Origin of the sequence: Paraburkholderia haematera (assembly GCF_905220975.1) — a bacterium.
Classification (GTDB): Bacteria; Pseudomonadota; Gammaproteobacteria; order Burkholderiales; family Burkholderiaceae; genus Paraburkholderia; species Paraburkholderia haematera.
Genome location: NZ_CAJNBK010000020.1, coordinates 1 through 55,952 on the forward strand (window position 1 = coordinate 1; position 55,952 = coordinate 55,952).

Here is a 55,952-nt window from a genome sequence, read left to right on the forward strand (position 1 = left end):
CGCGGCGCGGTGGCGGCCTGGTGGGCGCTGACCGGTCTGCTGGTGACGACCTTCGCGTTCCTCGGCGTCAACATGTTCCTGTCGGGGCTGCATAGCTACGGCAAGCTGTAAGATCCGCCGTTCTGCGCCGACTAAGAACCGCCACGTGCTTCGCACCGGCGGTTTTTTTACGTCTGGCGGAATATTCGCTGCATCCAGTGTGTTTGTTAGGGCAGTACCTAAGGATGGCTGGGCGAGTGGCTAAACGGGCCGATCATCAATATGGCCCCGTAAGATAGACAACCCGATGGGCCCGCAAGGAGCAGCACGATGTGGATCAAGCGCAGCGACAGAATTCAACTCATCGGCGATGACATCGCACGCAACGAAATCACGCCGCAGCGGGTCTTTGAGAACCGGCGCCGCGTGTTGCAGGCGGCCGGCGCGGCAGTGCTCGGCAGTTTGATCGGCGTGAATGGCGAAGCGTTGGCGGCGTATTCGTCGCCGGATCCTAAGGCGCAAAAGCTCGCGGCGAAGACCAACCCGAAGTTCGTCGCGCTCGACAAGATCACACCGTACAAAGACATCACCACGTACAACAATTACTACGAGTTCGGCACCGACAAAGCGGATCCTGCGCACAACGCCGGCACCTTGCGCGCGCATCCGTGGAAAGTGAGTGTCGAGGGCGAAATCAAGAATCCGAAGGTGTACGACATCGACGAATTGCTGAAGCTCGCGCCGCTCGAGGAGCGCGTGTACCGGTTGCGTTGTGTCGAAGGCTGGTCGATGGTGATTCCGTGGATCGGCGTGCCGCTCTCGGAGCTGATCAAGCGCGTGCAGCCGACCGGCAATGCGAAATACGTGCAATTCATCACACTCGCCGATCCTTCGCAAATGCCCGGGCTTTCGACGCCGGTACTCGATTGGCCGTACACCGAAGGTTTGCGGATGGACGAAGCGATGAATCCGCTGACGCTGCTGACAATGGGCCTCTACGGACAGGTGCTGCCGAATCAGAATGGCGCGCCGATCCGTGTGGTGGTGCCGTGGAAATATGGCTTCAAGAGCGCGAAGTCGCTGGTGAAGATCCGTTTCCTCGACAAGCAGCCGCCGACCAGCTGGAACACGTATGCGTCGAACGAATACGGCTTCTATTCGAACGTGAATCCGAACGTCGACCATCCGCGCTGGAGCCAGGCCACCGAGCGGCGCATCGGCGAAGACGGTTTCTTCACGCCCAAGCGCAAGACGTTGATGTTCAACGGCTACGGCGATCAGGTCGCGTCGCTGTATCAAGGCATGGACCTGAAGAAGAACTTCTGAGCGACGGTGCGATCATGGCTTCTGATACTCAATCTGTAGCTCAAACCGAACGCAAAGCACCGCGAGCCGTGCCGGCGTCGGCGACACCTACGGCAAAGCGCCCTGCAGGCGGCGCGCGCTGGATCGTGCCGGCGAAGATCGCGGTGTTTATCGCGGCGTGGTATCCGCTCGCGCGTATCGTGCTGTTCGGCATGACCGATCGGCTGGGCGCGAATCCTATCGAGTTCATTACGCGCTCGACCGGTTTGTGGACGCTCGTGTTTCTTTGCATCACGCTAGCCGTGACGCCGTTGCGGCGGCTGACCGGCATCACGGCGTTGGCACGATTCCGCCGGATGCTGGGCCTTTACGCATTCTTCTACGCAACGCTTCATTTCACCACTTACCTGTGGTTCGACAAGTGGTTCGATGTTGCCGCGATTCTCAAGGACATCGGCAAGCGGCCATTTATCACCGTGGGCTTTGCCGCGTTCATGCTGCTGATCGCGTTAGCCGTTACGTCACCGCGCGCGATGGTGCGCAAACTTGGACGCCGCTGGCAATCGTTGCATCGTGCGATCTATGCGATCGGCGGGCTTGCGATCCTGCATTTCTGGTGGATGAAGGCGGGCAAGCACGACCTGATTTTGCCGAAGATCTACGGCGCGATCATGGTCGCGTTGTTGGGGTGGCGCTTGATCGTATGGCTGCGCGAGCGGGGGTTAAAGACGCGCTGAGCACCAGGATCCGCGCGCAAATGAAAAAAGGCGATGCCGCAGTGGCATCGCCTTTTTTATGTCGCTTAGGTGCTGACGTTTACGCCGGCAAAATCGTTTCGCCCGCAAACAGCTGCTTGACCTCTTCGCGTTCGCGAACCAGATGCACTTGTGTACCATCAACCATCACCTCGGCCGCACGCGGACGGGTGTTGTAGTTCGAACTCATCACGAAGCCGTACGCGCCAGCCGAGCGAATCGCCAGGAGATCGCCCGGTTCGACCGCCAGCAGACGCTCACGACCCAGCCAGTCGCCGCTTTCGCACACCGGGCCGACCACGTCGTACACGTGAGCGGGCACCTCGCGCTTAACGACAGCCTCGATCGCGTGATACGCCTCGTACATCGCAGGGCGTGCGAGATCGGTCATCGCCGCGTCCACGATGGCGAAGTTCTTTTCCGCCCCCGGCTTGAGAAACTCGACGCGCGTCAGCAGCACGCCTGCATTGCCGACCAGCGAACGGCCCGGCTCGAAGTAAACCTCACGATGCCCGTGACCACGCGCTTCGATGCGATCCAGTACGGTGCGCACGAAGTCGCCGATTTCCGGTGGGGTTTCATCGTCGTAGGTGATACCGAGGCCGCCACCTACGTCGATGTGGCGAATCTTCACGCCGTCCTGTTCGATCTGTTCGACCAGTTCGAGCACCTTGTCGACCGCGTCCAGATACGGGGCGACTTCAGTGATCTGCGAGCCGATATGGCAGTCGATGCCGACCACGTCGAGATGTGTCATCGCTGCGGCAGCTTGATACGTTGCTCGCGCATCTTCGAATGCGACACCAAACTTGTTCGACTTCAGGCCGGTGGAAATATATGGATGCGTTTTCGCGTCGACGTCCGGATTCACGCGCAACGAGACGGGCGCTTTTTTGCCCATTTCCGCCGCAACTGCGTTGAGGCGATCGAGCTCGGGAATCGATTCGACGTTGAAGCATTTGACACCGGCCGCGAGGGCCTGACGCATCTCGTCCGCATGCTTGCCGACGCCGGAAAATACGGTGTTTTCCGCTTTCCCGCCCGCGGCCAGCACGCGCGCCAGTTCGCCGCCCGACACGATGTCGAAGCCGGCGCCGAGACGCGCGAACACGTTCAGCACCGCAAGATTGCTATTGGCCTTGACGGCGACGTGAACGGTTGCGCGACGGCCGGCGCAAGCGCCGGCGTAGGCGTTCCATGCTTCGGTGAGCGCGGCGCGCGAATAGACGTACAGCGGCGTGCCGAACTGCTCGGCGAGTGAGACGGTGGACACGCCCTCGGCGTGCAACACGCCGTCGACGTAGTCAAATGCGGATCGAGTCATGCGAAAGTCTTATTGAACTGGAGTGACGGCGGAGGCAGGTTGCACAGGCGCAGCAGCGGATGCGGCAGACGCGGGCGGCGCGGCGAGTTCGCTTTCCGGCGACAACGAGAGCGGCGCGCCAGTGGTATCCGGTACTTCACCCATGGGGGAGGCAGTTTGCGCACCTGATTTCACTTCACCCGATGACGCTGACGGCAGCGGTTGCGTGCGGTCGATCGGCTTGGCCGGCAGCGGCGGCACGGTGGGCAAATAGAGCGAACCGCGTTGCCCGCAGCCGGCAAGTGCACAACCTGCGAGAATGGCTAAACCCGCTACAATCGCGCGGCCGGGCGCCCCCGCGCGCATCCGAGATACGACTCGCATGACTGTCCCTGAATAAATAATCGATGGAGTTTAGCATGTCCGATAGTGATTACCTGACCCGCGCGGAAGCCGCGCTAGCCGCCATCGAACGCGCGCTGGACGACGTGGAAGCCGACATCGAACTCGAGCGCAGCGGCAATGTCCTGACCCTCGAATTCGAGAACCGCACGAAGATCATCGTCAACCTGCAGCCGCCGATGCGCGAGATCTGGATCGCTGCAAAGGCGGGTGGTTTCCACTTCCGTTTCATCGACGGTGAATGGCGCGATACGCGCAGCGGCACGGAGTTTTTCGCCGCGTTGTCGGAGTACGCCACGCAGCAGGCTGGCGAGCCGGTTCACTTCGAAGCGTAGACATCGTGGGCTGAAGGGGCTGCCGGAACGGCGGCCGAAGCCGGCGCTGAAAGCGAGCGTCGGAACGGCCGCTGAATTGACCGCCCAAACGAAACCGCCGCGCATCGAGCGCGGCGGTTTTCTTTGTTCAGGCGAACTGCGGTCTTTCTTCAGTGCCCGCGGAACAGATTCATGATGTCCTGCTTTTCCTGTTCGCCGACCTGTTCAGGCGCCGCCGCGCCAGCGCCGCTCGCCCCGGCCTCCAGCGCCGCCTGACTCACGCCGACTGTCGCGACAAAACCGTGGCCCGGCGTGAAGTCGTCGAAATACAGCTCTGAGCCGAGCTCGGTCAGGCCGTCGGGCATCGGCATCTTGTAGTCCGGCACACCTTTGAGCGCGCGCGCCATGTATTCGATCCACACCGGCAACGCGAGGCCGCCCCCCGTTTCCTTATCGCCGAGACTGCGCGGGTTGTCGTAGCCCATCCACGCGATGGCCGTGAGCGTGTGCTGATAGCCGGCGAACCACGCATCGCGCGAATCGTTTGTCGTGCCGGTCTTGCCGCCGAGATCGGTACGCTTGAGCACGTTACTCTTCGCGCCCGTGCCACGTTGCGCAACGCTTTGCAGCAGGCTGTTCATCACATACGCATTGCGCGGTTCGATCGCGTGCGGCGCACTCTGCTCGGCGACCAGCGGTTGCGCGTGCGCCACGACGATGCCGCGCTGATCGGTGACTTCCGCGATCAGATACGGGTTGATGCGATAGCCGCCGTTAGCAAATACCGAGAACGCGCCAGCCATCTGCAAGGGCGTGACGAGACCCGCGCCGAGCGCCATCGGCAGATAAGCCGGGTGACGATCCGCATCGAAGCCGAAACGCGTGATGTATTGCTGCGCGTACTTGGTGCCGATCTGGTTAAGGATGCGAATCGACACCAGGTTCTTCGACTTCTGCAGGGCGGTGCGCATGGTCATCGGGCCGTCGAAACCGCCACCGTAGTTCTTCGGTTCCCACGCCTGGCCGCCGGTTTCCGCGGCGCTGAAAAAGAGCGGCGCGTCATTGATCACGGTGGCCGGTCCGAGCCCCTTTTCAAGCGAAGCCGAGTAGATGAACGGCTTGAAGCTCGAACCCGGTTGACGCCACGCCTGGGTCACGTGGTTGAACTTGTTCTTGTTGAAGTCGAATCCGCCGACCAGCGCGCGAATCGCGCCGTCTTGCGGCACCACCGAAACGAACGCACCTTCCACTTGCGGCAACTGCGTAATCGACCAGTTGCCGTCGTCATCCTTCACGAGGCGAATAATCGCACCGGGCCGCACGCGTTGATTCGGCTGTGCGCGCGTGCCGAGCGCGAACTGCGCGAAGCGCAGGCCGTCGCCCTGAATGGTCGCAACATTGCCGTCGATGAAGGTAGCCTGTACTTGCTTCGGGCTCGCCGCCGTCACCACCGCGGCGATGATTTCGCCGTTATCGGGATGCTCGAGCAGCGCGTCGTCGATGGCCTGTTCGCGCTCATCAGCATCGGACGGCAAATCGATGAACGCTTCCGGGCCGCGATAGCCGTGGCGCCGCTCGTAGTCCATGAGACCTCTGCGCAGCGCCCGGTAAGCGACGTCCTGATCGGCCGAGTCGATAGTGGTCACGACGTTCAGGCCGCGCGTGTACGCCTCCTCGCGATACTGCGCGTACATCATCTGCCGCACCATTTCCGCGACGTACTCCGCGTGCACGCTGAACTCCTTGCCCGCGCCCTTGACGACCAGTGGCTGCTTGCTTGCCTCGTCGTATTGTTCCTGAGTGACGTAATGCAACTCGTACATGCGCTGCAGGATGTACTCCTGACGGATCTTCGCGCGCTTCGGATTGACCACCGGGTTATACGCGGACGGCGCCTTCGGCAGGCCCGCCAGCATGGCGGATTCCGCGAGGGTCAGGTCCTTCAGGTCTTTTCCGAAGTACACCCGCGCCGCACTCGCGAAGCCATACGCACGCTGACCGAGATAGATCTGATTCATGTACACCTCGAGAATCTGATCTTTCGACAGCTTCGACTCGATCTTGTACGCGAGCAGCATCTCGTAGATCTTACGCGTGTAGGTCTTCTCACTCGAAAGGAAGAAGTTGCGCGCCACCTGCATGGTGATCGTGCTCGCACCTTGCGTGGCGTGACCATTGGTTAGCGCGACGAAGCCAGCCCGCGCGATGCCTGTGAGATCGACGCCGCCGTGATCGTAGAAGCGCGCGTCTTCGATGGCCAGCACGGCTTTCTTCAGGCTGTCGGGCACGTCCTGGATATGGACGATGTCGCGCCGCTCTTCACCGAATTCGCCGATCAGCACGTGGTCGGCTGTATAGATGCGCAGGGGCACCTTCGGCCGGTAGTCGGTCAGCGCGTCGAGCGACGGCAGGTTCGGCGTTGCCACCACCAGCGCATAACCGAGCACCAGCAGCACGCACAGGACGCCTGCGACGATCAGACCCACAAAGCCCATGACGAGCTTGAGCCACAAGGGGCGTTTGCGCTTCTGCGGCGCGGGCGGCGGGGACGTAGGAGACGTGGATTGCATATGGGCACCAAAAAACAGTCCCGCGATTATAGCCGCCTCGCATTTCAGCTTTCGGCGTGCTTACTGACAGTTCTTGACAAGTCCGTGCGCCGCGCGGGAATGACTTCACTGTAGACGCTTTGATGACGTGCAGGGCGTGCTTCGCGCAACGTTAGCCATTTGGCTGAGTGTCGCGCGGCGGCGCGGCTACGCACAATTCCTCCTCGTTACTCGCGTTCGAATGGTTCGTCGCGTGAGTTTGAGGGAGGGCGTGATGACGTTCAAAGATTCGTGGCTTCAAGATGTGCGATTCGGGACGCAGCGTTTTGCTGCGGGGATCGACTTGGGTTCGCAGGCGGTGCGTCTGGTCGTGTTGAGTCAGCATTCGCGCACACGTGCCGCGCTGCATATCGAATACGCGAGTACCGTGCCGCTTGGCGCCGGCGCGATGGTCGGTACGGAGATCGCCGACCGGCATGCGGTGGCGCGTGCGTTGCGTGACGCATTCGCGGGTCTGCCACGCGCGTGTGCGACCCATGTATTGCGATGCGCGATGGCGCTGCCCGCTTCGGCAACGTTGACAACCAGCGTGCCGCTCACGCGGCTCGCCGCGCTCGCCGGTTGCGCGGACGACGGCGGGCATGAGCTCGCCGAACTCGAACCGGCTGTGATGAGCGAAGTCGAGCGTATCGCGGGCCTCGAGCGGCATGCGTTGGCCGTCGACTGGTTCGTTGACGAAACGCGCTCGCCGATCCGTTCCGTGACGATCGCCGCAACCGCCCGCCAGCATCTCGAAGCGCGTATCGAATGCGCGGCGACCGCCGGTATCTCGCTCACCGCAATCGATGGCGAACCGCATGCGGCTTTGCGCGCAATGCGCTACGCGGCGAGCCTCGAACTCGATCTGCACGAGCCTTATGTCGCGCTCTGGATCGGCACGGACGGCGTGTACGGCTGGCGCATCGTCGACGACTGCCAGGTTGGCGAAATGCATTACCCCGCGCCCGAGCATGCCGATCTCGCCGACGCGTTGCGCGATCTCGCACACGGCCCCGAACTCGACTGCGCGTTCCTGAGCGGCGAGGTCGATTTGCTTGACGGCGTGGGTTTCTCGATTGCGGATATAGCCGACGTATTGGGCTGCACCGTGCTGCCGTTCGAATGCGCGGCGCTTGGCGGTCTCGCATGTCAACTGCACGATCCGTTGTTGCACGAGCCTGCCGCCGCGGTGGCGTTCGGACTTGCGTTGCGCGGGGTGCTCGAATGATGCGCGGCCTGCGCACCCGTGTGCATTCGGCGGCTTCGGGCACGCACCCTTCCACGCGTGGCGGGCGCTTTGCACGGTCGTGGCTCGGCGGTTTCAATCTGTTGCCGTACAGGCAACGCAATGCGCGGCTCGCGCGCCGGCAGCGTTTGCTCGAATGGGCTGCCGCGGCGCTCGCCGGTTTTGCGGCTGTACTCGCGGTCGTTGGGTGGCAGGTATTCGAAAGGGCGAGGCTCGATGCGCGGCGCGTGGCGATCGAACAATCGCTCACGCAATTGAGCATGCCACTCGCGGAACACGCGAGATTACTGCGGTCGCAAGACGAACAACGCAAAAGCGTGGCGCTTGCGATGAACTTGTCAGAGCCGCTTACGCATTTGCGCGATCTGCTGAACGCCTTGAGTTTTGACCCCGGTGACGGCGTGGTGCTGCAGCAGTTGCGCCACCGTGAGTACGAGACGGAGTTGCTCGCGACCTCGCGCGGACATATCGCGTCGGCCGAGTGGCTCAAACGCTTGAGCGCGATCCATGGCGTCAAGGGCGCGGAGGTAAGCGACCTGCATCGCTCGGCGCCACGCAGCGGTGCGGTTGCGGCGGCCAGCGCGACCGGCCCGATCGAATTCGGCGCGCATCTGCGCTGGGGCAACCCGCCAAAGAAAACGGTCAGTACGTCCGGCCCGGCGGCGCAGCGTCCCGTGAAGTCTGAACAATCAGGAGGTGCGAAATGAGTACGACTTTTGTCGAGTTCGGCGGCGGCGCGGCGAGCGCGCGGCAGTCTATTTCCCAGTGGATGATGCGTGTGCGTATGCCACTCGTTGCCTGGAGCCGTCGGCGCCGTTGGGTGGTCGCGTTGCTGATCGCAGCGTTGGTGTTCGGACTTGGTGCGCATGGCTGGGTTGTCGCCGATTTCGGCGGCGTCGAGGCGAGCCGTGCGGCATTGGAGGCGGCCACACGGCATCTCGCGGACGCGCGCCGCGCGCTGGCGCAATTGCCCGCGCTGCGCCGGGAAGCTGCAGCGGGTCCGGGCCTGCCGTTGCCTGCGTCGTGGACCTCCGCGGACGATGTGCGCATCGTGTCCGAACTCGCGGCTCAGAATGGCGTCTCGTTGCTCTCGTTAGAACCGGGCGCCGCGAGTGGCTCGGATGCCGAAAGGATGCGTCCTGTACAACTCACCGCGCACACCGATTTCGTCCACCTGATGGCATTTTTGCGCGGTCTGTCGGATCTGCCGGTGCTGATCGTTCCCATCGATGTGACAGTCAATCGCGATGCCGCTTCGTTAGCGGTGAGGGCAACGCTGCATGTATTCAATGCGCTGAGGCCGGCGTCTTCCACCGCTGCTGATGGTGCAACAGTGGACGTCTTTGCCGACGAGAGCCTCGATTCGGAGGACGAAGAAGACATCGTATTCTTTGACCCGTTCTCGCTTGCGCAGATGCTCGCCTCCCGCGAGCTGCAGCCCGACGCTTCTCAACTTCGCCTCGTTGGCGTGCTACACGATCGCACACGCGGACTCGCCTTGCTCGATACACCGGATGGCGCCACCACGGTCGTGTCCGGGCAGAAGCTCGGTGCCGAGCGCGTCACGCGGCTCGACGCGCTCAGCATCACGTTGGCCGTGGGCGGCGCGACGCGCACGCTGGCACTGACGGAGGCGTCCTGATGAGGCTGATGGAGCCGTTCGATCCCGACGCGTCGCGGGTTGGCGTTCGCGTGTGTTTTGGCCTCGGTGTGTATCGCCGCCTGCTCGGAGGCTTGTCTGGAGGCCCGCTTCGCAGCCTTGTCGCCGGCATGGCGATAAGCGCCGGCATCGCACACGCTTCGGCCCCAGCGCTGCCGCCGCTGCCCGCGTACATGCCGCTTGATGACGCTGTCGCGCCGCCCGTTGCTCGATACGATGTACCGCCGCTGCCGCGCGGCGTCGCTGCCGAAGTGTCCAACCCGTTTCGCGACGAGTCCTCCGACGGGCCCGGCGTATCGCGAGCGGTGGCAAGCGCCGAAAGCGGAAGCGCCGACGACCCGGGCGGCGACGCAGACGGTTCAGTGCCGCTACGGCGGCACTCCGCGGCGGTGGCGCGTGACGACATCATCGGGACCTCGGCCCTTGAGGGGCCGCCAGTGCCGCTGCCCCCGCTTGCGCGCCTGAGCGGCGCACCGAAAACGCCTGCAGACGCCACACTCGCCGCCGACGACAAACCGATCTCGCTCAATTTCCAGCGCGCCGAACTCGGCGCGGTGCTCAACGCGTTCGCCCAGTTCACCGGACTGAACATCGTCGCGAGCGAGAGAGTGCGCGGCGCCGTTTCCCTGCGGCTCGACAAGGTGCCGTGGCGCACCGCGTTCGATACCTTGCTCGATGTCAACGGGCTGGCCATGGAGCGCCACGGCAACGTGATCTGGGTCGCGCCGTTTGCGGATCTGGCCGCGCGTGAACGGCAGCGTTTCGAAGCGCACGCCAGAGCCGCCGATCTTGAGCCGCTCGCAAGCCGCACGTTCGAGCTTCACTACGCGCGTGCTGAAGACGTGCGGCGCCTGCTGACCGGCGCCGGCAACCAGCGCGTGCTGTCCAAACGCGGCGCCGCGACTGCCGATCCACGCACCAATCTGCTGTTTGTCACCGATCTCGAAGGGCGGCTTGCGCAAATCACGGCGTTGCTTGCTTCCGTCGACCGGCCGACCCGTCAGGTGTTGATCGAAGCGCGTATCGTTGAAGGCGAGCATGGTTTTTCGCGCAATCTCGGCGTGCGCCTTTCCATGGCGGCCGCCAACGCCAGCGTCGATGGCACCGCCCGAGGCCTGTCGGGAGGCAAAGACGGCACCGTGTACGATCTGTCGGCACGGCCAATTTCCGGTTTCGACGCCGCCACCGCCGGGCTGACCTTGTTCGCAGCGGGGGCGACGCGGCTGCTCAACATCGAACTGAGTGCGCTGGAGGCGGAAGGGCGCGGTGAAATCGTCTCGAGCCCTCGGGTCGTGACGGCGGACCGGATGAAAGCGGTCGTCGAGCAGGGCACCGAGCTGCCCTATCAGGCGAAAGTGGGGCAGGGTGTGTCCGGCGTGCAGTTTCGCCGCGCTACGCTGAAGCTGGAGGTCGAGCCGCAAATCATGCCGGACGGCAGAGTGGTGCTGGACCTCGACATCGCCAAAGATAGCGTCGGCGAGCAGACCGACGCCGGGCCGGCGATCAACACCAAACACGTGCAAACGCGCGTCGAAGTCGAAGATGGTGGTACGGTGTCGATCGGCGGAATTTACGCGACCGACAACCGGGACGATGTGACGCGGGTGCCGGTCCTGGGCAAAATACCGTTTTTAGGGGCGCTTTTTCGCCATCGGGCCCATCGGGACCAGCGCAGTGAACTGGCAATTTTCATCTCGCCGCGCGTCGTTCAGACAAATTAGGGGCATGCTGCTGCCGCTGCCCAGCGGCGGCCTGCAGGCTCGACAAGGCAGCCGCTTTGCCAGTAAGCTGCGGCACGAACCATACCGGATTAGCCAGAGGACACCGTTGCAAGCGCGGGACGCACACGCCAATGTATTTTTTGTAGGGCTCATGGGGGCGGGCAAAACCACCGTGGGCCGGGCCATTGCGCGCCGTCTCGATCGCCCGTTCTTCGATTCCGATCATGAAATCGAGGCGCGTACGGGCGCGCGCATCCCTGTGATCTTCGAGCTGGAAGGCGAAGCGGGCTTTCGCGATCGCGAGGCGCACGTGATTTCCGACCTGACCGGGCGCGAAAATATCGTGCTGGCGACAGGCGGGGGTGCGGTGCTGCGGCCGGAAAACCGTGAAGCGTTGCAAAATCGGGGTGTGGTGATCTATTTGCGCGCCAATCCGCACGATCTGTGGCTGCGCACCCGGCGCGACAAGAATCGCCCGCTTTTGCAGACCGAAGACCCCAAAGCGCGCCTCGAGGCGCTCTACGAAGTACGCGATCCGCTATACCGGGAATGCGCGCACTTTGTGATCGAAACCGGCCGGCCCTCGGTCAACGCACTGGTCAACATGGTTCTGATGCAGCTCGAGCTGGCCGGCGTCGCCAAACATCCTGCGTCATAATGGACCGTATGATTACCGTCAATGTCGAACTGGGCGAGCGCGCCTACCCCATCCATATCGGTGCCGACCTGATCGGCCAGACTGCGTTGTTCGCGCCGCATATCGCCGGCAGCTCGGTCACCATCGTCACGAATACCACGGTCGACCCGCTCTATGGCGACGCGCTGCGCGCGGCGCTCGCGCCGCTCGGCAAGCAGGTGTCCACGGTCGTTTTGCCGGACGGCGAAGCGTACAAGAACCTCGAAACGCTGAACCTGATTTTCGACGCGCTGCTGGGCTCGCGCGCAGACCGCAAGACTACGCTGATCGCGCTCGGCGGCGGCGTGATCGGCGACATGACGGGGTTTGCGGCGGCCTGCTATATGCGCGGCGTGCCGTTCATCCAGGTGCCGACCACCTTGCTGTCGCAAGTCGATTCGTCGGTGGGCGGCAAGACCGGCATCAACCATCCGCTTGGCAAGAACATGATCGGCGCGTTCTACCAGCCGCAGGCCGTGATCGCCGACATCGGCGCGCTCCGTACGCTGCCGGCGCGAGAACTGGCAGCGGGCGTCGCCGAAGTGATCAAGACTGGCGCGATTGCCGACGTCGGTTTCTTCAGCTGGATCGAAGCGAACATCGAGTCGCTCAATCGCTGCGAGCCCGCAGCGCTGGCCGAGGCGGTCAAGCGCTCGTGCGAAATCAAGGCGTCGGTCGTGGCGCAGGACGAGCGCGAAGGCGGGCTGCGCGCGATCCTCAATTTCGGCCACACCTTCGGCCATGCAATCGAAGCCGGACTCGGCTACGGCGAGTGGCTACACGGCGAGGCGGTTGGCTGCGGGATGGTGATGGCGGCGGACCTGTCAGTGCGTATGGGTTATCTCGACGAAGCGGCGCGCAAGCGTCTGGTCGACGTGATCGTTGCCGCGCATTTGCCCACCCGGGCGCCCGCGCTCGGCGATTCGCGTTACGTCGAACTCATGAGGGTCGACAAGAAGGCGGAAGCCGGCGCGATCAAATTCATTCTGCTGAAGCGTTTCGGTGAGACGCTCATCACCCAGGCGCCCGATGCCGAGGTGCATGCCACGCTGGCAGCCGCCGTCTAGACCGACTCGGCGAGGGCTTGGCAGCAAGGCAATGTGCACCAGCGTCACGAGGCGCCGCCCATGTTTCGGAGAATCCGGTGACTGACAGGCGCAGCGACGATGTACAGCATGACCCGGCAGGCAGGCCCGTGAGCCGCGTGCCGTCGCAGGAAGCACTCGAAGCGCATCTTGCGCCGTATGCGGCCCATTCTGCCCAGTCGCGCGGCCGCCGCTATCCCGAAGCTGCGCCGAGCGCGCGTACCGAATTCCAGCGCGATCGCGATCGCATTGTCCACTCGACGGCATTCCGCCGGCTTGAGTACAAAACTCAGGTGTTCGTGAATCACGAGGGCGATCTGTTTCGCACTCGCCTCACGCACAGCCTCGAGGTCGCCCAGATCGCCCGTTCAGTCGCCCGCAATCTGCGCGTCAACGAGGACCTCGTCGAAGCCATTTCGCTGGCGCACGATCTCGGCCACACGCCGTTCGGCCACGCGGGCCAGGACGCACTGAACGAGTGCATGCGCGAGCATGGCGGCTTCGAGCACAACCTGCAAAGCCTTGCGGTGGTCGACGATCTGGAAGAGCACTACGGCGCGTTCAATGGCCTGAACCTCTGCTTCGAAACGCGGGAAGGCATTCTCAAGCACTGCTCGCGTGAGAATGCGCGGCGGCTCGGCGCGCTCGGCGAGCGTTTTCTGGAGGGGAGGCAACCTTCCATTGAAGCGCAGATCGCCAATGTCGCCGATGAGATCGCGTACAACAATCACGACGTCGACGATGGCTTGCGCTCAGGCCTCATCACGGTGGAGCAACTTGCCGAGGTGGAGCTATGGCAGACACACTTCGAGGCGGCGCGCGGCGACTTTCCGGACATCGAGGGGCGCCGGCTGATTCACGAGACGGTGCGCCGCATCATCAATACGCTGATCGTCGACCTGATCGATACGACGTCGCTCAATCTGGCAAGACACACACCCGTCTCACTGGACGCCGTGCGCGCGGCACCGCCGCTGGTCGCGCATAGCGAAGCGATCGCAGCGCAGGCCGCGGCGCTCAAGCGCTTTCTGTTCAAGAACCTGTACCGCCACTATCGGGTGATGCGCATGGCCAACAAGGCGCGCCGCGTAGTAGCCGGTCTGTTCGACGCCTTCACGGAAGATCCGCGGCTGTTGCCACCCAGCTATCAATCCACGGACGCGTCGCAGCAACCGCGCCTGATCGCCCACTACATCGCGGGTATGACGGATCGATATGCAGTGAAGGAGTATCAGCGGCTGTTCGTGATAGACGACAATTGATCGGGTTGGCGTCGATGCTCATCGGCGCATGGCTTCGCGGGGGCGTCCAGGCGGGCGCGCGCAACCTCGTGTCGCTTGCGCAATTTGCTGCGTAGCGGCACGGCGTCGGCATGCGTGCCGTCGGCCAGCGTGTCTTCGAGTTCCGACAGCAGCGCGCGATTCATTGGCGATGTCTTTAGCCGCGTGGCGGCTATGGCCGGCGATTCGCCGGGAAGGTCACGCAACTTCGATGCCAAAAGCTACGCGCTGTTCCAGCGAGATCATCGCCGACGTGCCGACCGTTTCGTGTGGCAGGAATTGCACCGGAAAGGTCGATTGGTGGTCAAAATTACATGGCATCCGGCATTTACCATAATGGGTGACAGAGGCATAAAATAAAAACGCCGTCACGTGTGTGACGGCGTTTGGCCGAGGTGCGGAATGTTCGCGGCGGTTCGATCCATGCAGGCACAGCCTGCCTTCCTAGAAGACGTAACCTATCTTCGCGAAAGTAACGATCGGGTTGAGTTTGATTTTTGCCTCGGACGTCACGGTCAGGTTGCCGACCGGAGTCGCCGCGTTCGAGGTCAGTTTCGCGGTTACGCTGAGCGGTATGTATGAGATGGAGAGCCCTGCGAACCAGTGCTTGGTGAACGCATAGTTGAAACCGAGATTAAACACGGGTGCCCAGGAACGATCCGTCGATACTGAGGTCGGACCATGCAGTACGCCTTGTTCAAACGCAGTGTTGGTGATCTTCGCGTCCGTGAACCAGACGTACGTGACGCCGAGGCCGGCATAGGGTCGGAACTTTGCGGCGGGGTCGTTGAAGTAGTATTTGAACAGGAGCGCGGGACTCCATTGCTTCGCGGAGCCGAGCGTGCCGAATTGCTCGAAGGAGCCTGTGCCTAGCAGGTTGAATTTCGGCGGAATGCCAAGTTCAGCTTCCGCAGCGATGTGATCGGTGACAAAGTAGCCTAGGCTTAAGCCGAGGGTGTCGGAACTGTCGATGCCGGCACCTGTGCCAGCTAGTGAGACGTTGACGGGTCTCCCGCCGGCGCTTGTTTCCTTCAACGGATCGCTACTGTCTTGGGGGGCGAAATGGAACCACCCCGTCGTAGCGTAAAAGCTGCCGGCCGATTGCGCGTGAGCTGCCGTCATGCAGGCGAGCGCCGCGATCCCCGTTATGGCCTGTTTTAATTTCATATGTGCTCCTCCAAAAAAGGCCCGCTCATTATGACGACAACGTTTGAAACAAACCATACGCGGCAGTTAGAGCTTTCTCCCTAAGCGCCGGGCGGTTTCTGGCTAAGCCGCGCCGCGCCGAACCCAGCGCCCATGCGGCTTTTCGGACCTTCGGGTATATACCAACGCGACTATTGGATACTTCAGCATGGCACGGCTTGCACGTCTCTATGTCCCTGAACAGCCGCAGCACGTCATCCTCCGCGGACTCGATCAGCAGCCCGCATTCGTCGACGACCAGGACTACGAGCTTTTCATCGACTGTCTGAAAGCGGCTTCACGCGACCATCACTTGTCTATCCATGCGTATGCGTTGATGCCTGGCGCTGTGCAACTGCTCGTCACGCCGACTGAAGAGTCGAGCCTGCCGAAGGCGATGCAGGCGGTAGGGCGCCGTTACGTTGCGCACTTCAACCGGCGATACGCGCGCCGCGGCACCTTGTGGGAAGGGCGTTACCGCGCCACGGTGATCGAAGGCGAGCGCTACTTCCTGCTCGCGAGCCGGGTTGTCGAGATGTGCCCGGTACGCACCGGGCTCGTGAGCGTGCCCGAGGACTACCGCTGGTCGAGCTACCGGCACCACATCGGCTTGACGCTCGACAGCCTGATTACCGACCACCCGTTGTACTGGTCGCTCGGCAACACGCCGTTCGAACGGCAGCGTACCTACCGCGAATTGTGCGAGCAGCCGCTCGACGAACGCGAAGCCAGTCAGCTTCAGCAGGCCACCTTGAAGGGCTGGGTTTTGGGTAGCGACACCTATCGCGAGTGGGCGGCGCGGGCCGCCAACCGGCGCGTTTCGCCGCTGCCGCGCGGGCGGCCGCGCAAAGTCCGCGAGACCCCGCAGACGCAATAAAGCGTTCCGCATCAAAGGGATACGCTCGAAACGGCATCTTCGCGTGCCGTTTTCTTTTGCACCATTTTGATATGGCACCAATAAAAAATGACCGCAATGCACCAATTTGATAATTGGGTCTCGATCATCACGTTTTATTTGCTATTCCATTGATTCGTCGCGTATATTCCGAATTCCGGCGTTTTTTGATACGCACAGCATTCAAGCGTACTGAGTCGCCGACGTGGTTGCGGTGCGAACTGCGGCAATAGAAAAACGGTTTAACGGCCTGTCCGGCCCCTCACAGACGGTGTCCCCATGAACGACCACCAGCAACCGGCTCATCCGGTTCCCGCCGCGCAAGGTCTGTACGACCCGCAAAACGAACATGACGCCTGCGGCGTCGGCTTCGTCGCTCACATCAAGGGCAAGAAAAGCCACGAGATCATCGAGCAAGGCCTGAAGATTCTCGAGAACCTCGACCACCGGGGCGCCGTCGGCGCCGATCCGCTGATGGGCGACGGTGCGGGCATCCTGATCCAGATCCCGGACGGTTTCTATCGTGAGGAAATGGCCCGGCAGGGCGTCGTGCTGCCGCCGAACGGCGAGTACGGCGTCGGCATGGTCTTCCTGCCGAAGGAACACGCATCGCGTCTGGCCTGCGAACAGGAGCTGGAACGTACGGTGAAGGCCGAAGGCCAGGTCGTGCTGGGCTGGCGCGATGTGCCGGTCGACCACACCATGCCGATTTCGCCCACCGTCAAGGCAAGCGAGCCGCTGATCCGCCAGATCTTCATTGGCCGCGGCAAGGACATCATGGTGACCGACGCGCTCGAGCGGAAGCTGTACGTGATCCGCAAGACCGCGAGCCACCGCATCCAGGCGCTCAAGCTCAAGCACGGCAAGGAATACTTCGTGCCGTCGTGCTCGGCGCGCACGGTCGTCTACAAGGGCCTGCTGCTGGCCGGCCAGGTCGGCGTGTATTACCGCGACCTGCAGGACGAGCGCACCGTCTCGGCGCTGGCGCTGGTGCACCAACGCTTCTCGACCAACACGTTCCCGGCGTGGGAGTTGGCTCACCCGTACCGCATGATCGCCCACAACGGCGAAATCAACACGGTGAAGGGCAACGTCAACTGGCTGAACGCCCGTACCGGCGCGATCGCGTCGCACGTGCTCGGCGACGACCTGCCGAAGCTCTGGCCGCTGATCTACCCGGGCCAATCGGACACTGCCTCGTTCGACAACTGTCTCGAACTGCTGGTGATGGCCGGCTACCCGCTCGTTCACGCCATGATGATGATGATCCCGGAAGCCTGGGAACAGCACACGTTGATGGACGACAACCGCCGCGCCTTCTACGAATACCACGCCGCGATGATGGAGCCGTGGGACGGCCCCGCCGCGATCGCCTTCACCGACGGCCGTCAGATCGGCGCGACGCTCGACCGTAACGGCCTGCGTCCGGCGCGCTACATCGTCACCGATGACGACCTCGTCATCATGGCGTCCGAAGCGGGCACGCTGCTGATTCCCGAGTCGAAGATCGTCAAGAAGTGGCGTCTGCAGCCGGGCAAGATGTTCCTGATCGACATGGAGCACGGCCGCATCATCGACGACAAGGAACTGAAGGACAACCTCGCGAACGCCAAGCCGTACAAGAGCTGGATCGACGCCGTGCGTATCAAGCTCGACGAAATCGAGGCGAAGGCCGAAGACGTCGCAACGGAACGCCGCGAAGCCGCTGCCTTGCTGGATCGCCAGCAGGCGTTCGGCTACACGCAGGAAGACCTGAAGTTCCTGATGGCGCCGATGGCGCAAGCCGGTGAAGAAGCGGTTGGTTCGATGGGCAACGACTCGCCGCTGGCGGTCATGTCCAACAAGAACAAAACGCTCTATCACTACTTCAAGCAGTTGTTCGCGCAAGTCACGAACCCGCCGATCGACCCGATCCGTGAAAACATGGTGATGTCGCTGGTGTCGTTCGTCGGTCCGAAGCCGAACCTGCTCGACACGAACAACATCAACCCGCCGATGCGTCTCGAAGTGTCGCAGCCGGTGCTCGACTTCAAGGACATCGCGAAGATCCGCGCGATCGATCAGTACACGGGCGGCAAGTTCAGCTCGTACGAACTGAACATCTGCTATCCGGTGGCCTGGGGCAAGGAAGGCATTGAGGCGCGTCTGGCTTCGCTGTGCGCGGAAGCCGTCGATGCGGTCAAGTCCGGCTACAACATGCTGATCGTGTCGGACCGCAAGACCGACCGCGACAACGTTGCGATCCCGGCGCTGCTGGCGACGGCCGCGATTCACACGCACCTCGTCCAGCACGGCCTGCGCACGAGCGCGGGCCTGGTCGTGGAAACCGGCTCGGCGCGCGAAACGCACCACTTCGCCTTGCTCGCGGGCTACGGCGCGGAAGCCGTGCACCCGTACCTCGCGATGGAAACGCTTGGCCAGCTCGCAGCGGGCCTGAAGGGTGACCTGTCGGCGGAAAAGGCGGTCTACAACTTTACCAAGGCAGTCGGCAAGGGCCTGATGAAGGTCATGTCGAAGATGGGCATTTCGACCTACATGTCGTATACCGGTGCGCAGATTTTCGAAGCAGTCGGTCTGGCTGAAGGCCTTGTGTCGAAGTACTTCAACGGCACCTCGTCGAAGGTTGGCGGCATTGGCCTGTTCGATGTCGCGGAAGAAGCGATCCGTCTGCATCGTGATGCGTTCGGCGACAACCCGGTGCTCGCGAACATGCTCGACGCGGGCGGCGAATACGCGTACCGCGTGCGCGGCGAAGAACACATGTGGACGCCGGATGCGATCGCCAAGTTGCAACACTCGGCGCGCAGCAACTCGTACCAGACGTACAAGGAATACGCGCATCTGATCAACGACCAGACCAGGCGTCATATGACGTTCCGCGGCCTGTTCGAATTCAAGCTCGATCCGACCAAGGCGATCCCGCTCGACGAAGTGGAATCGGCGAAGGAAATCGTCAAGCGTTTCGCTACCGGCGCCATGTCGCTGGGCTCGATTTCGACTGAAGCCCACGCCACGCTGGCTGTCGCGATGAACCGCATCGGCGGCAAGTCGAACACCGGCGAAGGCGGCGAGGACGTGAACCGTTATCGCAACGAACTGCGCGGCATTCCGATCAAGAACGGCGACACCATGAAGTCGGTGATCGGCGACGAAGTGATCGTCGACATTCCGCTGAAGGATGGCGATTCGCTGCGCTCGAAGATCAAGCAGGTGGCGTCGGGCCGTTTCGGCGTGACGGCGGAATACCTGGCCTCGGCCGATCAGATCCAGATCAAGATGGCGCAGGGCGCGAAGCCGGGCGAAGGCGGTCAATTGCCAGGCCACAAGGTGTCGGAATACATCGGCAAGCTGCGTTACTCAGTGCCGGGCGTGGGCCTGATCTCGCCGCCGCCGCACCACGACATCTACTCGATCGAAGATCTGGCGCAGCTGATTCACGACCTGAAGAACGCCAACTCGGCGGCGAGCATTTCAGTGAAGCTGGTGTCGGAGTCGGGCGTCGGTACGGTGGCCGCGGGTGTCGCCAAGGCGAAGGCCGATCACGTCGTGATCGCCGGCCATGACGGCGGCACGGGCGCATCGCCGCTGTCGTCGGTGAAGCATGCCGGCACGCCGTGGGAACTGGGTCTGGCCGAAACGCAGCAGACGCTCGTGTTGAACCAGTTGCGCGGCCGTATCCGCGTGCAGGCTGACGGTCAGATGAAGACCGGCCGCGACGTCGTGATCGGCGCGCTGCTCGGCGCGGACGAATTCGGCTTCGCGACGGCGCCGCTCGTCGTCGAAGGCTGCATCATGATGCGCAAGTGCCACCTGAACACCTGCCCGGTCGGCGTCGCGACGCAAGATCCGGTGTTGCGTGCGAAGTTCCAGGGCCAGCCGGAACATGTCGTCAACTTTTTCTTCTTCGTTGCGGAAGAAGCGCGCGAACTGATGGCGCAACTGGGCATCCGCAAGTTCGACGACCTGATCGGCCACGCCGAACTGCTCGACATGAAGAAGGGCATCGAGCACTGGAAGGCGAAGGGTCTCGATTTCTCGCGCGTGTTCTATCAGCCGCAAGTTTCGGCGGAAGTCGCGCGCAAGCACGTCGATGTGCAGGACCATGGCCTCGACCGCGCGCTTGACCACACGCTGATCGAGAAGGCGAAAGCCGCGATCGAGAAGGGCGAGCACGTCTCGTTCATCCAACCGGTGCGCAACGTGAACCGTACGGTCGGCGCGATGCTGTCTGGCACGATCGCGAAGAAGTACGGCCACGACGGCCTGGCCGACGACACGATTCACATCCAGTTGAAGGGCACCGCGGGTCAGAGCTTCGGCGCGTTCCTCGCGAGAGGCGTCACGCTGGATCTGGTCGGCGACGGCAACGACTACGTCGGCAAGGGCCTCTCGGGCGGTCGCATCATCATCCGTCCGACCAACGATTTCCGCGGCAAGTCGGAAGAAAACATCATCTGCGGCAACACGGTGATGTACGGCGCGATTGAAGGCGAAGCGTTCTTCCGCGGCGTGGCAGGCGAGCGCTTCTGCGTGCGTAACTCCGGTGCGACGGCGGTTGTCGAAGGCACGGGCGACCACGGTTGCGAATACATGACGGGCGGCACGGTGATCGTGCTCGGCGAAACGGGCCGTAACTTCGCGGCCGGCATGTCGGGCGGTATTGCCTACGTGTTCGATCCGGACAGCACGTTCGCGGGCAAGTGCAACAAGTCGATGGTCGCGCTCGATCCGGTCTTGCAGCAGGCCGAACAGGAACGCACGGTCGACAAGGGTCTCTGGCACAGCGCCACGACCGACGAAGCCCTGCTCAAGGGTCTCATCGAACGTCACTTCCAGTTCACGGGTTCGCCGCGTGCAAAGGCGCTGCTCGAAAATTGGGATGCGTCGCGCCGTCAGTTCGTGAAGGTGTTCCCTACCGAATACAAGCGCGCGCTGGGCGAAATGGCCGCGAAGAAGGCGAACAAGGAAGTGCTCGCCGCCTGACTTGCCGTATAGGCAGGTTCGCTGGTCATCAGCACAGAAGACGTCACATTTAGCCGTACCCGCCGCGCCGACCATTCAGTCGGACCGCGCGGCGGGTGTAGATCACCTCACCTGATACAGATAGAGAAGAGAACCACATGGGCAAGGCAACCGGTTTTCTCGAGTTCGAGCGCCGCCACGAGGCGTACGAAGCTCCGCTCACGCGTGTGAAGCACTACAAGGAATTCGTTGCGGCATTGACCGACGACGAAGCCAAGATTCAAGGCGCGCGTTGCATGGACTGCGGCATTCCGTTCTGCAACAACGGCTGCCCGGTGAACAACATCATCCCGGACTTCAACGACCTGGTGTTCCATCAGGACTGGAAGAACGCGATCGAAGTGCTGCACTCGACGAACAACTTCCCCGAGTTCACGGGCCGCATCTGCCCGGCACCGTGCGAAGCGGCCTGCACGCTCGGCATCAACGACGATCCGGTCGGTATCAAGTCGATCGAACACGCGATCATCGACAAAGCGTGGGCCGAAGGCTGGGTCGCACCGCAGCCGCCGAAGCACAAGACCGGCAAGAAGGTCGCCGTGGTCGGGTCCGGCCCCGCCGGTTTGGCCGTCGCGCAGCAACTCGCGCGCGCGGGGCACGATGTGACGGTGTTCGAAAAGAACGACCGCATCGGCGGCCTGCTGCGTTACGGCATTCCTGACTTCAAGCTGGAAAAGTGGCTGATCGACCGCCGCATGCGCCAGATGGAAGCCGAGGGTGTGACGTTCCGCGCCAACGTATTCATCGGCAAGGCTGATTCACTGCCGGCGCACATCGGTAACACGGCGAAGGAAACCATCACGCCGGCCGAACTGAAGGACCAGTTCGACGCAGTGGTGATCGCAGGCGGGGCGGAAACGCCGCGCGATCTGCCGGTGCCGGGCCGCGAGCTGGAAGGCATCCACTACGCGATGGAGTTCCTGCCGCAGCAGAACAAGATCAACGCTGGCGACAAGGTCGCAAACCAGCTGCTCGCCAAGGCCAAGCATGTGGTCGTGATCGGTGGCGGCGATACGGGTTCGGACTGCGTGGGTACGTCGAACCGTCATGGCGCGAAGAGCGTCACGCAATTCGAACTGCTGCCGCAACCGCCGGAAGAAGAGAACAAGCCGCTCGTGTGGCCGTACTGGCCGATCAAGCTGCGCACGTCGTCGTCGCATGACGAGGGCTGCTCACGTGATTGGGCTGTCGCCACCAAGCGTCTGGAAGGCAAGAACGGTAAGGTTGAGAAGCTGATCGCCGCGCGCGTCGAATGGAAGGACGGCAGGATGCAGGAAGTGCCGAACTCGGAATTCGAAATGAAGGCCGATCTGGTGCTGCTGGCCATGGGCTTCACGCAACCGGTGTCGCCGGTGCTCGAAGCGTTCGGCGTCGACAAGGACAACCGCGGCAACGTGCGGGCGTCGACCGAAGGCGACAAGGCCTATTACACGTCGGTGGACAAGGTGTTCACGGCGGGCGATATGCGTCGTGGCCAGTCGCTGGTGGTGTGGGCGATTCGTGAAGGCCGTCAGTGCGCACGTTCGGTCGATGCATTCCTGATGGGGCATTCGGAACTGCCGCGCTAACGTCTCAGGCTGGTTTCCGTCCGATGGGGCAGGAACCGGCTAATGCTTGCAGGACGAGGTGGAGACGACAAAGCGGTATATAAGCAGTTCGCCAAAGCAGTAAAAAACAAAGCCGGGCACCTGAGAGGGTGACCCGGCTTTTCCCTTTTTTGCGACTTGCAGTGCAGAGCTCCCTATCTATGCGATGGGTCGCGGGATCATTTCCGATACCGGGTCAACGTCAGCCCGTCGAGATCGATCTCCGGTTGGCGCTGTGTGATCAGGTCCGCCACCACGCGGCCCGAGCCCATTGACATTGCCCACCCCGTAGAACCGTGCCCGAGGTTCAGCCACAGATTGCCCACGCTGGACGGGCCGAGCAACGGCGCGCCATCGGGCGTCATCGGCCGGCGGCCCACCCAGAAGTGTGCGGAAGTCGGATTGGCCGCGTGCGGAAACCAATCGCCGAGGACTTTCATCAGCGTCTGCAAGGCCTGTTCGCGCAAGGTCGTCTGGCGATTGCCGAGTTCCGCGGTGCCCGCCACGCGCAGGTTGTTGCCGAAGCGCGTGATTGCCGTTTTCAGCGACTCATCCATCAGTGCCGCGAGCGGCGCTTTTTCTTCGTCGGTGATGGGCAGCGTCGCCGAGTAGCCTTTCACCGGATAGAGCGGCACCTTCACGCCGAGCGGCGCCAGCAGCGCCACGCTATCGACGCCCAGCGCCACCACCACGGCATCGCCCTGCAAGGTTTCGCTGCCACGTTCGCTCGCGATGCGCACGCCGCGCACCGCACCGCCTTGCACATCGAGCGACTCAACGCGCGTGTCGAAGCGAAATCGCACACCGTTGCGCTCGCAGATCGCGCGAAGTTCACGGGTGAAGCGCGCGCAATCGCCGGCTTCGTCGTCGGGAAGGTAGAGGCCCGAGAGTGGCGTCTCGCGCGCCCAGCGCAAACCCGGCTCGATCTCGACGCACTGCGCGGCGGTGACCTCGCGGTGCGCGATACCGGCGTCGCGCAGAATCGTCAGCGCGGGTTGCGCGAGTTCGACGTCGTACTCGCTGCGGAACAATTGCAGGTAGCCCTGGCTGCGTCCGTAGTCGAACGGATGGCAGCGGCGGAATTCCTGCAGACATTCGCGGCTGTAATAGGCGATGCGTTGCATGCGCTGCTTGTTGACGCGAAACCGCTCCAGGTCGCATTCACGCAACCAGCGCGCGATCCAGCGCCATTGAGCGGGATCGAAGGTGGGGCGGAAAATCAGCGGTGAAGTCGGCTTGAACAGATACTTGAGAATCTTCGCCGGCATGCCGGGCGCGGCCCACGGCGTCACATAGCCCGGCGCGATCACGCCGGCGTTGCCGAAACTGGTGGAGAGCGCGACGTCCGGCTCCCGCTCGATCAAAGTGACGTCGCAGCCTTGCTGGCGCAGATAAAACGCGGTGGCGACACCGATCACACCGCCGCCCAGAACAATCGTTTTCATGGGGTTGGTCGGCGAATTCAGGCGATAGGACGGGCCGCGCCGAGTACTTTGCCCTTGGTTTCCGGAAGACACACCGCGGCGACGATCACCAGCAGATAGCCCGAACCGGCGACGATGCCCATTGCCTTAACCAGCGTCATGGTTTGCGACAGCGTACCGACCAGGATAGGAAAGAACGAGCCGAGACCGCGGCCCAGGTTGTAGCAGAAGCCTTGTCCCGAACCGCGGATCGAATTCGGATAGAGCTCCGACAAATACGCGCCGACGCCCGCGAAAATCCCTTGCACGACGATCCCGAGCGGGAAGCCGAGCGCGAGCATCATGCCGTCGGTGATCGGCAGCATCGTGTAGACCATGCCGAGCACGAACGAGCCGATCGCGAACAGCACGAACGACGCGCGCCGGCCGATCTTGTCGCACAGAACCGCTCCGACCATATAGCCGGTGAACGAGCCGACGATCAGCACGATCAGATAGCCGCTGGTGTTGAAGACCGAGAGATGGCGCACGGTTTTCAGATAGGTCGGCAGCCAGGTGGTGATCGCGTAATAACCGCCGAGCATGCCGGTGCACAGCACGCTGCCCAGCACGGTTGTTTTGAGGTGAGGGAAGGAGAAGATCTGCAGGAAGTGCGAGGTGTCGAAACCGCTCTCACGCGCACGGCGCGTTTCGAGAAAAATTTCAGGATCGCTGACATTGCGGCGAATGTAGATGATCCACAGCGCGGGCAGCAAGCCGATCCAGAAACAGGCGCGCCATGCGACCTGTTCCGGCAACAACGCGAAGAACGCCCAATAGATGATGGCCGCCGCGGCCCAGCCGAACGACCAGCTGCTTTGCACGGTGCCGACAGCTTTCGCGCGATGCTGAGGTGAACGGATGGTTTCGGCCATCATGATTGTCACGACCGACCATTCACCGCCAAAGCCGATGCCTTGCAACGTGCGGGTGGTGAGCAACTGCCAGAACGAGTGGGTGAAGCCGGACAGGCAGGTGAAGATCGCGAAGGTGGCGATGGTCCACTGGAGGACACGCACGCGTCCGTAGCGGTCGGCGAGGATACCGGCGAGCCAGCCGCCCACCGCCGACGAAATCAGCGAACTGGTCGCGATCATGCCGGCTTCGCTTTTGGTCATGCCCCATGTCGCGATCAGCGTCGGAATGAGGAACGAGTAGATCATGAAGTCGAAGGCGTCGACTGCGTAGCCGCCGAAACCAGCGTAGAGGGTGCGGCGTTCGCGCTGGGTCAGTTCGGTGAACCATTGGAGAGAGGGCATGTTTTTGTGGGGTCTCCAGGCGGTTTTTGCCTTCCGGCGGCTCGATCGGGTTTTTTGTATTCTAAGGGGACGAGGAGTTCTGCGGCCAGTTGTGGTCAAAAATGGCGAGGGGGTAAGAAACTCCATTCCGGTTCCTTACGAACTACTACCATGTAACCCAAAAATTATTCGCCGCCGTTAAACTGCGTCGGCAGCGCTCAAGCTGCAAAAATTATCTTCACGCTCGCGCTCGCCACCTCGCCACAGTTCATGCCCGCAATCGCAAAAACCTGCTCGCCATCCCGCCGCTCCGCGAGTACGCCTTTGCGGGCCTATCAATCGCGTCGCGGGTTCCTGAAATCCTCGGCAAGCGTGCTGCTGCTCTCCGGCATGGGGAGTTCGCTGCTGTCGGCTTGCGGGGGCGGAAATCTGGACACGGATCAGCCGGAAACGCCGCGCCTCGCCTCGGTGAGCAACTTTCGCGATGTGGCAGGCGCGGCCGCCGGCTATCCCACTGTCGACGGCAAACAGATGCGCCGTGGTGCCTTCTATCGCGCGAATGCACTGACCCTCAGCGCCGCCGACGTGGCCGCTCTCAACAAACTCGGTATTGCGTCGGTCTACGATCTGCGCACGCCCGGCGAAATCGCCCGTGCCGCGGATATCCTGCCGACTGGTGCGACTTCACAAGCGCTCGACGTCCTGGGTATCAGCGACTTCGTCGCGCCAACGTTCGATACGGCGGGTGCCGCCGTTGCGTTCATGCAATCCCAGGCGCGCGCCTATGTCACCGGCGCTGCCCAGCGTGTCGGTTACGGCGAACTCCTCACGCGGCTTGCCAATGGCACCGGCGTGCAACTGTTTCATTCCAATGCGGGTAAGGATCGCGCGGGCTGGGTTGCGGCACTCCTGCTCAGCATCGCCAACGTACCGCTCGACGTCATCACGCAAGACTATTTGTTGAGCAACGTCTATCTGGCCCAATCGATCCAGGCACAAACCGCCACGTTGCGCGCGCAGGATGGCGACGCGGTCGCGACGGTCGAGTCGCCCTTGCTCAACGTCCAGGAAGGTTATCTGCAAGCGGGCTTCGATCAGGTGCAGGCGAGCTACGGCACCATGGCGAGCTATCTGACGCAAGGTCTTGGCCTTTCTCAAGCAACGATCGATGCGCTGCACGACCGCCTGGTCGCCTGACTCGCGCTCGCCGCGCGTGGTGCCGGGCGGAACACACCGGCAGGCGCGGGCGAAAAAAAGTCCGCCCCAAGGAACTGGGCGGACAGAGAAGGGCGGCATCGAGGTTGCCGGGGGCGACTATAAGGCCGCAGCCATCGCGAAAGCCCATTCAGTAAGGGCGCGTAAGCGCCCATGCTCGATCCCGCTAAACCTTCTCCGCTGGCCTCATGATTGTGCGGGCCCAGGCAATTCGATCCGTACTTCCAGCCCGCCTTGGGCGTGATTGCGCACATGGCAGCGTCCGCCGCGATCGTGCGCGAGCCGGGCGACGATCGCGAGGCCCAGGCCGCAATGGCCTTCGCCGCCGCGCGCGGCGTCGAGCCGGACGAACGGTTTCATTGCCGCCGCAATGCGGTCGTCGGGAATGCCGGGACCGTGATCGCGCACACTGATGACCCAATGCCGGTCGTTACGTGCCGTGGCGATATCCACGGGCGGCGAGCCGTGCTCGAGCGCGTTGTCGACGAGGTTCGTGACCAGCCGGTCGAGCAAGGTGCGCGGCAGCGTGAACGACGAACCGGCGCGCAAATCAAGTGTGAACAGCGGCGTCTCGGTGCTGTCGCTGGCGGAAAATTGTTCCTGCAGGAATGCGTTGACTTCGACCGGCGGCCCCGCGTCGGCGGACTGGCCGGCAAACTCCAGAAACTGCTGCACGATGTTGGTCAACGAGTCGACGTCGCGGATCAGGCCGGCCCGCTCGCTTTCCGCCACCAATACGCTCGCGCGCAACTTGAGGCGCGTGAGCGGCGCCTTCAGATCGTGCGCGACGCCGGCCAGCATCACCGCCTGGTCGTCGCCGGCTTCATTCAGACGCCGCATCATGTCGTTGAAGGAGCCAATCAGATCGCGCAGTTCACGCGGGCCTTGCACGGTCACGGGTTCCGGCCGGCCGCCTGATCCGAACGCGCGGGCAGCATCGGCCACGCGCGACAGCGGCCGCTGCATCTGCCAGACCGCCAACAGCGACAGGATCAACGCGGCCAGCAGCATCGAGATGGATTCGACCAGGAAGCGCGGGCGCGGCGGTACGTCCACCGGCACGACGACCCAGTTCGACTTGCCGGGGAACAGCACCCATAGCTGCGGCGGCCGCAGGTCGTCGACGGCGATCTGAGTGCCGGGAGGCAGGTTCTCGTGCAATTGCCGGCTCAGTTCGACCAGCGGATGCATGGTTGGCGCGTGCAAATGGACGCTTGACGGCATGTTCCAGGTGGGCACGAGGTGCACGCGCATGGCAGGCGCGAGCGCGGCGCCCTTCATCGGCTCGCCATTGATGGCCTGCAGCACCAGCAGAATGCCGCGCGCGAAGCCGTCGATTTCGTGGCGCGGTGGCTGCATCACCACCAGCACGAACCACCCGGCCTGAATCGCGAACAACACCGCCGTCGACAGCAACGCCATTCTGCCGAATAGCGTGTTCAGCGGGTTTCTCATGCGCTTGGGGCAGCCTCGTCGGCGAACGGTGTGCCGTCGGCATCGGGCACGAACACGTAGCCTTTGCCGCGCACTGTTTGCACATAGCAGGGATTGGACGGGTCGTCCTCGATCACGCGGCGCAGGCGCCAGATCGGCACGTCGAGGCTGCGGTCGCGGAAGGCGAGATTGTCGCGATGCACGAGATCGTGAATCAGCACGCGCGACAGCACCTTGTACGGATTGTTGACGAAGATCTTTAGCAGCGCGAACTCACTGTCGCGCAGCGGCAACTTCGAGTCGTCGCGCGACAGCGAGCGGGTGGCGAAGTCGAGTTCGAACGGGCCGAAGCGATACGGCTTGCGGGCTTCGGGCGCGCTCGTGGTGGACGGCCCGCGGCGGCGCAGCACCGTATGAATGCGCGCGAGCAGTTCGCGTGGGTCGAACGGCTTGGTCAGATAGTCGTCCGCGCCGAGCGAAAGCCCGACGATGCGGTCGGCCACCGTGCCGCGCGCCGTCACGAAGATCACCGGAATGTCGTCGCCGGCGGCGCGCAAGGCGGTGAGCGCGCGTAAGCCGTCGGTGTTCGGCATCATGATGTCGAGCACAACGACCGACGGCCGTTCACGTTCGAGCCGGCGTTGCAGATGGGTGCCGTCGTGCAGCACCGACGCGTCGAAGCCGTTCGTCTGCAGAAACTTGCAAAGCAGATCGCGTACGACCGGATCGTCGTCGACGATAAGGACCTGTGGATTCATGGCGAAATTCTAGACTGACGCGCGCGACGCGCGACCGACTGTTTTCTTACCAATGCTTACGGAAAGTCGCGCCATCGCTGCCGGTTAGGGCGTCAGGCCCGCCACCAAAGGCTCACGACCTATTTCAGTGCTGCATATCTGGCAATACGCTGGCGATGCATTGGCTACGTGCAGCGCGGCGCAGCGGTCATTTTGCACCGCTTAAATTCCTCCGATGAAAGAATTTTCCCGCAATTCCTGCTGCTGGAAACGGGTCGCAATGAATCGCAACGGGTCGTAAGAACCGCCGGAAAGCGCGCGTTCCTTCGTGCATCGCCACCGCGTGCGCGGCGAGATGATTCGTCGTGCAGTACGTTGCGCCGCATGTCGAAAACAGCCTAACGCCTTGGGCCCACGGCAGGCGGCGTGAAATCGAAACCTAGCGCCACGCGAGGCTCATCATGACCGTTCACAGCAATCTCAGTTCAACCCGCTTTTCTTCGCTCGCGCCCATGCCGGCGGCGGAAAAGCCCGCAACGCCCAACAACTCGTCGGTTTCACCTACACCGCAGGCACGCGAGTCCGCCAGCGAGGCGCTCCCCTCGCTGCCGTCGGGGCTGGTCGGGCATCACGTCAACACGACTGCCTGACGCACCGAGGCCCGTGTGTCGACCCCGAGCATTCCTGAGCGCTTCATCCGTGTCGCTGCGTGGTTGACGCTTGGCGCGGCGCTGCTGCCACTCGGCGGCTGCGCCGTCGCCGCGCTGCCGTGCCGGCTGACGTCGGCCACACTGAAAGTCATCCCGGTCGTCGGCCATGCCGCGGCCACACCGTTCGACATGTGTTCATCCGCCATCGACTGAATCATGACATTCAAACGGATTGCCTACGCGCTCGTGCTGCTAGGCGGCATGGTCCCGATGGCTGCCGAGGCGCAGCCGGTCGCGCGTGAAGCGAATGCGGCCAGCGCCGCGTCGAAGGGCGCGCCCCCCGAGGCACGCCGGCGTTCGCAGGACATGCCGTTCGCGTTTCGCGGCATTGCGCTCGGCACCACGCTCGACGAATTCCGCGCCGGCTCGACCGTGCGCGCCACGCCGCTCGGCAGCGTGCCCGTCTGCGAGACGGACGTTCTGGCGGGCGCGCTCGGCATGCGGCTGAAATCGCGCGAGAGTCTGACGGTTGCGTGCCGCTGGGCGCATCGCACGGACGATGGCTGGGCGGTGTCGCAAGCCGTTGTTGACGGCGTGCCGGCCCAGGAGCATGTGCTGCGCTTTGCGCGTATCGACGCTCAGAGCGCACTGCGTCTGTACGAGATTTCATTTGTGATCGACGAGATCACCGCCGAGGACTTGCGCGATGCGCTTGCGGACCGTTATGGCGCGCCGCGTCTGGTGACGCAAAGCGTGTCGTCGCCGGGTGCGATGCCGGTCTACGTGTGGGACAACGCGGTGAGCTCGATCACGTTGTGCTTTTTGCCAGGGACCCGCAACGGCACGCTCACCTATCTGTTGAAGGGCTCGGACGCATGGGTGAAGTCGGTCGTGCGGCAATGGCAGGCAAGCGGTGCCGAGGCGGGCTGATGCACGGTCTCATTCATCGCGCCGTTGGCGGGCGCATGCGTCGCTTCGATTGCATCGTTGAACCAGGCACCGGCGCGCCGACCCCACCGTCCGTTTTCAATCCGGCCAATTCGGCCACGGAGCATGCATGACTGCGCTACGTCTCACTGTCGCGCTTGGCGCGGCGGCCTGTCTCGCGGCTTGCGCAAGCAATCAGCAGCCGTCGATCGTTGAAACACCCATGTCACCGCCGCTCGCGTCGGCGCCGCTGAACGTCAATACGCAGGGTGCGATCTATCAGGCCGGCTCGCCCTTGCTGCTCTACGAAACACCGCGTGCCCAGCATATTGGCGACGTGCTGACGATCCGCTTGTCGGAGTCGTACAGCGGCAACAATAGCGCGACCGCTGCCGCGAGCCGTTCGAGCAGCATCACCGCGACCGCCGCCGATCAGTCGACCAATGCCGCCGCGCGCCTCGCGAGGCTGTTCAACGTCGGCTCGGCCAGTACCGACTACAAAGGGCAGGGCAGTCTCACCGATATCAGCGGCATGACCGGCACGCTGGCCGTGACCGTGATCGGCACGATGTCGACCGGCAATCTGGTGGTGTCGGGCGAGAAGCTGATCGCGATGAGCGGTAACCGTGACCGCTTGCGTCTGTCAGGCATCGTCAATCCGAAGGACATCGAAGCAGGCAATTATGTGGCGTCGAGCAAGGTTGCGAATGCACGCATCGAGCAGGCCGGCGTGGGGATGGTGTCCGACGCCACCACGATGGGCTGGCTGCAGAGGATGTTTCTGAGCGTGCTGACGTTTTGAGGTCGATATGGGATGGGCGGGGGGGGCACGCGCCGCGTACATTCCCCTTATGCACCGGGTAAGTACTACGAAAGCTGCGCCGCGTCGCGTTCCGCTGCGCCGATTTCACCGTCCGGCACGAATACATAGCCGCGTCCCCAGACGGTTTGCACATAGCGAGGCTCGGACGGATCCACTTCGATCAGCCGTCGCAAACGCCAGATCGAGACGTCAAGGCTGCGATTGCGATGCGCCTCGCTATTGCCGTGCAGCTTCTCCAGCAACTGCGCGCGAGTGAGTACGGTCATCGCGTGCGTGACGAACACCTTGAGCATCGCAAATTCGCTCGAACGCAGCGGGATGCGTTCGCCATCGCGGCGTAATTCGCGTGCCGGAAAACTCACCTCGAAACGACCGAAACGATAGGGCGCGCGCTGCTCCGGCGCGCTCGGCGCAATCGTGCCGCGGCGGCGCAGAACGGTGCGAATCCGCGCGACCAGTTCGCTCGGCTCGAATGGCTTGCCGAGATAGTCGTCGGCACCGAGTTCGAGACCGATCACGCGGTCGATCGGATCGGCGCGCGCGGTCAGCAGGATCACGGGAATATCGTCGCCGGCAACGCGCAGTGCACGCAGTGCGCTGATGCCGTCGAGCTCCGGCATCATGATGTCGAGCACGACCAGCGCGGGACGCTCGTTCTGCAATGCGCGCTGCAGCGCCATGCCGTGTTCGAGCGTGGACACCCTGAAGCCTCGCCCTAGCAGATAGTCGCTGACGAGTTCGCGTACGACGGGGTCGTCGTCGACGACCAGAATGGATGGGTTCATCCAGGTCATCTTAGTGATCCGCGCGAGCGGCGCAAAGCGCCTAACGCTTTCGATTCCTTTCTCGCGTAAGAGAAAGCAAGCAATGCAGGCGGTGCGCCTAGTTTGCCAGCGACGTCTGGATAGTCTGCATCGGCTGCCGGGCGAGCTCGGTTTGATCGACCACCATCTTGTCGATCAAACCATTGAGCTTGGTCGATGACGTCGAGAAGCGGTCGGTGTTGAGCCCGCCGGTCTGGTAACGCGCGGTGACGAGAATGCGCCCGTGCTGGATCAGCGTCAGGTCGATGATCGATAGATACTGAATCGTTTCGTCGCTGAACGAGCGGCGGCCGTAGTCGGTCGCTGCGTTGTAGACGAGGCGCGCCTCGCATCCGGCGGGCGAGGTGCCCGGATTGTAGACGTCCGAACGAATACCGTGCCGGTCGAGCGCAAGCTGCAGCGCCGGCACGAAATCGCCGACCGACACCGTTTGATTCACTTCGATGCAGACATTATGGACGTCTGCCCGCCGGCCGTTGACGAAGGTCGGCGACGAGTAGTTCGCCGCGATCGCGTAGCCCGCCTGAATCACCGAACCGGTGGCGTCGGCTGCTGAGATCAGCGTCCACGCGCAGCCGTTGAGACCCAGCGCGAGCGTGGCCGAGGCGGCGAGCCGGGCACCGGGCCGCCGCAACATGACCCACGCGGCCAAAGGTGCCCGCGTGAAAGCGTAAGCGCGCAAGCTCGGCATAAAGGTCATGATGCGGTGCCTGGTGGCGGTGAAGAAGTACGGCGGAACAATGGATTCCAGCGATCACAAAGGTCGCAGCGGATAGCGGCAGACCGGCCCACGCTTAGCGTGTAACGCGCAGGCGTAATTCGTTTTGCCCTTGCACGCTAGCCGTGACGTTCACGCGACGGTCGTCGGTGGTCACGACAAAATGCTGACGCGTAGGCGTGTTGACGTCGTGCACGACATTCGGAAAGCAGGCGGCGATATCGGCGCCGAATTCTTCGAGCGGATCGTTGACGACACCGTCAGCTTGCCAGTGCGCGCGCCAGTGGCAATCGTAGGCATGCGTGTTGGCGCGGCAGTCGTCCGCGGCCGACACGCCTGGCAGTTGTGCGGCGGCTTGCGCGTGCAATTGCTTGAAGTCGGGAGCGTCGACGATGTGCCTGAGCGCGGGGCAAATGTCCGCCGGTTCGTTGGGCTGGGCGGCGGGCGTCGCGTGCGCTGCGCTCGCGAGCAGCAGGGCTGCGCCGAGAGCTAGCGCTGCGCGCCGGGTCAAAGGATGGAAGCGGCGATCGAATGACATGTGCGAAGAGTCCAATAGCAGTGAGGGGCGTGGCGGACCGGACGTGGTACGGTCTGCACGACTATCGTCGCTGCTACAAGGGTTTTTCAAAGCGTGGAACAGCTTGCCCGCTTCGCAACTGCTTTCGAACTCTTCTCGCGTGTTTCCGGATGTTGCGGCGTGTCGGCTGGCTGCGCGTGCAAGGTCGCGCGAATGCCTGCGCAGTGCCTCGCTGCGCGGAGGATTGCGCTAACGGGCGGTGTGCTGTCTAGCCGAGCGTGAGGCCGCCGTCGATATGGATCACCTGGCCGGTGATATGGCGCGCTTCGTCGGAGAGCAGGAACGCGATCAGCGCCGCGACATCCGCCGGCTCGGCAACGTGGCCAAGCGGCGTCGCTTCGGCGGCGCGGGTCCACACCGATGCATTATGGGCACTTGGGCCGCGATCTTTACGGGTATAGCCGGGGGCCACGCAATTGACCGTCACACCATGCGGTGCAAGTTCGGCCGCCGCGGTTTTAGCCAGCGATTCGATCGCCGCTTTCGCCGCCGCCGTAGCGGCGAATGGTGCATCCGCACGATAGCGATGCGCGACGAACGAACTGAGCGCGACCACGCGACCCCGCTCCGAAGTTGCCAAGGCGGGCGTCGCACGCTTGACGAGCGCGGCGAACGCGGCCGGCATGGCGCCGAAGGCGGCGCTGAGGGTATCCGCGTCGAGCGCGTTGAGCGTTTGCCGTTGTGCTTGGCCGGCGTTCGCGACCAGTTGATCCAGCGCGCCGAAGCTCGCGAGCGTTTGATGAATCACGTGTTCGGCGGCGCCGCGTTCGGCCAGATCGCCGAACACCGTCGCACAGCGCGCGCCGTTCGCGCTGCAATCGGCGGCGACCTGTGCAAGACGCCGACGCGCTTCGTCATCGGCGCCGCGTGCGTGCAACATCAACGCGGTGCGCGGCGCGGCAATGCGCCGGGCCAGTGCCGCGCCGATGCCGGAGCCCGCGCCGGTGATCAGGACGACGCGATCGAACCCGGCGCCGCTCATGTCAGCCGTGCTGTTTGCGTCACCTGTGCTGCTCGTGTCGCTCGCGGTGTTCATGCTGTTCACGCTGCAATCGGTTCGCCCGCGCGTTCTACGTCGAGTGTTTCGGCGTGGAACGCCGCGAGCGATTCGCGATGCGCGACACTGACGATCGCCGCCTTTGGCAGCCGCTCGGTGAACAGATGATAGAGACGCGCCTCGTTTTCCGCATCGAGCGCGCTAGTCGCTTCGTCGAGGAACAGGTAGTCCGGCTTGTGCAGCAGCACGCGGGCGCCGGCGAGACGCTGTTGTTCGCCCGGCGAGAGAATGCGCGTCCAGTGTCCCGATTCCTGCAGGCGGTCGGCGTACTCCGACAGGTGGCAGGTGACGAGTGCTTCGCGGCATTCTTCGTCGGTGTAGGTATCCGCGGAGGACGGATAGGCGAGTGCGGCCTTCAGCGTGCCGATCGGCATGTAGCTGACCTGCGGGATGAACATCATGCGGGCGTTGACCGGTGCGTCGATCGAACCGTCGCCGAACGGCCACAAGCCGGCGAGCGCGCGCATCAGCGTGCTCTTGCCCGAGCCGGACGGACCCCGCACCAGCCAGCGTGAGCCCGGCGTGATCGCGATATCGCGAATGCGCGAGAGCGGATTGCCGTTCGGCAGCGCGAGCTGGAGGCCGTCGGTGGTGAGTTTGTCTTCGTCGACGAAATGCAGGTTGATGCCGCCGTGCGCGGTGGCGGGCGACACCGATTCCTTCAGACGCGGCGCATGCATGATACGGCTAAATTCACGCAACCGGTTCACGGTAGCGCGCCATTCAACGAGGCTGCCGTAACTGTTGATGAACCACGAAAACGAATCGCTGACAGTGCCGAACGCGCTCGAAATCTGCATCAGCACGCCGAAGGTGAATGCCCCTGCGAAGTAGCGGGGCGCGGCGACCACCAGCGGAAAGATGATTGCAATCTGGCCGTAAAAGGCCGTTACGAAGGTGAGCCGCTTGGTGTACTTCATCACCTGCCACCAGTTGTCGCGGATCCGGCCGAACAGCGAGTGCGTGTTCTTCTTCTCGGTCTCCATGCCGTCGTAGAAGGCGATCTGCTCGGCGTTTTCACGCAGACGGATCAGGCCGAAACGGAAATCCGCCTCCACCTTCTGCGCCTGGTAGTTGATCGACACGAGCGGGTGGCCGACCTTCTGGATGATCAGCGAGCCGACCACCGCGTACAGCGCCGCGGCCCACACCATGTAGCCCGGAATCTGCACCGGCATGCCGCCGAGCGATACGGTCAGCGCACCGGCCAGCGACCACAGGATCGTCATGAACGAGACCAGCGTGACGACCGTGGACAGCAGGTCGAGCGTCAGCGAGAGCGTGGTGGTGGCGAGCGATTGGAGGTCGTCGCTGATCCGCTGGTCCGGGTTGTCGGCGAGCCGGTCGCGTTCAATCCGGTAGAAGGCGCTGTCATGCAGCCATTCGTTGAGATAGCGCGTGGTCAACCACTGGCGCCAGCGGAAGCCGAGCATCTGGCGCAGATAGCGGCCGTACACGGCAAGGATAATGAAGCCGAACGCGAGCCCCGAGAACACCATCAGCAGGTGCGGAAAGTCGTGCACGTTCTTGGCTTGCAGCGCGTTGTAGAAGTCGGCGCTCCAGCGGTTCAGGCGCACGTTGATCCACACGATGAGCAGGTTCATCACGATGATCGCGATGAGCAGCCCCCACGCCGTTTTTCGTTCTTCAGAAACCCAGTAAGGTTTGATCAGGCTCCAGGCGGAGACTCTATCGTCTGGCGGCAGCGCGGGGCTGGAAGCGGTATTCGGTGTCATGAGCATCCTGATGAAGTGCTGGCCCATCGGGGCTGGCCCCAGTCGGGCCGGCTCCACGGCGGGTTTGCGGTGCGTACCCTGGGCGTCGTGCTCGACGAACGCACGCCCGGGAGAGCGTCCGATTCTGGCGCGAAGGCCTTAAGTGAAAATTAATTTCCGCTCAACGGCCTCGCCCCCGGTGCCGCCGTCGCGCATGTGGCTAAGCGTACCGCCCGCGCGGGGCTCCTGCGGCATCCGGTCTTGGCATTGTGCCAGAGCGTTGCCTCCGGCCGTATTGGCGAATCGAAAGAGGGTGCCGGATCAACTGCGCGCGATTGCGTGGGCCGCTGGTTTGCGGCCGCCGCGCCTTTTATGGTCTAATGACCTTCGACGAAACAGGGGTGCTTTGCCCACAGGCTGCGTGATTCTCACGCAGCGGCGGCGAGGCTGAGAGAGACCCTTTGCACCCGATCCGGGTAATACCGGCGCGGGAAGTTTCCGGAAGCAGCCAGTCTTCCATTCCCCGCCGGGCGGCGTCCGTCATTGGACGCGCGTATTGCCCGGCCGGCCTCACCCGCCGGTTTCGTCCTGGGTACGTGCGTTTTTGGGCCGTACGGAAAGGACTCGATGACCGCCTATTCTTCAGACATGTGTTTTGCTCTTCGCCACGCCCTCGTCGGTTATGTCGGCGCGCGGTGCGGCTTTAGCGTGGCTTGCCGTTGCGGCTCGGAGTGGGCGCGATGAACCGTTCTGCTCAACCGGATTTCGCAGTACTTGGCGGCGGGCTGTGCGGGCGCCTGGTCGCGTGGCGTCTCGCAGGCGTTGGGTATCGCGTGGCGCTCTATGAGCGCGGCGATGCTGCGGGCTCGCAATCCGCGGCCTGGGTCGCCGCTGCCATGCTGGCGCCGCTGGCCGAAGCTGCCAGCGCCGAACTGCTGATCACCCGTCTCGGCGCGAGTTCGCTCGACACCTGGCCGCAAGTGCTGGCCGAGTTGCCCGAACCGGTGTTTTTCCAGCGCAATGGCACGCTGGTCGTGTGGCATCACGCCGACCGGACCGAAGCGCCGCTGTTCGAACGCCGCGTGCGCTCGAACGCGCCTGCCGAATTGCTCGACGGTGGCTTCGTGACGCTGGCCGGTGCCCAGCTCGGCGCCGCCGAACCGGCATTGGCGGGTCGCTTCAATCAGGGCTGGCTGCTGCCGCGCGAAGGCCAACTGGATAACCGTCAGGTGCTCTCCGCGCTCGCTGCGGGCCTTGCCCAGCGCGGTGTCGAAACGCACTGGAACACGCCGGTCGACGATCATGCGCTGCCTCCCGCGCGCATCATGATCGACTGCCGGGGTCTGGGCGCGAAGCCCGTGCTGCCCACGTTGCGCGGCATCCGCGGCGAAGTCGCCCGGGTGCATGCGCCCGGTATCAAACTGACGCGGCCGGTGCGGCTGCTGCATCCGCGCTATCCGCTGTATATCGCGCCGAAGCAGGACGATCTCTACGTGATCGGCGCGACCGAGGTGGAGGGCGAGGACATGTCGCCGGTCAGCGTGCGCTCGGCGCTCGAGTTGCTGAGCGCGGCGTTCTCCGTGCATCCCGGCTTTGGCGAGGCACGCATCCTTGAACTGAATTCGCAGTGCCGCCCGACTTTGCCGGACCACCGTCCGGCCTTGCTGTGGGATGGCGCGCAGACGCTGCGCGTGAACGGCCTGTACCGGCACGGCTACATGATCGTGCCCGAAGTCGCCGACGAAGCCGTTCGCTTCGCCGCGGCGCTGCTCGACGGCCGCATTGGCGACGCCGATGCTTTCGCCGACTGGCAAAGTGCAGTGCGCTGGAGCGAACTGTTTCAACTGGATTCCACGCGGGAGCCGGCATGAGCGCTGTGCGCCTGCGGGTGAAATAACCGCAGGCAAACAGGCGCGCGCCGCTACCGCTATCGATTGAACCGTATTCGAACATCATGAACATTCATATCAACCAGAAGCCGTTGTCGCTGCCCGAAGGCGCGACTGTCGCCGATGCGCTTGCCGCATTCGGCGCGCGTCCGCCGTTCGCGGTGGCGCTAAACGGCGATTTCGTCGCGCGTACCCAGCATGCGGCGCGCGCGCTGCAGCCGGGCGACAAGCTCGATGTCGTGCAACCCGTGGCCGGCGGTTAAGCCCCGCTCCACGCCTTGCCGGAGACCAGGACTATGCAAATGACTTCCCCCCAAACCGCCGACGCGCTCACGCTCTACGGCGAAACCTTCGCGAGCCGCGTGCTGCTCGGCACCTCGCGCTATCCGTCGCTGCAATCGCTGTCCGATTCGATCGACGCGGCGCGGCCCGGCATGGTGACTGTCGCGCTGCGCCGGCAGATGAACGAAGGCGGCGCCGAAGTCGGCTTCTTCGACCTGCTCAAGCGCCACGGCGTGCCGCTGTTGCCCAATACCGCCGGCTGCCTGACTGTCGGCGAGGCGGTGACAACCGCGCACATGGCGCGTGAAATCTTCGAAACCGATTGGATCAAGCTCGAACTGATCGGCGACGACTACACGTTGCAGCCCGATCCGGTCGGCCTGATCGAAGCAGCCGCCCAGTTGATCAAGGACGGCTTCAAGGTCCTGCCGTATTGCACCGAAGATCTCGTGATCGGCCGCCGTCTGCTCGATGCGGGCTGCGAGGCCCTGATGCCTTGGGGCGCGCCGATCGGCACCGGCAAGGGCGTCATCAATCCGTACGGGCTGCGCGTGTTGCGTGAACGCCTGCCGGATGTGCCGCTGATCGTCGACGCCGGCCTCGGCGTGCCGTCGCATGCAGCGCAAGTGATGGAGTGGGGCTTCGACGGCGTGCTGCTGAACACCGCCGTTTCGCAGGCGACGCACCCCGACGCAATGGCGCGCGCCTTTGCGCTGGGTGTCGAAGCGGGCCGCCAGGCTTTTCTGGCGGGACCGATGGCCGAGCGCGAAAGCGCGCACGCGAGCACGCCGGTGGTCGGCATGCCGTTCTGGCATCAAGACGGGAGCGCCGCATGACGCAAACTTTGCCTTTGACCGGCCGCGACCTCTTCTGGCCGCCCGCCGATGAACTCACCGAAGCCGCCGAGCGGATCCGCGCCCGCCTGGGTGAGTGGCCGCCGACGCATGCGCCGTGGCGCATCTGCCTGACCGCGCCGGACGAGCCGAACGGCGGCGATCTGATCGTCGTCGCCGACGCGCAGCAGCATGGCGAGCAGGTGGCGCGCTGGCTGGTGCAGGGCGCCGGCGTGATCGTCGCCGCCGAGAATACCGCGGCGCTCCATCTGGGCGGCGAGACATACCGTCTGGAAGGTCATCTGGCGGAAGACTGGATGCCCGCGCTGGCAGCGTTTCTGGATTGCGGCTTCGACCCGCATGACGCGCTGGTGCTGGCTCTGGCCTGGCGCGACGGCGACGAAACCAAAGCGGACGACGCCTTTCCGGCCGATATCGCGCATTTTCCGCGCCTCGCCGGCCTACCGGCCGCGCCGGCGCAAGCGTTCGCGCGTTGTCCGGACCGGCTCGGTCTGTATCCGGTGCTGCCGACCGCGGAGTGGGTGGAACGGGTGGTGGGTTTTGGCGTGAAAACAGTCCAGTTACGCCGCAAATCGGCCGAACCCGCCGACGAACTGAAGCGTGAAATCGCCCGCTGTGTCGCTGCCGGCCGTGAGCACGATGCCCAGGTTTTCATCAACGATCACTGGCAAGCCGCGCTGGAAGCCGGTGCCTACGGCGTCCACCTCGGCCAGGAGGACCTGCATACGGCCGATCTGTCGGCACTTGCCACCGCCGGCATCCGGCTCGGTCTGTCGACACACGGTTTCTACGAGATTCTGAAGGCGCTGCACTTCCGGCCCAGCTACATTGCGTTGGGCGCCGTGTTCCCGACCACCACCAAGGTCATGCCGACCGCGCCGCAGGGCCTCAAGCGTCTCGCACGGTATGTCCGCCTGCTCGATGGCGTCGTGCCGCTGGTGGCGATCGGCGGGATCGATCTGCAGGTGCTGCCGGACGTGCTGGCAACGGGCGTAGGCTGCGCGGCTGTCGTGCGCGCCGTGACCGAGGCCGCCGACCCGGCTGCCGCGGTTTCTGCGCTGCAATACGGGTTTACGCAATAATCGTCATGTTCAGTAAAGGGACAGGGCACCTCACGGCAGCTTTTGCATGATGGCCCTATAATTCGGCCTTCCGTGTAAAAGGACTGTCAGTTTCGTGTCTTCCTCCCCCGAGACCCTACTCGAGCTGCGCGACGTCGACTTCGGTTATGGCGACCGGCTCGTCCTGTCGAACCTGAATCTGCGCTTCAAGCGCGGCCAGGTCGTCGCGGTTATGGGCGGCTCGGGTTGCGGCAAAACCACCGTGCTGCGTCTGATCGGCGGTCTGGTGCGCGCGCAGCGCGGCCAGATCCTGTTCCATGGCCAGGATATCGGCCAGCAAACGCGCGACGGCCTGTACGCGCTGCGCCGCAAGATGGGCATGCTGTTCCAGTTCGGCGCGTTGTTCACCGACATGTCGGTGTTCGAAAACGTCGCCTTCGCGCTGCGCGAGCACACCGACCTCCCCGAAGAACTGCTTCGCGACCTCGTGCTGATGAAGCTCAACGCGGTCGGGTTGCGCGGCGCGCGCGACCTGGCGCCGTCGGAGATTTCAGGCGGCATGGCGCGGCGGGTCGCGCTGGCCCGGGCAATCGCGCTCGACCCCGAGCTGATGATGTACGACGAACCGTTCGCCGGCCTCGACCCGATCTCGCTCGGCATCACCGCGAATCTGATTCGCGCGCTGAATCAGGCACTTGGCGCGACATCGATCCTCGTGACGCACGACGTGCCGGAGTCGTTCGCGATTGCCGATTACGTCTATTTCCTCGCCAACGGCGGGGTGCATGCCGAAGGCACGCCGGCCGAGCTGCGCGCGTCGACCGATCCTACGGTGCGCCAGTTCATCGATGGCGCGCCGGACGGCCCGTTCAAATTCCACTACCCCAGCAAGACGCCGCTCGCGGCGGACTTCGGCATCGGCGGAGGTCAGTCATGATCAGTGCGTTGGGTCGCTCGGTGATCGACGGCTTGGGCACGGCCGGCTATGCCACGCGTTTCTTCTTCCGGCTGCTGCTCGAGTTTTTCCCGCTGCTGCGCCGGCCACGACTTGTCACGAAGCAGATCCACTTCGTGGGTAATTATTCGCTGGTGATCATCGCCGTGTCGGGTCTGTTCGTCGGCTTCGTGCTCGGTTTGCAGGGTTATTACACGCTGAACCGCTACGGCTCCGAGCAGGCGTTGGGGCTGCTGGTTGCGCTTTCGCTGGTGCGCGAACTCGGGCCGGTGGTCACGGCGCTCCTGTTCGCGGGCCGCGCCGGCACGTCGCTCACGGCCGAGATCGGTTTGATGAAGGCGGGCGAGCAATTGACCGCGATGGAAATGATGGCGGTCGATCCGGTGAAAGTGGTGGTGGCGCCGCGCCTATGGGCGGGCATCATTTCCATGCCGATTCTCGCCGCGATTTTCAGCGCGGTCGGCGTATTCGGCGGTTATGTGGTCGGCGTGCTGCTGATCGGCGTTGACGCCGGCGCGTTCTGGTCGCAGATGCAAGGCGGCGTCGATGTCTGGCGCGATGTTGGCGCCGGGGTCATCAAGAGCGTGGTGTTCGGCCTCGCGGTGACCTTTGTGGCGCTGTTTCAGGGCTACGAAGCCAAGCCGACGCCGGAAGGCGTGTCGCGCGCCACGACCAAGACGGTCGTGTACGCGTCGCTTGCGGTGCTCGGCCTCGATTTTCTGCTGACCGCACTGATGTTCAGCTAAGACTACGCTGCACGTTTCCGCTCAGCGGGGCGCGCCTGGGGTTGCGCGTGACCGGAGCGGGAGCAGCGTGGCGGATTCACTTTGGGATGACGATGAAAAAGACTGCTCTCGACTTCTGGGTCGGCCTGTTCGTGGTGTTGGGTTTCGTGGCGTTGCTGTTTCTCGCGCTAAAGGCCGGCAACATGAGCTCGTTGTCGTTTCAGGCAACGTACCCGGTCAAGCTCAAGTTCGACAATATCGGCGGCCTGAAAGCGCGCGCACCGGTGAAGAGTGCGGGCGTGACGGTCGGCCGGGTTGCCTCGATCGGCTTTGACAGCAATGCGTATCAGGCTGTCGTCACGATCGACATCGACAAGCAATACCCGTTTCCGAAAGACACCTCGGCAAAGATCCTGACTTCGGGTCTGTTGGGCGAGCAATACATCGGGCTCGAACCCGGTGGCGACAGCGAGATGCTTAAAGCAGGTGACACAATTTCGATGACACAATCGGCGATCGTGCTCGAAAACCTGATTGGACAATTCCTGTATAGCAAGGCCGCGGACTCGGGCGCATCCAAGCCGGGCGCGGGTTCGGCTGCACCTGCGGCCGCCCCAGCCACGGCGCCAGCGCCGGCGGCGCCGACTCTGCCCGCTTCTGGCGCGGCCGGTCAATAAGGAGAATAAAAATGCAGACCCTACGCCTACGCGGCGTGCGCACCGCCCAGATCGCGACGTTCGCGCTCGCGGCCGCTGCGCTCGCCGGCTGCTCGACCGTGCAGACGCCGACCAAGGGCGACCCGCTCGAGGGCTTGAACCGCACGATCTTCACCGTCAACGACAAGCTCGACCAGTACGCGCTGAAGCCGGTCGCGAAGGGCTACGTGTTCATCACGCTGCAGCCGGTGCGCGACAGCGTCACCAACTTCTTCTCGAACATCGGCGACGTCTACATCGCGGCGAACAACCTGCTCCAGTTGAAGATCACCGATGGCGTCGAAGACATCATGCGGATCGTGATCAACACGGTGTTCGGCGTGGGCGGTCTGTTCGACGTGGCGACGCTCGCCAAGCTGCCCAAGCACGACAACGACCTCGGCCTGACGCTTGGCCACTACGGCGTGCCAGCGGGCCCGTACCTTGTGCTGCCGCTGTTCGGGCCGAGCACGGTGCGCGATGCGGTCGGTTCGCTCGGCAACTACTATGTGAATCCGCTCAGCTACATTCATCCGAATGGTCTGAGCTGGGCGCTGTACGGCCTGAACGTGGTCAACACGCGCGCGAATCTGTTGAGTGCGAGCGATGTGCTGGAAGGCGCCGCGCTCGACAAGTATTCGTTCGTGCGTAATGCGTATCTGCAGCGCCGCCAGTATCTGCTGTCGGACGGCAAGCAATCGCAGTCACTGCCGAATTACGGCGATGAAGCACCGCTGCCGAAGTACGACGACGTCGACGGCGGCGCGGCTGCAGCGCCGGCGGGCACACAAGGTGCTGCCGCGAAGGCGTCGGGCGCGTCAGGTACGGCAGCCGCAACGCCGCCGCAAGCTGCGTCGGCGACTGGCGCCACCACGGGTACAACCGGCACGGCGGCTGCACCGGAAGCCGCCTCCGGCACTTTCGAATCGCCGCCGCTCGATCTGAACGGCGGTCCGGAAACCACGCAGATTCCGGCCGGCCAGCTGGTCCCGCCGACGCGTTTTAACTTTCCATCATTTAAATTGCGTTGATCGTGCAGCCGTAACACCTCGATACGACTCTCGCAGTTTGCGCATGGATTGCCGCTGAACTCGCGTGTTAATGTCGGCTCCAACGATTGCACAATTTTTAAGGCAAGGCTCGATATGAAAAAATTCTTCCTGATTCCGTTGTTTGCTGCGTTGTTTTCGTTCGCTAGTGCCGGTGCATCGGCACAAACGGTCGACTCCAGTTCGCCCGACGGCCTGATCAAGACCGTCACGCAGCAGGTGATCGACGCGATCCACGCCGACAAGTCGATCCAGCAAGGTGACATCACCCACATCACGCAGCTCGTCAACGAAAAGATCCTGCCTTACACCGATTTCCGCCGGACCACGCAACTGGCGATGGGCCGCAACTGGCGCACCGCGACGCCGGAGCAGCAAAACGCCGTGGTCGAGCAGTTCAAGATGCTGCTGATCCGCACGTACTCGGGCGCGCTCGCCCAGGTCCGCGACCAGCAGATCCAGTACAAGCCGTTCCGCATGAACCCGGACGACACCGACACGGTGGTGCGCTCGGTGGTGATGAATAACGGCTCGCCGATCGAACTCGACTACCGTCTGTACAAGACGCCGCAAGGCTGGCGCGTGTATGACATCAACGTGCTCGGCGCATGGCTGATCCAGGCGTATCAGCAGCAGTTCAACGAGCAGATCCAGCAGAAGGGTGTGGACGGACTGATCCAGTTCCTCACGCAGCGCAATCAGCAACTGGCTGCGGGCAAGCAGTCGTGAGCGAAGTGCTGAACGCCGCCGTCGTAAGCCGCTTCGAAAGCGGCGCGACACTGACCCACGAGAGCGCGAAAGCCGCGCTCGAGGCGGGTTTGCAGCGCATCGCCGCGGGCGCGAACGGCGTCGACTGCGCGCCGCTCGCGCAATTCGATTCGTCCGCGCTTGCCGTCCTGCTCGCGTGGGAGCGTGCCGCCCAGGCACGCGGTGTCCCGTTCGAGATCGTCAACCTGCCGGCTGGTCTCGCCAGCCTCGCACAAGCCTACGGCGTCGACACGCTGCTTTCAGCGCGACATTGACGCTCCACTAGCGTCACTTCCAATCGCCCCGGCCGAGCCGGGGCTGCCGATTTTTGCCCTATAATCAAACGTTTTTCGGGGCACATAACCGGCCCCAATTTCGTCCCTTCCAGCACTTTTGCGCCCCCTCAGGGCTCCTTTAGGCGCCGCTCCGCACGCGGCCCACAGTCATGTCAGCCATAGAAATTCGTAACGTCAAGAAGCGCTACAAGGACTTGCAGGCGCTCAAGGGCGTCAGCCTCACGGTGGAAGAAGGCGAGTTCTTCGGACTGCTCGGTCCGAACGGCGCGGGCAAGACAACGCTCATCAGCATCCTCGCCGGTCTCGCGCGCGCCGACGAAGGCAGCATCGCGGTGCGCGGCCATGACGTAGTCAGCGATTTCCGCGACGCGCGCCGAGCGCTCGGCGTGGTGCCGCAGGAGCTCGTGTTCGATCCGTTTTTCACCGTGCGCGAAACCTTGCGCATCCAGTCCGGCTACTACGGGCTGCGCAATAACGACGCGTGGATCGACGAGATCATGGCCAATCTCGACCTCACCGACAAAGCGGACGCCAACATGCGCGCGCTGTCGGGCGGCATGAAGCGCCGCGTGCTCGTCGCGCAAGCGCTGGTGCACCGTCCGCCGGTGATCGTGCTGGATGAGCCGACTGCGGGCGTCGACGTCGAGTTGCGCCAAACCTTGTGGAAATTCATCTCGCGCCTGAATCGCGAAGGGCACACGATCGTGCTGACCACGCACTATCTGGAAGAAGCCGAATCGCTGTGCGACCGCATCGCGATGTTGCGGCGCGGTGAAGTCGTCGCGCTCGAGCGCACGAGCACGTTGCTGCAGCGCTTTGCGGGCATGCAACTGTTCCTGCGTTTTACCCAAGGCACGTTACCGGTGGAGTTGCGTCCGCTCGAAGTGGAAAGCGGCTTGAGCAACGGCAACGGCCATCAGCATCTGCTGCGTCTGACGAGCTATGACGACGTCGAACGGATTCTCGCGCAGTGCCGTTCAGCGGGCTGTACATTCGAAGAAATCGAGGTCCGCAAAGCTGACCTCGAAGATGTGTTCGTTCAGGTGATGAACGGTCCGGAAGTGATCGAGGGGCTGGCATGAGCGGCTTTCGCACGCTGTTTTACAAGGAAATCCTGCGTTTCTGGAAGGTGGCTTTCCAGACCGTGCTGGCGCCGGTTATTACCGCGCTGTTGTATCTGACGATTTTCGGCCACGCGTTGCGCGGTCACGTTCAGGTCTATCCGGGTGTCGAGTACACAAGCTTTCTGATCCCCGGCCTCGTGATGATGAGCGTGTTGCAGAACGCATTCGCGAATAGCTCGTCCTCGCTGATCCAGTCGAAGATCACCGGCAACCTGGTGTTTGTGCTGCTGCCGCCGCTCTCGCACTACGAGATGTTCGGCGCGTACGTGCTTGCTGCCGTGGCCCGTGGTCTGGCGGTCGGCTTCGGCGTGTTCATCGTGACAATCTGGTTCGTGCCGGTCAGCTTCAGCGCGCCGCTTTACATCATCGCGTTCGCGATTTTCGGCGCGGCAATTCTCGGCACGCTCGGCTTGATCGCCGGCATCTGGGCCGAAAAGTTCGATCAGCTCGCCGCATTTCAAAACTTTCTGATTATGCCGCTCACGTTCCTCTCGGGCGTGTTCTACTCGACGCATACGTTGCCACCGGTGTGGCGTGAAGTGTCGCGGCTCAATCCCTTTTTCTACATGATCGACGGCTTTCGCTACGGTTTCTTCGGGATGTCGGATATCAATCCGCTCGTGAGCCTTGCGATCGTTGCCGGTTTCTTTGTGGTGCTGGCCGTGGTGGCGATGCGCATGCTCGCGTCCGGCTACAAACTGCGCCACTGATCAGGAGCTTCTCTCATGTTGCCGACTCCCGAACAGGTCAAGCAATACATCGCGGCTGGGCTCGCTTGCCAGCATCTCGAAGTCGAGGGCGACGGTCAGCATTTCTTTGCGACCATCGTCTCGCCGAGCTTCGAAGGCAAGCGTTTGATCGCGCGCCATCAACTCGTGTACGCGGCGCTTGGCGACCGCATGCGCGAAGAAATCCACGCGCTCAGCATGAAGACGCTGACGCCCGCCGAATGGCAAAACGCGTAATCTGGAAATTTAGTGCGAATTACTCAAGAAGGGCGCGACGCCGGTAGTGGCGCGCCGAACACGGTCAAAGCAGGCCCGGCTGAAGTCCGGGTCAATCAGGAACTGACAGGCATGGATAAACTCGTCATTGAAGGTGGCTACCCGCTGTCGGGTGAGGTCGTCGTCTCAGGTGCCAAGAACGCGGCGTTGCCGATCCTGTGCGCGGCATTGCTCAGCGCGGAACCGGTGCATCTGGAAAACGTGCCCGACTTGCAGGACGTGCGCACGATGCTGAAGCTGCTCGGCCAGATGGGCGTGCAGATCGAGAGCAGCGAGGGACGGGTGTCTCTGGATGCGTCGAAGGTCGATAACCTCGTCGCGCCGTATGAACTCGTGAAGACCATGCGTGCGTCGATCCTCGTGCTCGGCCCGCTGGTGGCGCGCTTCGGTCACGCCAGGGTGTCGCTGCCGGGTGGCTGCGCAATCGGCGCGCGTCCGGTGGATCAGCACATCAAGGGTTTGCAGGCCATGGGCGCCGAAATCACGATCGAGCACGGCTTCATCGAAGCGCGCGCGAAGCGTCTGAAGGGCGCGCGCATCGTGACCGACATGATTACGGTGACGGGTACCGAAAACCTGCTGATGGCAGCGGTTCTTGCCGAGGGCGAGACGGTGATCGAGAACGCCGCGCGTGAGCCGGAAGTGGGCGACCTTGCGCATCTGCTGGTCGAGATGGGCGCGAAGATCGAAGGCATCGGCACCGACCGCCTGGTGATTCAGGGGGTCGACGCGCTGCATGGCGCCAAGCACACGGTGATTCCGGATCGTATCGAAGCCGGCACCTTCCTGTGCGCGGTCGCGGCTGCCGGCGGCGATGTCACGCTCCGTAAGGTACGTCCGCTGATCCTTGAAGCCGTCACCGAAAAACTGCGCGAAGCCGGCGTCACGATCGAAGAGGGCGACGACTGGATGCGCGTGCGGATGGACAAGCGTCCGAGCGCGGTGAGCTTCCGCACGTCCGAATACCCGGCGTTCCCGACCGACATGCAAGCGCAGTTCATGGCGCTCAACACGATCGCGGACGGCACCTCGCAAGCCGTCGAAACGATCTTTGAAAACCGCTTCATGCACGTGCAGGAATTGAACCGCCTCGGCGCGAACATCACGATCGACGGCAACACCGCGCTCGTAACCGGCGTCGAGAAGCTGTCCGGCGCGAAGGTGATGGCAACCGATCTGCGTGCGTCCGCGAGCCTTGTGATCGCTGCGCTGCGTGCCGAAGGCGAAACGCTGATCGACCGCATCTATCACCTGGATCGGGGTTACGACCGGATGGAGAGCAAGCTCAACGCCATCGGCGCCAAGGTGCGCCGCATCGCCGGGAGCCAGGCATGAGTTCGATGCCGCAAACTTCGTCTTCGCCGGCCGTGAGCGCACCGCTCACGCTGGCTTTGTCGAAAGGGCGTATCTTCGAAGAGACGTTGCCGCTGCTCGCCGCAGCCGGCATTGAAGTGGCCGAAGATCCGGAAACCTCGCGCAGACTGATTTTGCCCACTACGGACGCGAACCTGCGCGTGATCATCGTGCGCGCCACGGACGTGCCGACCTACGTCGAATACGGCGCAGCCGACTTCGGCGTGGCCGGCAAGGACGTGCTGCTCGAGCACGGCGGTAGCGGGCTGTATCAGCCGGTTGACCTGGATATCGCGCGTTGCCGGATGTCGGTCGCGGTGGCGGCCGGATTCGACTACGCGAACGCGGTGCGCCAGGGCGCACGCCTGCGCGTGGCGACCAAGTACGTCGAAACCGCACGGGAGCATTTTGCCGCCAAGGGCGTGCACGTCGACCTGATCAAGCTGTACGGTTCGATGGAACTGGCGCCGCTGGTCGGCCTCGCCGACGCGATCGTCGACCTGGTGAGTTCGGGCAATACCCTGCGCGCCAACAATCTTGTCGAGGTGGAAGAAATCATGCAGATTTCGTCGCGCCTCGTTGTGAACCAGGCGGCGCTGAAGCTCAAGCGCGCCGCGCTGCGGCCGATCCTCGATGCGTTCGAACGCGCGTCGAAGGCTGGCACTGCGGCAGCCTGAATCGTTTGACCACGCGTGTGGTCAAACTTTTAACGCGCGCCTTACCGAAACGGATACCCGTATGTCTATCAAGATTCGCAAACTCGATTCCAGCGCACCCGACTTTCAAAAGGCGCTGCACGCGGTGCTCGCGTTCGAGGCGAGCGAAGACGAAGCGATCGAACGCTCGGTCGCGCAGATTCTGAACGACGTGAAGGCGCGCGGCGACGCCGCGGTGCTCGAGTACACGAACCGCTTCGACCGTGTCGAGGCGAAGAGCGTCGAGGCGCTCGAGTTGCCGATGTCCGAACTCGAAGCGGCGCTCGAAAGCCTGGAGCCGAAGCGCCGCGCGGCGCTCGAAGCGGCGGCGGCGCGCGTGCGCGGTTATCACGAGAAGCAGAAAATCGAGTGCGGCAGTCATAGCTGGCAGTACACGGAAGCCGACGGCACCGTGCTTGGCCAGAAGGTGACGCCGCTGGATCGCGCGGGTATCTATGTGCCGGGCGGCAAGGCGGCGTATCCGTCGTCGGTGCTGATGAACGCGATTCCGGCGCGCGTGGCCGGCGTGCGCGAAATCGTCATGGTCGTGCCCACGCCGGACGGCGTGAAAAATCCGCTGGTGCTCGCGGCTGCCTTGCTGGGCGGCGTGGATCGCGTATTTACGATCGGCGGGGCGCAGGCGGTGGGCGCATTGGCGTACGGCACGGAAACGGTGCCCGCAGTCGACAAGATCTGCGGACCGGGCAACGCCTATGTCGCGTCGGCCAAGCGCCGTGTGTTCGGCACGGTCGGGATCGACATGATCGCCGGTCCGTCGGAAATTCTCGTGTTGTGTGACGGCACGACGGACCCGCGCTGGGTCGCGATGGACCTGTTCTCGCAAGCCGAGCACGACGAGCTCGCGCAATCCATCCTGCTGTGCCCGGACGATGCATTCATCGCCCGCGTGCGCGATGCGATCAACGAACTGCTGCCGAGCATGCCGCGCCAGGACGTGATCCGCACCTCGCTCGAAAACCGCGGTGCGCTGATCAAGGTCCGCGATATGGCCGAGGCCTGCGCGATCGCCAACGACATTGCACCGGAACACCTCGAAATCTCCGCGCTGGAGCCGCACCAATGGGGCCAATTGATTCGCCATGCCGGCGCGATCTTCCTCGGCCGCTACACCAGCGAAAGCCTCGGCGACTACTGCGCGGGGCCGAACCACGTGCTGCCTACGTCCCGCACCGCACGGTTCTCGTCGCCGTTGGGCGTCTACGATTTCTTCAAGCGTTCGAGCGTGATCGAGGTCAGTGCTGAAGGTGCGCAGACGCTCGGCGAGATCGCCGCCGAACTCGCCTACGGCGAAGGCCTGCAGGCGCACGCCCGTAGCGCTGAATACCGGATGCGGCAAGGCGGCGGCGAGCGCGGCTGACCGGTCAGGGGCGCCTGCGGGCACCGAACCGGTGCCCGCGAACATCACCGACGGATTTCACGCGGTTTCCCGTTTAATAACGACAATACAGACCAACCTGGGGTAGTCCGCAAGCCGCCGATCCCGGGCGGCGTCTTTCATGCGGCCCGGTCCACTGACTTATGACGACACCTCAAGACATCATCCGCCGCGACGTGCTCGCGATGACGAGCTATCCGGTTCCGGACGCCACGGGCTATATCAAGCTCGATGCGATGGAAAATCCGTTTCCGCTGCCACCGGTGCTCGCTGCCCATCTGGGCGAGCATCTGGCCGGCGTCGCGCTGAACCGTTACCCGGCGCCGCGCCCGGAAGCGCTGATCGAAAAGATCAAGCGCGTGATGAGCGTGCCCGCGGGTTGCGACGTGCTGCTCGGCAACGGCTCGGATGAAATCATCAGCATGGTGTCGGTGGCTTGCGCAAAGCCGGGCGCCAAGGTGCTCGCGCCGATGCCGGGTTTCGTGATGTATCAGATGTCGGCGAAGCTGGCGAATCTGGAATTCATCGGCGTGCCGCTGAAGCCCGATTTCACGCTCGACACCGAAGCGATGCTGGCGGCGATTGCCGAGCATGAACCGGCGATCGTCTATCTGGCCTATCCGAACAACCCGACCGGCACGCTGTACGACGACGCGGACATGGAGCGCATCATCGCTGCGGCGAACAAGAGCCTGGTGGTGATCGACGAGGCGTACCAGCCCTTCGCGCAGCAAAGCTGGTTGCCACGCGCCGACGCGTTCGACAACGTCGTGGTGATGCGTACCGTGTCCAAGCTCGGTCTGGCCGGCATCCGCCTGGGTTATCTGGTCGGCAAGCCCGCCTGGCTCACCGAATTCGACAAGGTGCGTCCGCCCTACAACACCAACGTGCTGACGCAAGCGGCCGCCGATTTCCTGCTAGACCACGTCGACGTGCTCGACGCCCAGGCCGCGCAATTGCGTGAAGAACGCACGAAACTCGCGCAAGCCGTGGCTCAATTGCCGGGCGCCGAAGTGTTCCCGAGCGCCGGCAACTTCCTGCTGGTGCGGGTGCCTGACGCATCTGTTATGTTCGAAACGCTGCTGGCAGCACGGGTTCTGATCAAAAACGTGAGTAAAATGCATCCATTGCTGGTCAATTGCGTGCGTTTGACCGTCGGTTCGCCCGAAGAAAACGCTCAATTGATCGCCGCACTGAAACTCGTGCTGCACTGAACGGCGTGCCAAATGGCCGCGTGAGCGCTTCTCCGCCCAGCGGACAAGCGCACGCGGCCCGCCGTTTTCCCATCCCACACACCTAACGCTTTCTAGCTAGATTCGAGGAATTACCATGCGCCTTGCGGAAGTCGTTCGCAACACCAGCGAAACGCAGATCCGTGTGAAGATCAATCTGGACGGCACCGGTCAGCAGAAGCTGGCCACCGGCGTGCCGTTTCTTGATCACATGCTCGACCAGATCGCACGGCATGGATTGTTCGACCTCGACATCGAAGCGCATGGCGACCTGCATATCGACGACCACCACACGGTCGAAGACACCGGCATCACGCTGGGCCAGGCCGTCGCAAAGGCAATCGGAGACCGCAAGGGCATTCGCCGCTACGGTCATTCTTACGTCCCGCTCGACGAAGCGCTGTCGCGCGTCGTGATCGATTTTTCCGGACGTCCGGGCCTCGAATTCCATGTGCCGTTCACGCGCGCGCGCATCGGCACGTTCGACGTCGATCTCTCCATTGAATTTTTCCGCGGCTTCGTGAATCACGCTGGCGTCACGCTGCATATCGACAACCTGCGCGGCCTGAACGCCCATCATCAGATGGAAACGGTGTTCAAGGCGTTCGGGCGTGCATTGCGCATGGCCGTCGAACTGGACGAACGCGCGGCGGGGCAGATTCCGTCGACCAAAGGCAGCCTTTAAGCTTTAAGCGCCCATTTACCAGTCTCGTGACCAGGACCGGACGCGCTTCGACGCGTCCGGTGTGCGATGGATATTCTGAAGTCGTTTATTTCGCTGCTGGCGCTGATTAACCCGGTCGGCGCCATTCCGTTCTTCATGAGCCTGACGGCGCATCAGGGCGACGCGGAGCGGCGCAGAACCATCCGCATCGCGGCGATTTCGGTGTTCTGCGTGATTGCGGTGACCACGCTGCTCGGCCAGCAGATCATCAGCTTCTTCGGCATTTCGGTCGGGTCGCTCGAAGTGGGCGGCGGGATCATCATGCTGCTGATGGCGATCAACATGCTGAACGCGCAGATCGGCAACAGCCGTTCGACGCCGGAAGAGCGCCATGAAGCCGAGCAGAAGGACAACATCGCGGTCGTGCCGCTGGCGATCCCGCTGTTGACCGGCCCGGGCGCGATCAGCACCACGATCATTTACGCGGCCGGCTCGGCGCACTGGTACGACCGGCTGAGCCTGATTGCGATCGGTGCGGTGTTGGCGGCGATCTGTTTTTTTTCGCTGCGCCTTGCTGAACCGATTGCCCGGTGGGTGGGTCGCACGGGTATCAACATCGGCACGCGGCTGATGGGTTTGATGTTATCGGCGCTGGCGGTGGAATTCATCGTCGACGGATTGAAGGCATTGCTGCCTAACTTGAAATGAAAACTTCGATAGCGATTGTGGATTACGGAATGGGCAACCTGCGCTCGGTTGCTCAGGCATTGCGCCGCGCCGCGCCGGAAGCGGACGTGGCGATCGTCGATCAGCCCGAAGCGATCCGCTCGGCCGGCCGCGTGGTGCTGCCCGGCCAGGGCGCCATGCCCGACTGCATGCGCTGTCTGGCCGAATCCGGCCTGCAGGAGGCGGTCATTGAAGCCTCGCGCACCAAGCCGCTGATGGGCGTGTGCGTCGGCGAGCAGATGCTGTTCGACTGGAGCGCCGAGGGCGATACGCCGGGCCTCGGCCTGTTGCCGGGCAAAGTGCTGCGCTTCGACCTGGAAGGCCAGGTGCAGGACGACGGTTCGCGCTTCAAGGTGCCGCAAATGGGCTGGAACCGTGTGCGCCAGGCGCAGCCGCATCCGCTGTGGGATGGCGTCGCAGACAACGCTTTCTTCTACTTCGTGCATAGCTATTACGTCGTGCCGGACAACGCGGCCCATACGTCGGGCGAAACGGTGTACGGTGTGCCCTTTACCTCGGCGGTGGCGCGGGATAACATCTTCGCGACCCAATTCCACCCGGAAAAGAGCGCCGAAGCGGGGCTGCGCGTGTATCGCAACTTCGTGCACTGGAACCCGTGAGCGCCTTTCTTCCTCCCGTTGCTGCGTGTCGTTCCGCCACAAGCGGGGCATCGGCTGTGCGCTACAGCCGAAGCAAGACAATTTCGCTTCAATTCGGCGCTCCGCAAGGGCGTCGAAAGAGTTGTACTAAACTAGCGAGACGGCGTTGTGGCGGGCTGGTTTGTCAGCCGCTGCCGCCGACCTTTAACCACCTCCCAGACAACACCCGATTGCTATGCTGCTGATTCCCGCCATCGACCTGAAAGATGGTCACTGTGTACGCCTCAAACAGGGCGATATGGACCAGGCGACGATATTTTCCGAGGAACCGGCGGCGATGGCCCGGCATTGGGTCGATCGCGGCGCCCGCCGTCTGCACCTCGTCGACCTGAATGGCGCGTTCGCCGGCAAGCCGAAAAACGAAGACGCGATCCGCGCGATCATCGAGGAAGTAGGGGGCGAGATTCCCGTCCAGCTGGGCGGCGGCATCCGTGACCTGAACACGATCGAGCGCTATCTGGACGACGGTTTGTCGTACGTCATCATCGGCACGGCCGCGGTGAAGAATCCGGGCTTCCTGCAGGATGCGTGCACGGCTTTCGGCGGCCATATCATCGTCGGGCTGGATGCGAAAGACGGCAAGGTCGCGACCGACGGCTGGAGCAAGCTGACCGGTCACGAAGTAGCCGATCTGGCGCGCAAGTTCGAAGATTACGGCTGCGAGTCGATCATCTATACGGACATCGGCCGCGACGGCATGCTGCAGGGCATCAACATCGAAGCCACGGTGCGTCTCGCACGCGCGGTGAAGATTCCGGTGATCGCAAGCGGCGGTTTGTCGAACCTCACGGACATCGAGTCGCTGTGCGAAGTCGAGGTCGAAGGCATCGAAGGCGTGATCTGCGGCCGGGCGATCTACTCGGGCGATCTGGATTTCACGGCTGCGCAGACCCTCGCAGACCGGCTGCGCGAATCGGACGACGCCTAAGGCTCAATGCTCTTTGCGTCGCGGTCGACCCGGAATCGACGCAGCAGCGGACTTGGAAGCGGACGCAACGGCGCGTCCCGAAGGCGCGTCACGCCGCAGGTGTTTCTGTTCGACACTCTCGCGGCCTGACGCGGCGAGCCGCGCCGGCACTGTGCCGCTCGTGAAGATTCAGGCGAGCGGCCTCATCAGCGGTATTGGCAGAATTGCAAGATCATGGCTCTAGCTAAACGCATCATCCCCTGTCTCGACGTCACGGCTGGACGCGTGGTCAAAGGCGTCAACTTCGTCGAACTGCGCGACGCGGGCGATCCCGTAGAAATCGCGCGCCGCTACGACGATCAGGGCGCCGACGAACTGACCTTCCTCGACATCACCGCCACCTCCGACCAGCGCGATCTGATCCTGCCGATCATCGAAGCGGTCGCCTCCCAGGTGTTCATTCCCCTGACGGTCGGCGGCGGCGTGCGCGCTGTCGAAGACGTGCGGCGGCTGCTCAACGCGGGCGCGGACAAGATCAGCATGAACTCGTCGGCGGTCGCGAATCCGCAACTCGTGCGCGACGCGACGGACAAATACGGCTCGCAATGCATCGTCGTCGCCATCGACGCCAAGCGCGTTTCTGCAGACGGCGAAGCGCCGCGCTGGGAAGTTTTCACGCATGGTGGGCGCAAGGCCACCGGGCTCGAAGCCGTCGAATGGGCGCGCAAGATGGCCGAGCTGGGCGCGGGCGAGATCCTGCTGACCAGCATGGACCGCGACGGCACCAAGAGCGGCTTCGATCTCGCGCTCACGCGGGCGGTGTCCGATGCAGTGTCGATTCCGGTGATCGCCTCGGGCGGCGTCGGCTCGCTGCAGCATCTGGCCGACGGCATCAAGAACGGCCACGCGGACGCGGTGCTGGCCGCCAGCATCTTCCACTACGGCGAACACACCGTGGGCGAGGCCAAGCGCTTCATGGCCGATCAAGGCATTTCGGTGAGGTTGTGACGTGGTGAATCCCTCTTCAGTCGATTGGCTCGACAAAGTCAGGTGGGACGCGAACGGCCTCGTGCCGGTGATCGCGCAGGAAGCGTCGACCAACGACGTGCTGATGTTCGCGTGGATGAATCGCGAAGCCCTGGCAAAAACCGTCGAAACCGGCCGCGCGGTGTACTTCTCGCGTTCGCGCCAGCGCCTGTGGTTCAAAGGTGAAGAGTCCGGCCACGTGCAGCATGTGCATGAAGTGCGGCTCGATTGCG

55 protein-coding genes and 1 riboswitch (1 of these 56 running past the window's edge) are annotated in these 55,952 nt (G+C 63.4%); of the genes, 41 read left to right on the forward strand and 14 right to left on the reverse strand.

What is annotated here, in order from left to right; genetic code table 11:
* Positions 1-309 precede the first annotated feature (309 nt).
* Positions 310-1,305 (forward strand): protein-methionine-sulfoxide reductase catalytic subunit MsrP, encoded by a 996-nt coding sequence (gene msrP, locus KHO23_RS26055; protein WP_211614440.1) that lies wholly within the window; start codon positions 310-312, stop codon positions 1,303-1,305.
* 14 nt (positions 1,306-1,319) lie between these two features.
* Positions 1,320-2,021, forward strand: a complete 702-nt coding sequence (gene msrQ, locus KHO23_RS26060; RefSeq protein WP_211614442.1) for a protein-methionine-sulfoxide reductase heme-binding subunit MsrQ — start codon at positions 1,320-1,322, stop codon at positions 2,019-2,021.
* Between the two features lie 79 nt (positions 2,022-2,100).
* Here msrQ and lysA read toward each other — a convergent pair whose 3' ends face one another.
* Positions 2,101-3,363, reverse strand: a complete 1,263-nt coding sequence (lysA, locus tag KHO23_RS26065; RefSeq protein WP_211614444.1) for a diaminopimelate decarboxylase — start codon at positions 3,361-3,363, stop codon at positions 2,101-2,103.
* Between the two features lie 9 nt (positions 3,364-3,372).
* Positions 3,373-3,726 (reverse strand): LPS translocon maturation chaperone LptM, encoded by a 354-nt coding sequence (gene lptM, locus KHO23_RS26070; protein WP_211614446.1) that lies wholly within the window; start codon positions 3,724-3,726, stop codon positions 3,373-3,375.
* Between the two features lie 35 nt (positions 3,727-3,761).
* Between lptM and cyaY the strand changes: the two genes are divergently transcribed.
* Positions 3,762-4,079, forward strand: coding sequence for an iron donor protein CyaY (cyaY, locus tag KHO23_RS26075; RefSeq protein ID WP_211614448.1), 318 nt, complete (start codon positions 3,762-3,764; stop codon positions 4,077-4,079).
* 149 nt (positions 4,080-4,228) lie between these two features.
* Here cyaY and KHO23_RS26080 read toward each other — a convergent pair whose 3' ends face one another.
* Positions 4,229-6,628, reverse strand: a complete 2,400-nt coding sequence (locus tag KHO23_RS26080; RefSeq protein ID WP_211614449.1) for a penicillin-binding protein 1A — start codon at positions 6,626-6,628, stop codon at positions 4,229-4,231.
* A 253-nt stretch (positions 6,629-6,881) separates the two neighbouring features.
* Between KHO23_RS26080 and pilM the strand changes: the two genes are divergently transcribed.
* The 7 genes from pilM to KHO23_RS26115 all read left to right on the forward strand — a co-directional run bounded on the left by pilM (position 6,882) and on the right by KHO23_RS26115 (position 14,296).
* The gene (pilM, locus tag KHO23_RS26085; protein ID WP_211614451.1) at positions 6,882-7,874 is read left to right on the forward strand and encodes a type IV pilus biogenesis protein PilM; all 993 of its coding nucleotides are present in this window, start codon (positions 6,882-6,884) and stop codon (positions 7,872-7,874) included.
* Positions 7,874-8,599: a fimbrial assembly protein gene (locus tag KHO23_RS26090; protein ID WP_407946074.1), complete on the forward strand. Its 726-nt coding sequence runs from the start codon at positions 7,874-7,876 to the stop codon at positions 8,597-8,599. Before pilM ends, KHO23_RS26090 begins: the two co-directional genes overlap by 1 nt.
* Positions 8,596-9,534: a hypothetical protein gene (locus KHO23_RS26095; RefSeq protein WP_211614454.1), complete on the forward strand. Its 939-nt coding sequence runs from the start codon at positions 8,596-8,598 to the stop codon at positions 9,532-9,534. The genes KHO23_RS26090 and KHO23_RS26095 overlap by 4 nt, the downstream gene beginning before the upstream one ends.
* On the forward strand, positions 9,534-11,273 hold the full coding sequence (locus KHO23_RS26100) for a type IV pilus secretin PilQ (protein WP_407946072.1): 1,740 nt from the start codon (positions 9,534-9,536) through the stop codon (positions 11,271-11,273). Before KHO23_RS26095 ends, KHO23_RS26100 begins: the two co-directional genes overlap by 1 nt.
* A gap of 106 nt (positions 11,274-11,379) precedes the next feature.
* Positions 11,380-11,931, forward strand: a complete 552-nt coding sequence (locus KHO23_RS26105) for a shikimate kinase (protein WP_211614633.1) — start codon at positions 11,380-11,382, stop codon at positions 11,929-11,931.
* Positions 11,931-13,016, forward strand: coding sequence for a 3-dehydroquinate synthase (gene aroB / locus KHO23_RS26110; RefSeq protein ID WP_211614456.1), 1,086 nt, complete (start codon positions 11,931-11,933; stop codon positions 13,014-13,016). Before KHO23_RS26105 ends, aroB begins: the two co-directional genes overlap by 1 nt.
* Positions 13,017-13,093: 77 nt before the next feature.
* Entirely contained in the window at positions 13,094-14,296 is a 1,203-nt protein-coding gene (locus KHO23_RS26115) for a deoxyguanosinetriphosphate triphosphohydrolase (protein WP_211614459.1), read from the forward strand.
* Here KHO23_RS26115 and KHO23_RS26120 read toward each other — a convergent pair.
* Entirely contained in the window at positions 14,266-14,460 is a 195-nt protein-coding gene (locus KHO23_RS26120; RefSeq protein ID WP_407946073.1) for a hypothetical protein, read from the reverse strand. The genes KHO23_RS26115 and KHO23_RS26120 overlap by 31 nt on opposite strands.
* 298 nt (positions 14,461-14,758) lie before the next feature.
* On the reverse strand, positions 14,759-15,481 hold the full coding sequence (locus tag KHO23_RS26125) for an OmpW/AlkL family protein (RefSeq protein WP_211614461.1): 723 nt from the start codon (positions 15,479-15,481) through the stop codon (positions 14,759-14,761).
* Positions 15,482-15,668: 187 nt separating this feature from the next.
* Here KHO23_RS26125 and KHO23_RS26130 point away from each other — a divergent pair, with 187 nt between their 5' ends.
* From KHO23_RS26130 to KHO23_RS26140, 3 genes are all read left to right on the forward strand, one after another.
* Positions 15,669-16,376 carry a transposase gene (locus tag KHO23_RS26130; protein WP_211614463.1) on the forward strand — a complete coding sequence of 236 codons (708 nt, stop codon included), beginning with the start codon at positions 15,669-15,671 and terminating at the stop codon, positions 16,374-16,376.
* Between the two features lie 297 nt (positions 16,377-16,673).
* The gene (locus KHO23_RS26135; RefSeq protein WP_211614465.1) at positions 16,674-21,377 is read left to right on the forward strand and encodes a glutamate synthase-related protein; all 4,704 of its coding nucleotides are present in this window, start codon (positions 16,674-16,676) and stop codon (positions 21,375-21,377) included.
* 137 nt (positions 21,378-21,514) lie between these two features.
* Entirely contained in the window at positions 21,515-22,984 is a 1,470-nt protein-coding gene (locus tag KHO23_RS26140) for a glutamate synthase subunit beta (RefSeq protein ID WP_211614467.1), read from the forward strand.
* Positions 22,985-23,181: 197 nt separating this feature from the next.
* Here the strand turns inward: KHO23_RS26140 and KHO23_RS26145 are convergent, their stop codons facing one another.
* On the reverse strand, positions 23,182-24,447 hold the full coding sequence (locus tag KHO23_RS26145) for a D-amino acid dehydrogenase (protein WP_211614469.1): 1,266 nt from the start codon (positions 24,445-24,447) through the stop codon (positions 23,182-23,184).
* Positions 24,448-24,464: 17 nt separating this feature from the next.
* Positions 24,465-25,724, reverse strand: coding sequence for an MFS transporter (locus tag KHO23_RS26150; protein WP_211614471.1), 1,260 nt, complete (start codon positions 25,722-25,724; stop codon positions 24,465-24,467).
* Positions 25,725-25,973: 249 nt separating this feature from the next.
* Between KHO23_RS26150 and KHO23_RS26155 the strand changes: the two genes are divergently transcribed.
* The gene (locus KHO23_RS26155) at positions 25,974-26,900 is read left to right on the forward strand and encodes a tyrosine-protein phosphatase (RefSeq protein WP_211614473.1); all 927 of its coding nucleotides are present in this window, start codon (positions 25,974-25,976) and stop codon (positions 26,898-26,900) included.
* A 204-nt stretch (positions 26,901-27,104) separates the two neighbouring features.
* Here KHO23_RS26155 and KHO23_RS26160 read toward each other — a convergent pair whose 3' ends face one another.
* A complete protein-coding gene (locus KHO23_RS26160; protein ID WP_211614475.1) occupies positions 27,105-28,373 on the reverse strand; it encodes an ATP-binding protein in 1,269 nt (422 codons plus the stop codon).
* Entirely contained in the window at positions 28,370-29,110 is a 741-nt protein-coding gene (locus KHO23_RS26165; RefSeq protein ID WP_211614477.1) for a response regulator, read from the reverse strand. Before KHO23_RS26165 ends, KHO23_RS26160 begins: the two co-directional genes overlap by 4 nt.
* 440 nt (positions 29,111-29,550) lie before the next feature.
* Between KHO23_RS26165 and KHO23_RS26170 the strand changes: the two genes are divergently transcribed.
* From KHO23_RS26170 to KHO23_RS26185, 4 genes are all read left to right on the forward strand, one after another.
* Positions 29,551-29,739 carry a hypothetical protein gene (locus KHO23_RS26170; RefSeq protein ID WP_211614480.1) on the forward strand — a complete coding sequence of 63 codons (189 nt, stop codon included), beginning with the start codon at positions 29,551-29,553 and terminating at the stop codon, positions 29,737-29,739.
* A 45-nt stretch (positions 29,740-29,784) separates the two neighbouring features.
* On the forward strand, positions 29,785-29,952 hold the full coding sequence (locus KHO23_RS26175) for a DUF6726 family protein (protein ID WP_328822005.1): 168 nt from the start codon (positions 29,785-29,787) through the stop codon (positions 29,950-29,952).
* A gap of 3 nt (positions 29,953-29,955) precedes the next feature.
* Positions 29,956-30,669, forward strand: coding sequence for a hypothetical protein (locus tag KHO23_RS26180; protein WP_211614484.1), 714 nt, complete (start codon positions 29,956-29,958; stop codon positions 30,667-30,669).
* A 127-nt stretch (positions 30,670-30,796) separates the two neighbouring features.
* Complete coding sequence (locus tag KHO23_RS26185; protein ID WP_211614486.1) at positions 30,797-31,468, forward strand: flagellar basal body L-ring protein FlgH; 672 nt, start codon at positions 30,797-30,799, stop codon at positions 31,466-31,468.
* Between the two features lie 65 nt (positions 31,469-31,533).
* On the opposite strand, the gene KHO23_RS26190 is transcribed toward KHO23_RS26185, so the two are convergent.
* From KHO23_RS26190 to KHO23_RS26210, 5 genes are all read right to left on the reverse strand, one after another.
* Complete coding sequence (locus KHO23_RS26190) at positions 31,534-32,274, reverse strand: response regulator (protein WP_211614488.1); 741 nt, start codon at positions 32,272-32,274, stop codon at positions 31,534-31,536.
* 97 nt (positions 32,275-32,371) lie between these two features.
* On the reverse strand, positions 32,372-33,013 hold the full coding sequence (locus KHO23_RS26195; protein ID WP_211614490.1) for a hypothetical protein: 642 nt from the start codon (positions 33,011-33,013) through the stop codon (positions 32,372-32,374).
* 94 nt (positions 33,014-33,107) lie between these two features.
* Entirely contained in the window at positions 33,108-33,569 is a 462-nt protein-coding gene (locus tag KHO23_RS26200; RefSeq protein WP_211614492.1) for a hypothetical protein, read from the reverse strand.
* Between the two features lie 247 nt (positions 33,570-33,816).
* Positions 33,817-34,590: an SDR family NAD(P)-dependent oxidoreductase gene (locus KHO23_RS26205; protein WP_211614635.1), complete on the reverse strand. Its 774-nt coding sequence runs from the start codon at positions 34,588-34,590 to the stop codon at positions 33,817-33,819.
* A 59-nt stretch (positions 34,591-34,649) separates the two neighbouring features.
* Entirely contained in the window at positions 34,650-36,401 is a 1,752-nt protein-coding gene (locus KHO23_RS26210) for an ABC transporter ATP-binding protein/permease (protein WP_211614494.1), read from the reverse strand.
* A 366-nt stretch (positions 36,402-36,767) separates the two neighbouring features.
* Positions 36,768-36,891: riboswitch (TPP riboswitch) on the forward strand.
* Between the two features lie 229 nt (positions 36,892-37,120).
* Between KHO23_RS26210 and KHO23_RS26215 the strand changes: the two genes are divergently transcribed.
* The 23 genes from KHO23_RS26215 to hisI form a co-directional block, all read left to right on the forward strand.
* A complete protein-coding gene (locus tag KHO23_RS26215) occupies positions 37,121-38,251 on the forward strand; it encodes an FAD-dependent oxidoreductase (protein WP_211614496.1) in 1,131 nt (376 codons plus the stop codon).
* 83 nt (positions 38,252-38,334) lie between these two features.
* Complete coding sequence (gene thiS, locus KHO23_RS26220) at positions 38,335-38,532, forward strand: sulfur carrier protein ThiS (RefSeq protein WP_176061166.1); 198 nt, start codon at positions 38,335-38,337, stop codon at positions 38,530-38,532.
* Between the two features lie 39 nt (positions 38,533-38,571).
* Entirely contained in the window at positions 38,572-39,387 is an 816-nt protein-coding gene (locus tag KHO23_RS26225) for a thiazole synthase (RefSeq protein WP_211614498.1), read from the forward strand.
* On the forward strand, positions 39,384-40,487 hold the full coding sequence (thiE, locus tag KHO23_RS26230; RefSeq protein WP_211614500.1) for a thiamine phosphate synthase: 1,104 nt from the start codon (positions 39,384-39,386) through the stop codon (positions 40,485-40,487). Before KHO23_RS26225 ends, thiE begins: the two co-directional genes overlap by 4 nt.
* 94 nt (positions 40,488-40,581) lie before the next feature.
* The gene (locus tag KHO23_RS26235; RefSeq protein WP_211614501.1) at positions 40,582-41,403 is read left to right on the forward strand and encodes an ABC transporter ATP-binding protein; all 822 of its coding nucleotides are present in this window, start codon (positions 40,582-40,584) and stop codon (positions 41,401-41,403) included.
* A complete protein-coding gene (mlaE, locus tag KHO23_RS26240) occupies positions 41,400-42,167 on the forward strand; it encodes a lipid asymmetry maintenance ABC transporter permease subunit MlaE (protein ID WP_172312138.1) in 768 nt (255 codons plus the stop codon). The genes KHO23_RS26235 and mlaE overlap by 4 nt, the downstream gene beginning before the upstream one ends.
* A gap of 92 nt (positions 42,168-42,259) precedes the next feature.
* Positions 42,260-42,823 carry an outer membrane lipid asymmetry maintenance protein MlaD gene (gene mlaD, locus KHO23_RS26245; RefSeq protein WP_211614502.1) on the forward strand — a complete coding sequence of 188 codons (564 nt, stop codon included), beginning with the start codon at positions 42,260-42,262 and terminating at the stop codon, positions 42,821-42,823.
* 11 nt (positions 42,824-42,834) lie between these two features.
* A complete protein-coding gene (locus KHO23_RS26250) occupies positions 42,835-43,872 on the forward strand; it encodes an MlaA family lipoprotein (RefSeq protein ID WP_211614503.1) in 1,038 nt (345 codons plus the stop codon).
* Positions 43,873-43,986: 114 nt separating this feature from the next.
* Positions 43,987-44,619, forward strand: a complete 633-nt coding sequence (locus KHO23_RS26255) for an MlaC/ttg2D family ABC transporter substrate-binding protein (protein WP_211614504.1) — start codon at positions 43,987-43,989, stop codon at positions 44,617-44,619.
* On the forward strand, positions 44,616-44,912 hold the full coding sequence (locus KHO23_RS26260; protein WP_211614641.1) for an STAS domain-containing protein: 297 nt from the start codon (positions 44,616-44,618) through the stop codon (positions 44,910-44,912). The genes KHO23_RS26255 and KHO23_RS26260 overlap by 4 nt, the downstream gene beginning before the upstream one ends.
* A gap of 170 nt (positions 44,913-45,082) precedes the next feature.
* Positions 45,083-46,015, forward strand: a complete 933-nt coding sequence (locus KHO23_RS26265; RefSeq protein WP_211614505.1) for an ABC transporter ATP-binding protein — start codon at positions 45,083-45,085, stop codon at positions 46,013-46,015.
* A complete protein-coding gene (locus tag KHO23_RS26270) occupies positions 46,012-46,767 on the forward strand; it encodes an ABC transporter permease (protein ID WP_169487572.1) in 756 nt (251 codons plus the stop codon). Before KHO23_RS26265 ends, KHO23_RS26270 begins: the two co-directional genes overlap by 4 nt.
* Before the next feature lie 15 nt (positions 46,768-46,782).
* On the forward strand, positions 46,783-47,022 hold the full coding sequence (locus KHO23_RS26275; RefSeq protein ID WP_028199637.1) for a BolA family protein: 240 nt from the start codon (positions 46,783-46,785) through the stop codon (positions 47,020-47,022).
* A gap of 102 nt (positions 47,023-47,124) precedes the next feature.
* Complete coding sequence (murA, locus tag KHO23_RS26280; protein WP_328822006.1) at positions 47,125-48,396, forward strand: UDP-N-acetylglucosamine 1-carboxyvinyltransferase; 1,272 nt, start codon at positions 47,125-47,127, stop codon at positions 48,394-48,396.
* On the forward strand, positions 48,393-49,091 hold the full coding sequence (gene hisG, locus KHO23_RS26285; protein WP_211614507.1) for an ATP phosphoribosyltransferase: 699 nt from the start codon (positions 48,393-48,395) through the stop codon (positions 49,089-49,091). The genes murA and hisG overlap by 4 nt, the downstream gene beginning before the upstream one ends.
* Positions 49,092-49,152: 61 nt before the next feature.
* On the forward strand, positions 49,153-50,487 hold the full coding sequence (hisD, locus tag KHO23_RS26290; RefSeq protein ID WP_211614509.1) for a histidinol dehydrogenase: 1,335 nt from the start codon (positions 49,153-49,155) through the stop codon (positions 50,485-50,487).
* A 161-nt stretch (positions 50,488-50,648) separates the two neighbouring features.
* Positions 50,649-51,719, forward strand: a complete 1,071-nt coding sequence (hisC, locus tag KHO23_RS26295; protein WP_211614511.1) for a histidinol-phosphate transaminase — start codon at positions 50,649-50,651, stop codon at positions 51,717-51,719.
* 115 nt (positions 51,720-51,834) lie between these two features.
* On the forward strand, positions 51,835-52,422 hold the full coding sequence (gene hisB / locus KHO23_RS26300) for an imidazoleglycerol-phosphate dehydratase HisB (protein WP_006052285.1): 588 nt from the start codon (positions 51,835-51,837) through the stop codon (positions 52,420-52,422).
* 66 nt (positions 52,423-52,488) lie between these two features.
* Positions 52,489-53,109, forward strand: coding sequence for a MarC family protein (locus tag KHO23_RS26305; protein ID WP_211614513.1), 621 nt, complete (start codon positions 52,489-52,491; stop codon positions 53,107-53,109).
* Positions 53,106-53,747, forward strand: coding sequence for an imidazole glycerol phosphate synthase subunit HisH (gene hisH / locus KHO23_RS26310; protein WP_211614515.1), 642 nt, complete (start codon positions 53,106-53,108; stop codon positions 53,745-53,747). Before KHO23_RS26305 ends, hisH begins: the two co-directional genes overlap by 4 nt.
* Before the next feature lie 214 nt (positions 53,748-53,961).
* Positions 53,962-54,714 carry a 1-(5-phosphoribosyl)-5-[(5-phosphoribosylamino)methylideneamino]imidazole-4-carboxamide isomerase gene (gene hisA / locus KHO23_RS26315; RefSeq protein WP_211614517.1) on the forward strand — a complete coding sequence of 251 codons (753 nt, stop codon included), beginning with the start codon at positions 53,962-53,964 and terminating at the stop codon, positions 54,712-54,714.
* 213 nt (positions 54,715-54,927) lie between these two features.
* Complete coding sequence (gene hisF, locus KHO23_RS26320; protein ID WP_120296118.1) at positions 54,928-55,701, forward strand: imidazole glycerol phosphate synthase subunit HisF; 774 nt, start codon at positions 54,928-54,930, stop codon at positions 55,699-55,701.
* 1 nt (position 55,702) lies between these two features.
* On the forward strand, positions 55,703-55,952 hold the 5' portion of the coding sequence (gene hisI, locus KHO23_RS26325) for a phosphoribosyl-AMP cyclohydrolase (RefSeq protein WP_211614519.1). It continues 161 nt past the right edge of the window; 250 of the gene's 411 nt are visible here — the first part of the coding sequence; the start codon lies at positions 55,703-55,705; its stop codon lies off the right edge, out of view.

What these genes read in the sequence shown, in the direction of transcription:
- msrP (WP_211614440.1), top strand. Translation starts at nt 310, where the DNA reads ATGTGGATCAAGCGCAGCGACAGAATTCAACTCATCGGCGATGACATC.
- msrQ (WP_211614442.1), top strand. Translation starts at nt 1,320, where the DNA reads ATGGCTTCTGATACTCAATCTGTAGCTCAAACCGAACGCAAAGCACCG.
- lysA (WP_211614444.1), bottom strand. Translation starts at nt 3,363, where the DNA reads ATGACTCGATCCGCATTTGACTACGTCGACGGCGTGTTGCACGCCGAG.
- lptM (WP_211614446.1), bottom strand. Translation starts at nt 3,726, where the DNA reads ATGCGAGTCGTATCTCGGATGCGCGCGGGGGCGCCCGGCCGCGCGATT.
- cyaY (WP_211614448.1), top strand. Translation starts at nt 3,762, where the DNA reads ATGTCCGATAGTGATTACCTGACCCGCGCGGAAGCCGCGCTAGCCGCC.
- KHO23_RS26080 (WP_211614449.1), bottom strand. Translation starts at nt 6,628, where the DNA reads ATGCAATCCACGTCTCCTACGTCCCCGCCGCCCGCGCCGCAGAAGCGC.
- pilM (WP_211614451.1), top strand. Translation starts at nt 6,882, where the DNA reads ATGACGTTCAAAGATTCGTGGCTTCAAGATGTGCGATTCGGGACGCAG.
- KHO23_RS26090 (WP_407946074.1), top strand. Translation starts at nt 7,874, where the DNA reads ATGCGCGGCCTGCGCACCCGTGTGCATTCGGCGGCTTCGGGCACGCAC.
- KHO23_RS26095 (WP_211614454.1), top strand. Translation starts at nt 8,596, where the DNA reads ATGAGTACGACTTTTGTCGAGTTCGGCGGCGGCGCGGCGAGCGCGCGG.
- KHO23_RS26100 (WP_407946072.1), top strand. Translation starts at nt 9,534, where the DNA reads ATGAGGCTGATGGAGCCGTTCGATCCCGACGCGTCGCGGGTTGGCGTT.
- aroB (WP_211614456.1), top strand. Translation starts at nt 11,931, where the DNA reads ATGGACCGTATGATTACCGTCAATGTCGAACTGGGCGAGCGCGCCTAC.
- KHO23_RS26120 (WP_407946073.1), bottom strand. Translation starts at nt 14,460, where the DNA reads ATGAATCGCGCGCTGCTGTCGGAACTCGAAGACACGCTGGCCGACGGC.
- KHO23_RS26125 (WP_211614461.1), bottom strand. Translation starts at nt 15,481, where the DNA reads ATGAAATTAAAACAGGCCATAACGGGGATCGCGGCGCTCGCCTGCATG.
- KHO23_RS26130 (WP_211614463.1), top strand. Translation starts at nt 15,669, where the DNA reads ATGGCACGGCTTGCACGTCTCTATGTCCCTGAACAGCCGCAGCACGTC.
- KHO23_RS26135 (WP_211614465.1), top strand. Translation starts at nt 16,674, where the DNA reads ATGAACGACCACCAGCAACCGGCTCATCCGGTTCCCGCCGCGCAAGGT.
- KHO23_RS26140 (WP_211614467.1), top strand. Translation starts at nt 21,515, where the DNA reads ATGGGCAAGGCAACCGGTTTTCTCGAGTTCGAGCGCCGCCACGAGGCG.
- KHO23_RS26145 (WP_211614469.1), bottom strand. Translation starts at nt 24,447, where the DNA reads ATGAAAACGATTGTTCTGGGCGGCGGTGTGATCGGTGTCGCCACCGCG.
- KHO23_RS26150 (WP_211614471.1), bottom strand. Translation starts at nt 25,724, where the DNA reads ATGCCCTCTCTCCAATGGTTCACCGAACTGACCCAGCGCGAACGCCGC.
- KHO23_RS26155 (WP_211614473.1), top strand. Translation starts at nt 25,974, where the DNA reads ATGCCCGCAATCGCAAAAACCTGCTCGCCATCCCGCCGCTCCGCGAGT.
- KHO23_RS26160 (WP_211614475.1), bottom strand. Translation starts at nt 28,373, where the DNA reads ATGAGAAACCCGCTGAACACGCTATTCGGCAGAATGGCGTTGCTGTCG.
- KHO23_RS26165 (WP_211614477.1), bottom strand. Translation starts at nt 29,110, where the DNA reads ATGAATCCACAGGTCCTTATCGTCGACGACGATCCGGTCGTACGCGAT.
- KHO23_RS26170 (WP_211614480.1), top strand. Translation starts at nt 29,551, where the DNA reads ATGACCGTTCACAGCAATCTCAGTTCAACCCGCTTTTCTTCGCTCGCG.
- KHO23_RS26180 (WP_211614484.1), top strand. Translation starts at nt 29,956, where the DNA reads ATGACATTCAAACGGATTGCCTACGCGCTCGTGCTGCTAGGCGGCATG.
- KHO23_RS26185 (WP_211614486.1), top strand. Translation starts at nt 30,797, where the DNA reads ATGACTGCGCTACGTCTCACTGTCGCGCTTGGCGCGGCGGCCTGTCTC.
- KHO23_RS26190 (WP_211614488.1), bottom strand. Translation starts at nt 32,274, where the DNA reads ATGAACCCATCCATTCTGGTCGTCGACGACGACCCCGTCGTACGCGAA.
- KHO23_RS26195 (WP_211614490.1), bottom strand. Translation starts at nt 33,013, where the DNA reads ATGACCTTTATGCCGAGCTTGCGCGCTTACGCTTTCACGCGGGCACCT.
- KHO23_RS26200 (WP_211614492.1), bottom strand. Translation starts at nt 33,569, where the DNA reads ATGTCATTCGATCGCCGCTTCCATCCTTTGACCCGGCGCGCAGCGCTA.
- KHO23_RS26205 (WP_211614635.1), bottom strand. Translation starts at nt 34,590, where the DNA reads ATGAGCGGCGCCGGGTTCGATCGCGTCGTCCTGATCACCGGCGCGGGC.
- KHO23_RS26210 (WP_211614494.1), bottom strand. Translation starts at nt 36,401, where the DNA reads ATGACACCGAATACCGCTTCCAGCCCCGCGCTGCCGCCAGACGATAGA.
- KHO23_RS26215 (WP_211614496.1), top strand. Translation starts at nt 37,121, where the DNA reads ATGAACCGTTCTGCTCAACCGGATTTCGCAGTACTTGGCGGCGGGCTG.
- thiS (WP_176061166.1), top strand. Translation starts at nt 38,335, where the DNA reads ATGAACATTCATATCAACCAGAAGCCGTTGTCGCTGCCCGAAGGCGCG.
- KHO23_RS26225 (WP_211614498.1), top strand. Translation starts at nt 38,572, where the DNA reads ATGACTTCCCCCCAAACCGCCGACGCGCTCACGCTCTACGGCGAAACC.
- thiE (WP_211614500.1), top strand. Translation starts at nt 39,384, where the DNA reads ATGACGCAAACTTTGCCTTTGACCGGCCGCGACCTCTTCTGGCCGCCC.
- mlaE (WP_172312138.1), top strand. Translation starts at nt 41,400, where the DNA reads ATGATCAGTGCGTTGGGTCGCTCGGTGATCGACGGCTTGGGCACGGCC.
- mlaD (WP_211614502.1), top strand. Translation starts at nt 42,260, where the DNA reads ATGAAAAAGACTGCTCTCGACTTCTGGGTCGGCCTGTTCGTGGTGTTG.
- KHO23_RS26250 (WP_211614503.1), top strand. Translation starts at nt 42,835, where the DNA reads ATGCAGACCCTACGCCTACGCGGCGTGCGCACCGCCCAGATCGCGACG.
- KHO23_RS26255 (WP_211614504.1), top strand. Translation starts at nt 43,987, where the DNA reads ATGAAAAAATTCTTCCTGATTCCGTTGTTTGCTGCGTTGTTTTCGTTC.
- KHO23_RS26265 (WP_211614505.1), top strand. Translation starts at nt 45,083, where the DNA reads ATGTCAGCCATAGAAATTCGTAACGTCAAGAAGCGCTACAAGGACTTG.
- KHO23_RS26270 (WP_169487572.1), top strand. Translation starts at nt 46,012, where the DNA reads ATGAGCGGCTTTCGCACGCTGTTTTACAAGGAAATCCTGCGTTTCTGG.
- KHO23_RS26275 (WP_028199637.1), top strand. Translation starts at nt 46,783, where the DNA reads ATGTTGCCGACTCCCGAACAGGTCAAGCAATACATCGCGGCTGGGCTC.
- hisG (WP_211614507.1), top strand. Translation starts at nt 48,393, where the DNA reads ATGAGTTCGATGCCGCAAACTTCGTCTTCGCCGGCCGTGAGCGCACCG.
- hisD (WP_211614509.1), top strand. Translation starts at nt 49,153, where the DNA reads ATGTCTATCAAGATTCGCAAACTCGATTCCAGCGCACCCGACTTTCAA.
- hisC (WP_211614511.1), top strand. Translation starts at nt 50,649, where the DNA reads ATGACGACACCTCAAGACATCATCCGCCGCGACGTGCTCGCGATGACG.
- hisB (WP_006052285.1), top strand. Translation starts at nt 51,835, where the DNA reads ATGCGCCTTGCGGAAGTCGTTCGCAACACCAGCGAAACGCAGATCCGT.
- KHO23_RS26305 (WP_211614513.1), top strand. Translation starts at nt 52,489, where the DNA reads ATGGATATTCTGAAGTCGTTTATTTCGCTGCTGGCGCTGATTAACCCG.
- hisH (WP_211614515.1), top strand. Translation starts at nt 53,106, where the DNA reads ATGAAAACTTCGATAGCGATTGTGGATTACGGAATGGGCAACCTGCGC.
- hisA (WP_211614517.1), top strand. Translation starts at nt 53,962, where the DNA reads ATGCTGCTGATTCCCGCCATCGACCTGAAAGATGGTCACTGTGTACGC.
- hisF (WP_120296118.1), top strand. Translation starts at nt 54,928, where the DNA reads ATGGCTCTAGCTAAACGCATCATCCCCTGTCTCGACGTCACGGCTGGA.